The organism is Mycobacterium sp. GA-1199, assembly GCF_001500045.1.
Lineage (GTDB): Bacteria > Actinomycetota > Actinomycetes > Mycobacteriales > Mycobacteriaceae > Mycobacterium.
The window spans coordinates 1-56,876 of the sequence record NZ_LQIX01000002.1; the positions used below are offsets into that span (position 1 = coordinate 1).

The 56,876-nt window shown below is 66.4% G+C and carries 54 protein-coding genes and 1 pseudogene (1 of these 55 running past the window's edge); 18 read left to right on the plus strand and 37 right to left on the minus strand.

The genetic code is table 11. The features are described from left to right. Window positions 1–138: 138 nt before the first annotated feature. The 5 genes from AU198_RS03110 to AU198_RS03130 all read right to left on the minus strand — a co-directional run bounded on the left by AU198_RS03110 (window position 139) and on the right by AU198_RS03130 (window position 5,256). The gene (locus AU198_RS03110; RefSeq protein WP_064346045.1) at window positions 139–1,272 is read right to left on the minus strand and encodes a glycoside hydrolase 5 family protein; all 1,134 of its coding nucleotides are present in this window, start codon (window positions 1,270–1,272) and stop codon (window positions 139–141) included. Window positions 1,273–1,394: 122 nt separating this feature from the next. Then, complete coding sequence (locus AU198_RS03115; protein ID WP_064346046.1) at window positions 1,395–2,549, minus strand: acyl-CoA dehydrogenase family protein; 1,155 nt, start codon at window positions 2,547–2,549, stop codon at window positions 1,395–1,397. Continuing rightward, the gene (locus AU198_RS03120) at window positions 2,542–3,735 is read right to left on the minus strand and encodes an acyl-CoA dehydrogenase family protein (protein ID WP_064346047.1); all 1,194 of its coding nucleotides are present in this window, start codon (window positions 3,733–3,735) and stop codon (window positions 2,542–2,544) included. Before AU198_RS03120 ends, AU198_RS03115 begins: the two co-directional genes overlap by 8 nt. Before the next feature lie 57 nt (window positions 3,736–3,792). After that, window positions 3,793–4,623 (minus strand): LLM class F420-dependent oxidoreductase, encoded by an 831-nt coding sequence (locus AU198_RS03125; protein ID WP_064346048.1) that lies wholly within the window; start codon window positions 4,621–4,623, stop codon window positions 3,793–3,795. A gap of 57 nt (window positions 4,624–4,680) precedes the next feature. Continuing rightward, window positions 4,681–5,256, minus strand: a complete 576-nt coding sequence (locus AU198_RS03130) for a COG4315 family predicted lipoprotein (protein ID WP_064346151.1) — start codon at window positions 5,254–5,256, stop codon at window positions 4,681–4,683. A 97-nt stretch (window positions 5,257–5,353) separates the two neighbouring features. Here AU198_RS03130 and AU198_RS03135 point away from each other — a divergent pair, with 97 nt between their 5' ends. Continuing rightward, window positions 5,354–6,103 carry an SDR family NAD(P)-dependent oxidoreductase gene (locus tag AU198_RS03135; RefSeq protein WP_064346152.1) on the plus strand — a complete coding sequence of 250 codons (750 nt, stop codon included), beginning with the start codon at window positions 5,354–5,356 and terminating at the stop codon, window positions 6,101–6,103. 10 nt (window positions 6,104–6,113) lie between these two features. Here AU198_RS03135 and AU198_RS03140 read toward each other — a convergent pair whose 3' ends face one another. Genes AU198_RS03140 through AU198_RS03155 form a run of 4 tightly spaced genes read right to left on the minus strand, consistent with a single transcriptional unit; the run spans window position 6,114 to window position 10,172 of the window. Beyond that, window positions 6,114–7,142 carry a glycoside hydrolase family 6 protein gene (locus tag AU198_RS03140; protein WP_502689262.1) on the minus strand — a complete coding sequence of 343 codons (1,029 nt, stop codon included), beginning with the start codon at window positions 7,140–7,142 and terminating at the stop codon, window positions 6,114–6,116. A gap of 29 nt (window positions 7,143–7,171) precedes the next feature. Then, the gene (gene trxA, locus AU198_RS03145) at window positions 7,172–7,537 is read right to left on the minus strand and encodes a thioredoxin (protein ID WP_064346050.1); all 366 of its coding nucleotides are present in this window, start codon (window positions 7,535–7,537) and stop codon (window positions 7,172–7,174) included. Window positions 7,538–7,578: 41 nt separating this feature from the next. Next, window positions 7,579–8,778: an NAD(P)/FAD-dependent oxidoreductase gene (locus AU198_RS03150; protein ID WP_064346051.1), complete on the minus strand. Its 1,200-nt coding sequence runs from the start codon at window positions 8,776–8,778 to the stop codon at window positions 7,579–7,581. A gap of 14 nt (window positions 8,779–8,792) precedes the next feature. After that, a complete protein-coding gene (locus tag AU198_RS03155) occupies window positions 8,793–10,172 on the minus strand; it encodes an MBL fold metallo-hydrolase (RefSeq protein ID WP_064346052.1) in 1,380 nt (459 codons plus the stop codon). A gap of 197 nt (window positions 10,173–10,369) precedes the next feature. Between AU198_RS03155 and AU198_RS03160 the strand changes: the two genes are divergently transcribed. The 5 genes and pseudogenes from AU198_RS03160 to AU198_RS03180 all read left to right on the plus strand — a co-directional run. Then, entirely contained in the window at window positions 10,370–10,963 is a 594-nt protein-coding gene (locus AU198_RS03160) for a rhodanese-like domain-containing protein (protein WP_064346053.1), read from the plus strand. Window positions 10,964–10,975: 12 nt separating this feature from the next. Then, entirely contained in the window at window positions 10,976–11,851 is an 876-nt protein-coding gene (locus AU198_RS03165; protein WP_064346153.1) for a sulfite exporter TauE/SafE family protein, read from the plus strand. A 74-nt stretch (window positions 11,852–11,925) separates the two neighbouring features. Beyond that, window positions 11,926–12,165 carry a metal-sensitive transcriptional regulator gene (locus tag AU198_RS03170; RefSeq protein WP_231744560.1) on the plus strand — a complete coding sequence of 80 codons (240 nt, stop codon included), beginning with the start codon at window positions 11,926–11,928 and terminating at the stop codon, window positions 12,163–12,165. Window positions 12,166–12,268: 103 nt separating this feature from the next. Next, window positions 12,269–13,300, plus strand: a complete 1,032-nt coding sequence (locus AU198_RS03175; RefSeq protein ID WP_064346054.1) for a fused (3R)-hydroxyacyl-ACP dehydratase subunits HadA/HadB — start codon at window positions 12,269–12,271, stop codon at window positions 13,298–13,300. A 112-nt stretch (window positions 13,301–13,412) separates the two neighbouring features. Further along, window positions 13,413–14,009, plus strand: a pseudogene (locus AU198_RS03180) (SDR family NAD(P)-dependent oxidoreductase); the annotation flags it as partial. Window positions 14,010–14,030: 21 nt separating this feature from the next. Here AU198_RS03180 and AU198_RS03185 read toward each other — a convergent pair. Together AU198_RS03185 and AU198_RS03190 are read right to left on the minus strand one after the other, a co-directional pair. After that, window positions 14,031–14,312: a DUF732 domain-containing protein gene (locus AU198_RS03185; protein ID WP_064346055.1), complete on the minus strand. Its 282-nt coding sequence runs from the start codon at window positions 14,310–14,312 to the stop codon at window positions 14,031–14,033. Between the two features lie 177 nt (window positions 14,313–14,489). Beyond that, on the minus strand, window positions 14,490–15,209 hold the full coding sequence (locus AU198_RS03190) for a DUF1326 domain-containing protein (protein ID WP_082690840.1): 720 nt from the start codon (window positions 15,207–15,209) through the stop codon (window positions 14,490–14,492). A 99-nt stretch (window positions 15,210–15,308) separates the two neighbouring features. On the opposite strand from AU198_RS03190, the gene AU198_RS03195 reads away from it, so the two are divergent. Beyond that, window positions 15,309–15,770, plus strand: coding sequence for a rhodanese-like domain-containing protein (locus AU198_RS03195; protein ID WP_064346057.1), 462 nt, complete (start codon window positions 15,309–15,311; stop codon window positions 15,768–15,770). 24 nt (window positions 15,771–15,794) lie between these two features. Here the strand turns inward: AU198_RS03195 and AU198_RS03200 are convergent, their stop codons facing one another. From AU198_RS03200 to lpqS, 3 genes are all read right to left on the minus strand, one after another. Next, entirely contained in the window at window positions 15,795–17,054 is a 1,260-nt protein-coding gene (locus tag AU198_RS03200; RefSeq protein WP_064346058.1) for an MDR family MFS transporter, read from the minus strand. Further along, window positions 17,051–18,160 carry a PLP-dependent cysteine synthase family protein gene (locus AU198_RS03205; RefSeq protein ID WP_064346059.1) on the minus strand — a complete coding sequence of 370 codons (1,110 nt, stop codon included), beginning with the start codon at window positions 18,158–18,160 and terminating at the stop codon, window positions 17,051–17,053. The genes AU198_RS03200 and AU198_RS03205 overlap by 4 nt, the downstream gene beginning before the upstream one ends. Window positions 18,161–18,269: 109 nt before the next feature. After that, the gene (gene lpqS, locus AU198_RS03210; RefSeq protein WP_064346060.1) at window positions 18,270–18,683 is read right to left on the minus strand and encodes a putative copper homeostasis (lipo)protein LpqS; all 414 of its coding nucleotides are present in this window, start codon (window positions 18,681–18,683) and stop codon (window positions 18,270–18,272) included. A gap of 293 nt (window positions 18,684–18,976) precedes the next feature. On the opposite strand from lpqS, the gene AU198_RS03215 reads away from it, so the two are divergent. Next, a complete protein-coding gene (locus tag AU198_RS03215; RefSeq protein WP_064346155.1) occupies window positions 18,977–19,699 on the plus strand; it encodes a DUF305 domain-containing protein in 723 nt (240 codons plus the stop codon). Window positions 19,700–19,754: 55 nt separating this feature from the next. On the opposite strand, the gene AU198_RS03220 is transcribed toward AU198_RS03215, so the two are convergent. The 9 genes from AU198_RS03220 to AU198_RS03260 form a co-directional block, all read right to left on the minus strand. After that, window positions 19,755–20,888 (minus strand): sensor histidine kinase, encoded by a 1,134-nt coding sequence (locus tag AU198_RS03220; RefSeq protein WP_082690841.1) that lies wholly within the window; start codon window positions 20,886–20,888, stop codon window positions 19,755–19,757. Window positions 20,889–20,908: 20 nt separating this feature from the next. Next, window positions 20,909–21,667, minus strand: coding sequence for a response regulator (locus tag AU198_RS03225; RefSeq protein WP_064346062.1), 759 nt, complete (start codon window positions 21,665–21,667; stop codon window positions 20,909–20,911). Window positions 21,668–21,794: 127 nt separating this feature from the next. Continuing rightward, entirely contained in the window at window positions 21,795–24,065 is a 2,271-nt protein-coding gene (locus AU198_RS03230) for a catalase (RefSeq protein ID WP_064346063.1), read from the minus strand. Window positions 24,066–24,259: 194 nt separating this feature from the next. Further along, window positions 24,260–24,889: a carboxymuconolactone decarboxylase family protein gene (locus tag AU198_RS03235; protein WP_064346064.1), complete on the minus strand. Its 630-nt coding sequence runs from the start codon at window positions 24,887–24,889 to the stop codon at window positions 24,260–24,262. Beyond that, window positions 24,886–25,641 carry an SDR family NAD(P)-dependent oxidoreductase gene (locus tag AU198_RS03240; protein WP_064346065.1) on the minus strand — a complete coding sequence of 252 codons (756 nt, stop codon included), beginning with the start codon at window positions 25,639–25,641 and terminating at the stop codon, window positions 24,886–24,888. Before AU198_RS03240 ends, AU198_RS03235 begins: the two co-directional genes overlap by 4 nt. A gap of 13 nt (window positions 25,642–25,654) precedes the next feature. Continuing rightward, window positions 25,655–26,956, minus strand: coding sequence for a cytochrome P450 (locus AU198_RS03245; RefSeq protein ID WP_231744558.1), 1,302 nt, complete (start codon window positions 26,954–26,956; stop codon window positions 25,655–25,657). Then, entirely contained in the window at window positions 26,953–27,417 is a 465-nt protein-coding gene (locus AU198_RS03250) for a hypothetical protein (RefSeq protein WP_064346066.1), read from the minus strand. Before AU198_RS03250 ends, AU198_RS03245 begins: the two co-directional genes overlap by 4 nt. Further along, window positions 27,414–27,938 carry a hypothetical protein gene (locus AU198_RS03255; protein ID WP_064346157.1) on the minus strand — a complete coding sequence of 175 codons (525 nt, stop codon included), beginning with the start codon at window positions 27,936–27,938 and terminating at the stop codon, window positions 27,414–27,416. Before AU198_RS03255 ends, AU198_RS03250 begins: the two co-directional genes overlap by 4 nt. A gap of 32 nt (window positions 27,939–27,970) precedes the next feature. Then, window positions 27,971–29,338: an aromatic ring-hydroxylating oxygenase subunit alpha gene (locus AU198_RS03260; RefSeq protein WP_064346067.1), complete on the minus strand. Its 1,368-nt coding sequence runs from the start codon at window positions 29,336–29,338 to the stop codon at window positions 27,971–27,973. A 203-nt stretch (window positions 29,339–29,541) separates the two neighbouring features. On the opposite strand from AU198_RS03260, the gene AU198_RS03265 reads away from it, so the two are divergent. The 3 genes from AU198_RS03265 to AU198_RS03275 are packed head-to-tail and all read left to right on the plus strand — an operon-like array spanning window position 29,542 to window position 32,037. Continuing rightward, on the plus strand, window positions 29,542–30,105 hold the full coding sequence (locus tag AU198_RS03265) for a hypothetical protein (protein ID WP_064346068.1): 564 nt from the start codon (window positions 29,542–29,544) through the stop codon (window positions 30,103–30,105). 4 nt (window positions 30,106–30,109) lie between these two features. Next, window positions 30,110–30,706, plus strand: a complete 597-nt coding sequence (locus AU198_RS03270; protein WP_064346069.1) for a TetR/AcrR family transcriptional regulator — start codon at window positions 30,110–30,112, stop codon at window positions 30,704–30,706. Window positions 30,707–30,711: 5 nt separating this feature from the next. Next, the gene (locus tag AU198_RS03275; protein ID WP_064346070.1) at window positions 30,712–32,037 is read left to right on the plus strand and encodes an MFS transporter; all 1,326 of its coding nucleotides are present in this window, start codon (window positions 30,712–30,714) and stop codon (window positions 32,035–32,037) included. 9 nt (window positions 32,038–32,046) lie between these two features. Here the strand turns inward: AU198_RS03275 and AU198_RS03280 are convergent, their stop codons facing one another. Further along, entirely contained in the window at window positions 32,047–32,721 is a 675-nt protein-coding gene (locus AU198_RS03280; protein WP_064346071.1) for a FadR/GntR family transcriptional regulator, read from the minus strand. An 80-nt stretch (window positions 32,722–32,801) separates the two neighbouring features. Between AU198_RS03280 and AU198_RS03285 the strand changes: the two genes are divergently transcribed. After that, window positions 32,802–34,028, plus strand: a complete 1,227-nt coding sequence (locus tag AU198_RS03285; RefSeq protein WP_231744559.1) for a CynX/NimT family MFS transporter — start codon at window positions 32,802–32,804, stop codon at window positions 34,026–34,028. Here AU198_RS03285 and AU198_RS03290 read toward each other — a convergent pair. After that, window positions 34,019–34,645 (minus strand): TenA family protein, encoded by a 627-nt coding sequence (locus tag AU198_RS03290; protein WP_064346072.1) that lies wholly within the window; start codon window positions 34,643–34,645, stop codon window positions 34,019–34,021. The two genes, AU198_RS03285 and AU198_RS03290, sit on opposite strands and share 10 nt — an antisense overlap. Window positions 34,646–34,745: 100 nt before the next feature. Here AU198_RS03290 and AU198_RS03295 point away from each other — a divergent pair, with 100 nt between their 5' ends. Further along, a complete protein-coding gene (locus AU198_RS03295; RefSeq protein WP_064346073.1) occupies window positions 34,746–35,732 on the plus strand; it encodes a 1-phosphofructokinase family hexose kinase in 987 nt (328 codons plus the stop codon). A gap of 27 nt (window positions 35,733–35,759) precedes the next feature. Further along, entirely contained in the window at window positions 35,760–36,533 is a 774-nt protein-coding gene (gene surE, locus AU198_RS03300; RefSeq protein ID WP_064346074.1) for a 5'/3'-nucleotidase SurE, read from the plus strand. 10 nt (window positions 36,534–36,543) lie between these two features. Here surE and AU198_RS03305 read toward each other — a convergent pair whose 3' ends face one another. From AU198_RS03305 to AU198_RS03350, 10 genes are all read right to left on the minus strand, one after another. Beyond that, window positions 36,544–37,401: an ABC transporter permease gene (locus AU198_RS03305; RefSeq protein WP_064346075.1), complete on the minus strand. Its 858-nt coding sequence runs from the start codon at window positions 37,399–37,401 to the stop codon at window positions 36,544–36,546. Next, window positions 37,398–38,246: an ABC transporter ATP-binding protein gene (locus tag AU198_RS03310; RefSeq protein ID WP_156431473.1), complete on the minus strand. Its 849-nt coding sequence runs from the start codon at window positions 38,244–38,246 to the stop codon at window positions 37,398–37,400. The genes AU198_RS03305 and AU198_RS03310 overlap by 4 nt, the downstream gene beginning before the upstream one ends. Next, complete coding sequence (locus AU198_RS03315) at window positions 38,243–43,756, minus strand: type I polyketide synthase (protein WP_064346076.1); 5,514 nt, start codon at window positions 43,754–43,756, stop codon at window positions 38,243–38,245. Before AU198_RS03315 ends, AU198_RS03310 begins: the two co-directional genes overlap by 4 nt. Next, window positions 43,753–45,507: an NAD(P)/FAD-dependent oxidoreductase gene (locus AU198_RS03320; RefSeq protein ID WP_064346077.1), complete on the minus strand. Its 1,755-nt coding sequence runs from the start codon at window positions 45,505–45,507 to the stop codon at window positions 43,753–43,755. Before AU198_RS03320 ends, AU198_RS03315 begins: the two co-directional genes overlap by 4 nt. Before the next feature lie 5 nt (window positions 45,508–45,512). After that, on the minus strand, window positions 45,513–46,817 hold the full coding sequence (locus AU198_RS03325; protein ID WP_064346078.1) for a cation:proton antiporter: 1,305 nt from the start codon (window positions 46,815–46,817) through the stop codon (window positions 45,513–45,515). A gap of 223 nt (window positions 46,818–47,040) precedes the next feature. Further along, window positions 47,041–48,192: an AI-2E family transporter gene (locus tag AU198_RS03330; RefSeq protein WP_064346079.1), complete on the minus strand. Its 1,152-nt coding sequence runs from the start codon at window positions 48,190–48,192 to the stop codon at window positions 47,041–47,043. A 117-nt stretch (window positions 48,193–48,309) separates the two neighbouring features. Beyond that, window positions 48,310–49,254, minus strand: a complete 945-nt coding sequence (locus tag AU198_RS03335) for an alpha/beta hydrolase (protein WP_064346080.1) — start codon at window positions 49,252–49,254, stop codon at window positions 48,310–48,312. Further along, entirely contained in the window at window positions 49,251–49,880 is a 630-nt protein-coding gene (locus AU198_RS03340; RefSeq protein WP_064346081.1) for a TetR/AcrR family transcriptional regulator, read from the minus strand. The genes AU198_RS03335 and AU198_RS03340 overlap by 4 nt, the downstream gene beginning before the upstream one ends. Further along, on the minus strand, window positions 49,870–51,240 hold the full coding sequence (locus AU198_RS03345) for a flavin-containing monooxygenase (RefSeq protein WP_064346160.1): 1,371 nt from the start codon (window positions 51,238–51,240) through the stop codon (window positions 49,870–49,872). Before AU198_RS03345 ends, AU198_RS03340 begins: the two co-directional genes overlap by 11 nt. A gap of 154 nt (window positions 51,241–51,394) precedes the next feature. Further along, window positions 51,395–51,838 carry a hypothetical protein gene (locus AU198_RS03350; protein WP_064346082.1) on the minus strand — a complete coding sequence of 148 codons (444 nt, stop codon included), beginning with the start codon at window positions 51,836–51,838 and terminating at the stop codon, window positions 51,395–51,397. A 372-nt stretch (window positions 51,839–52,210) separates the two neighbouring features. Between AU198_RS03350 and AU198_RS03355 the strand changes: the two genes are divergently transcribed. Then, window positions 52,211–53,083, plus strand: a complete 873-nt coding sequence (locus AU198_RS03355; protein WP_064346083.1) for an SDR family NAD(P)-dependent oxidoreductase — start codon at window positions 52,211–52,213, stop codon at window positions 53,081–53,083. Here the strand turns inward: AU198_RS03355 and AU198_RS03360 are convergent. Beyond that, the gene (locus AU198_RS03360; protein ID WP_064346084.1) at window positions 53,067–53,330 is read right to left on the minus strand and encodes an ArsR family transcriptional regulator; all 264 of its coding nucleotides are present in this window, start codon (window positions 53,328–53,330) and stop codon (window positions 53,067–53,069) included. The genes AU198_RS03355 and AU198_RS03360 overlap by 17 nt on opposite strands. A 36-nt stretch (window positions 53,331–53,366) precedes the next feature. Between AU198_RS03360 and AU198_RS03365 the strand changes: the two genes are divergently transcribed. Beyond that, a complete protein-coding gene (locus tag AU198_RS03365) occupies window positions 53,367–53,633 on the plus strand; it encodes a hypothetical protein (protein ID WP_064346085.1) in 267 nt (88 codons plus the stop codon). A 70-nt stretch (window positions 53,634–53,703) separates the two neighbouring features. Here the strand turns inward: AU198_RS03365 and AU198_RS03370 are convergent, their stop codons facing one another. Continuing rightward, window positions 53,704–54,342, minus strand: a complete 639-nt coding sequence (locus AU198_RS03370; RefSeq protein ID WP_082690844.1) for a sigma-70 family RNA polymerase sigma factor — start codon at window positions 54,340–54,342, stop codon at window positions 53,704–53,706. Between the two features lie 157 nt (window positions 54,343–54,499). Between AU198_RS03370 and AU198_RS03375 the strand changes: the two genes are divergently transcribed. Together AU198_RS03375 and AU198_RS03380 are read left to right on the plus strand one after the other, a co-directional pair. Next, entirely contained in the window at window positions 54,500–55,801 is a 1,302-nt protein-coding gene (locus AU198_RS03375; RefSeq protein ID WP_064346086.1) for an FAD-dependent oxidoreductase, read from the plus strand. Beyond that, on the plus strand, window positions 55,785–56,876 hold the 5' portion of the coding sequence (locus AU198_RS03380; RefSeq protein WP_064346087.1) for an MFS transporter. The gene runs 162 nt beyond the window's last position; 1,092 of the gene's 1,254 nt are visible here — the first part of the coding sequence; it begins with the start codon at window positions 55,785–55,787; its stop codon lies beyond the right edge, outside the window. Before AU198_RS03375 ends, AU198_RS03380 begins: the two co-directional genes overlap by 17 nt.

Here is a 56,876-nt window from a genome sequence, read left to right on the forward strand (position 1 = left end):
CAACGGTCCCACCCTGCCCCGGACCCCGCGGCGAACGCGCCCAATGGAAATGGTACGACCCCTACGAACCCCAACCACCACCAAGCACAAACTAGGGTTTGCGGCCCCAAACACTCTGGCGGACAGTATAAGTCGCTGTCAGGTACTCACTCCGACCAGCTTCTGGATGAAGCGGATCTCGTCGTTGTCGTGCGCGTTCCCGTCCGGGTGGATCAGGTCGGAGAACCACGTGTCCGGAAGCGTCGTGTGGGGCTCATTCCAGGAGTCCCACGGAAGGTACGTCTGCGTCCGCCCGGCAACGAATCCCCAGTTGTAGGCGCCGACGTTGCGCCGCTTGGCAATCGGCAGGATGCCCTCGACGGTGCTGCCGAGGTTGCGGGCGAGATACTCGGTGCACAGGATCGGCCGGCCCAGGGGTGTGAGCTCGTCGATGCGGTCCTCGAACTCCGCCGGCTTGGCATAGCTGTGGAAGCTGATGATGTCCGAGAGCTCGAGCTGCAGGCTGGCGATCTCACTGCGGCTGCCGGGGTCTCGCCAATGGCCCTGCCATACCCCGCTGGTCAACGGTTGGATCGGCTTGACCGCTCGCACCCACTGAAACACGTGCGGCAGGAACGCCGTGACCAGCTTCTGCTTGTCGGGATGCTCGACCTTGCGGTAGTCCTTCGCTGGGTTGTCGGGCTCGTTCCACACGTCCCACCCCAGCACCCGGGGATCGTTGCGGAAGAGTCCGACCACGCCGGTGACATAGCTCTGCAGTACGCGCGTGTAGGCCGGGTCCTGCAGTCGGTGCGCACCGGGACTCTGGACCCAGCCCGAGTTGTGCACTCCCTTGATCGGAGCCCGCTGAGGCCCCGCCTTGGGCAACGGATCCCAACACGAGTCGAACAGCACGAACAGCGGCTTGATGTTGTGACTGGCTGCGATCGAGACAAACTGAGACAGCCGCTGGCTGAATCCGGCCCGGTCGGCCGCCCACAGCTGGTCGTGCAGGAACACCCGCATCGTGTTCATCCCGATCCGCCTGGCCACGCTCAGCTCGCCGGAGATGCGGCGCGGGTCGAAGGTGCCGGCCTGAAACATCTCGAGCTGATTGACCGCGTTCGAGGTGACATAGTTGGCGCCGAGCAGCCAACCCTGCTCCCCATACCAGGCGTTGGCGCGGTCAGCCGACCATCGCCCCGTCTCGGCCGCAGCGGCGGAGGGCAGCTTGGTCAGTGCCGCGGCGGCTGCAAGGTACAGCGGAAGTTTGAGGGCGGTTCGCCGGCGCACCTTGTGAACATAGTGTTCACAGCCGAGCTGTTCGGTCCTCGTGTCTCATCTTGCAACGCAACAGGTTTCGAATCGTTATCAACCGCGTGAGCTATGTCACCCCTGTTGCCGACCAGACAGGCTCAGACCGTGAGCCCGTCGGCCACCCGCGGCACCCGCTCCGCCTCCGCGCCGTCGAGCACCATCGCGGCGACCCGGTCCCGGTGTTGTTCGGCGCTGCCCAGCAGAACCGCGTTCGTCGCGGCGCGCTTGTAATACAGATGCGCCTGGTGTTCCCAGGTGAACCCGATGCCACCGTGCACCTGGATGGTGTCGTTGGCGACGTGGCTCAGGGCGCCCGAGCAGACCGCCTGGGCGATGCTGGTGGCCAGCGCCGGATCATCGGATCCGTCCGCCAGCGCCCAGATCGCGTGATAGGCAGTCGACCTCGCGTGCTCGACGTCGACGAGCAGGTTCGCGAGCCGATGCTTGACCGCCTGAAACGATCCGATCGGCCTGCCGAACTGCAGTCGCGACTTCGCGTACTCCACCGACAGGTCCAGCAGATGCTGGGCGGCGCCCACCTGCTCCACCGCAAGAAGCGCCGCACCGACCTGTAGCGCATGGTCGATGACCCGGGCGGCTTCCTCGGCCCCGGCGATCACGCGGGCGGGCGCATCGGTGAACGTCACGTTCGCCTCGGAGCGGGTGAGATCGAGCGTGGCCAGCGGCGTGCGCTGCACTCCGTCGGCGGTGCCGTCAACGGCATACAGGACGACGCCGTCGTCGCTCCGCGCGGCGACCAGCAGGACGTCGGCGATGCCGCCGTCGACCACCTGACTCACCGTGCCCGACAACGCATCTCCCGCAGCGGTCACCGTGACGGCGTCGGGATCAAACGCGCCGCCGCGGTCCACCACGGCAAAGGCCGCGGTGCGCCGACCCTCCACGAGGTCACCGAGCAGCTCGTCGCGCACCGGCCCGGATGGGGCGGCCACCAGAGCCGGAATCGCCAGGTACACCGTGCCGAACAGCGGTCCACACGCCAACCGTGCCCCCAGCTCCTCGATGGCCACGGCCTGATCGACGAGCGTTCCGCCGACTCCGCCGTCGGCCTCGGGCACCGACAGACCCAGCACGCCGAGCTCGCCGCCGAGCCGTGCCCACACCTTGGGATCGAACGGCGGGTCGGACTCCATCAACCCGCGGACGGTCTCCTCCGAGAAGTGCTCGGCGCTGAACTTGCGCACCGCATCGCGCAATTGACTCTGTTCCTCGGTGAACTTGTACTCAGCCACGGGGAATCTCCTTCCACGGCATGCCGGCATCGGCACGCAGGTCGCCGGGCAGCCCGAGGATGCGTTCACCGAGGATGTTGCGCATCACCTCAGACGTCCCGCCTTCGATGGTGTTCGCACGGCTGCGCAGGTACCGCTGCTGGATGGGGCCCTGCCAGTCCCGTTCGCCGGTCGCCGCGCCCTGCTGATAGCCGTGGTACAGGATCCCCTCTGGCCCAAGGAAATCCATGCACCACTGGTAGATGTCCTGGTTGAGCTCGGCCCCGACCAACTTGCCGACCGATCCTTCCGGGCCGGGTCCGCCGACCGTCGCGGCCGCGCGTGACCGTTCGGAGGTGAGTCGTTGTGCCTCCGAGCGCAGCCACAGCTGCGTGAGGCGGTCGCGCAGCACCGGGGTATGGCGCTCGGGCCGCGACGCCCACAGTCCGGTCGCGTCGGCGATGGTGCCGGCGCCGCGCCTGCTGCCGCTGCCGCCGAGTGCGGTGCGTTCGTTCATCAGCGTCGTCATCGCGACGGCCCAGCCGTTGTCGACCTCGCCGAGGCGGTGCTTGTCCGGGATGCGGGCGTCGCTGAAGTAGACCTCGTTGAACTCCGCCTGACCCGTCATCTGGCGCAGCGGTCGCGTTTCGACGCCGTCGCCGTGCATGTCGATGACGAAGTACGTCAGGCCCTTGTGCTTGGGCACATCGGGATTGGTGCGCGCGAGCAGCAACCCCCAGCGGGCTCGGTGCGCCAGGCTGGTCCACACCTTCTGGCCGTTGATGACCCAGTCGTCTCCGTCGCGCACAGCCGACGTGGCCAGACCGGCGAGGTCGGAGCCGGCGCCCGGCTCGGAGAACAACTGGCACCACAGGTCGTCTGTGGTTGCCAACGGGCGCAACCACTTTCGTCTGACGTCCTCGGTCTGGGCGTGTTCGCGGATCGTCGGCGCTGCCATGCCGTAGCCCATCGGGTTCAGACCGAGGGGTACGGGGCCGCCCGCACCCTGCAAGATGCGGTCGGCAACGGCCTGCAGACCGCGGGACACCCCGAGCCCACCGAGGCCTTCGGGGAAGTGCACCCAGGTCAGACCGGCGTCGTAGCAGGCACCGAGAAATTCGGGGATCGGCACGCTCTTCGGGTCGTGGTCGGCGACGACCCCACGCGCCAGTTCGGCGACCCGATCGGCATCAGCGTCATTGCTCATGGCTGTCACGATAGAAACTCGACGCGCGTCGACGAACAGCGGTACCGGCTTGAGCGACTAACCGCGGTACTCGGCGATCTTGGCGGCGTAGTCGTCGAGAATCCGCAGCGACTCGTCGCGCGATTTGGTGGGCAGCAGCAGGTTGGCCTGCCGGTAGCCGAGATCCTCGAGAGCACGCCAGTAATCCGGATCCGCAGGCGTGCCGAACGTCGTCAACGGCACGTCGTGACCCGCACCCTCCCGCATCTGCTCGATTCGTTTGACCAGCCTCTCGACCGGTAGTGGGTTGGAGATCCAGCCGGCGCCATGGCGGATCACCCGCTTGACCGTGGCGTCGGAGTCACCGCCGACGACGATCGGCGGGTGGGGTTTCTGCACCGGCTTCGGCCGCAGGAACGAGGATTCGAAGTCGACGAAACGTCCGTGATACTCGGCGGGCTCATCGGTCCACAACGCTTTGATGGCCTCGATACGTTCGTCCAGCAACGCCCCGCGGGTCTTGGGGTCGGTGCCGTGGTGGCGCAACTCCTCGATGTTCCACCCCGCGCCCACACCGAACACGAAGCGGCCACCCGAGATCAGGTCGATGCTGGCGGCCTCCTTGGCGGTGATGATCGGATCGCGCTGGATGAGAAGCGCGATACCGGTGATCAGCTCGATCGTGGAGGTCACCGCCGCGGCCGCGGCCAGCGTCACGAACGGATCCAGCGTCCGGTAGTAGATCTTGGGCAGGTCGCCACCCATCGGGTACGGCGATTCCCTGCTCGCCGGGATGTGGGTGTGCTCGGCAACCGCCAGCGCGTTGAAGCCGCGCTCCTCGATCGCACGGGCCAAGGTCAGGGTGTCGATCGTGTCGTCATTGACGAAGGTTGAGATCCCGAAGTCCATGCCGCCCTCGCTTTCGTCGATGCGGATGCCAACGCCGGCGCGCGACGCGGCTATTCCTCAGGCCAGCGGTTCACCGAACTTGGTCAGCGCATGCCATTCGCCGCCGAACATGTCCAGACCCTGCCCGTGGGCGTCCCTGTCGGTCTGATCGCCGGCATATCGGTAGAGGGGGTGGCCGCGGTACGTCACCTGTTCGCCCTCGTCGCGACGCGGCACGATCTTGGCCGCCGCCACGTCGATGCCGATGCCGCCAGCCGGATCCGCGTCGGCCAGCAGAGGCAGCCAAGTGTAGGCGCACTCGCCGTAGCACGTCGGTTCGTTCGGACTGTCCTCGGAGAAGACGTACAGCGTGCGGCCGGTGCTGTCGACGATGATCTCCCCGAGGTCGCCGCGGTCGTCGATGCCGAGTGAGACGTCCCCGATCGGCGGCTTCCGCTCGATCGACGGCGGCGGATTCGGTGCCGGGGTTTTCGCCTCCGTGCGCGGTGCCGCCAGTGGCGTCCGCGTGCCGGTCGTCGCGGCCGTCGACGTGCTGTTGGTCTCCTTGTTCTCGAGCGCGGCGCACCCCGAGAGGGCGACGACGCCGAACACCAGCGTCGACGCGCACGCGAACACACTTCGTGGCGTGGGCATGATCACTCCATTTCCTCCGACGCGGCAGCTCAAACGTGCCGAACGGAGTGCTCGGGTACGCGGGAATATTCGGATGGTCACGGGGTTGCAGGCCTCCATGACAGACACACTCGCGGGCAAGACCGCCCTCGTCACAGGCGCAACCGCTGGAATCGGCTACGCCATCGCCGCCCAACTCGCCGCCGAGGGCGCGCAGGTCGTCGTACACGGCCGTGACGCCGAGCGCGGCGCGAAAACCGTGCAGGACATCGAAAACGCCGGCGGCACCGCCCGTTTCGTTGCTGCCGACCTCTCAGATGCCGATGACGTGCGGTGGCTCGCCGACGAAGCGGGTGACGTCGACATCCTGGTGAACAACGCGGGCATCTACCGCTTCGCCACCACGTTCGAGACCACCGACGCCGACTTCGACGACCACTTCGACACCAACCTGCGTGCGCCGTATCTGCTCGTTCAGAAGCTGGTGCCGGGAATGATCGAGCGTGGCGGCGGCGCGGTGGTCAACGTGACCACGACGGCCGCGACCCGACCGGCGGCGGGCGCCGGCATCTACGGCGCCAGCAAGGCGGGACTCGATCTGTTCACCAAGCTCTGGGCCGACGAGTTCGGTGGCCACGGTGTGCGTGTCAACGCCGTCTCCCCCGGCCCGACGCGCACCGACGGCTCGGCCGACCTCGGCGTCGAGATCGTCGACGGACTAGGCCGCACAACGGCGTTGGGGCGCACGGCCGGTCCCGAAGAGGTCGCCAGCGTTGTGGCCTTCGCCGCCTCCCCGGCCGCCAGCTACGTCAACGGAGCGATCCTGACCGTCGACGGCGGCGCCCCCGCCGTCCGCCCGGTCGCCTGATACGCGGAGCTCACTGACCGGCGTTGCGCGCCAGGTCGATGACGTACTGGTTGACGAAGTCACCGGCGGGCGGATCGCCCTTGCCGCAGGTCCCGTCGGACTCGCCCGGCCGCTTCACCCACAGGTAGGCGTCGGCGTGCGGTCCCGCCGTGGCCGTGGTGGGCGGGACGCCAAGTGCCCGGCCGCTGGGGTTGCACCACGCGAGATCGCCTTCCGCGGGCCCGTTGCCGTTGCGGGACGTGTCGATCACGTAGTTCTTACCGTTCGTCAGGCCCGATATCGCCTCGCCGTAGCCGATTTCGTCTTCGGTGGTGAAGAAGTTCGCGACGTTGAGGCTGAAACCCCGCGCACGCTGGACACCGGCCTGATTGAGCCGCGACGCCATCTCCTCGGGGCTGTGCCAGTGCAAGTGACCGGCATCGACGTACACCGCGGTCGTCGGATTGCGGGTGAGCGAGTCGACGGCGTAGCTGATCAGGTCGAAACGTTCCTGGCGTTGGTCTCCCGACAGGCAGTCGGCCATGGCCAGGGCGTCGGGTTCGAGGACGACCGCCGCGGGCACCGGGCCGATGTCGGCGGCGATCCCGTCGATCCACTGACGGTATGCCTCACCCGAACCGTGCCCGCCCGCGGCGAAACTCCCGCAGTCGCGGTGCGGGATGCCGTAGATCGCGAACACCGGCAGGGCGCCGGTCGCCTGCGCGTCGCCTGCGTACTTGGCCACCGTCGATGCCGACGAGCCCGGCACCAGCCAGTAGGCCTGCGGGGTGTTGGCGACCGTCGTCAGTTCGGGGCTGAGTGGGTCCGCCGCCTGAGCCGCGCGCATGGCTTTCGACGTGGGGTTGACGTAGAAGGGCTTGCCGGCGAGTGGATTGCCCTCGCTCGTCAGCCGGATCGTCGGACCCGGGCCCGCGGGCAGCGGGTCGGCCAAAAGCCCGGCGGAGGCGACGACCGCCACGGTCAGGACGGGCGCGGTCAGTCGCGCGGCTACACGAGCCAGTGAGGGCTTCACGTCAAGGAAATTAATGGTTCGACACAAAGGCCGCCAATTCGGGCCGGAGAACCGGTCTACCCCGCCTTCCTAGCGGCGATCTTGGCATGGACCTCGGCCATGTCGAGTGCTTTCACCCTGGTGATGAGATCCTCCAACGCCGCCGGATGCATTGCGCCGGCCTGCCGGTAGACGAGCACGCCGTCCCGGAAGGTCATCACGGTCGGAATCGAGGTGATCTCGAGCGCGGTTGCCAAGTCGAGCTCATGCTGTGTGTCGACTTTGGCGTGCACGACGTCTGGATGCGACTCCGAGGAGCGCTCGAATATCGGGGCGAAGGCGCGGCACGGACCGCACCACGATGCCCAGAAATCGACCAGCACGATCGGATTGTCCACGACGGTGGACTCGAAGTCGTCATAGGTCAGGCTCTTCGTTGCCATGATTTCTCCTTTCCGTGTTTCCCTGTGGGGCAGGCGAATTGCTACGCCAGACCCTTCAGCATCATGTTCCAGTACATGAACGGCAACCCGTACTTCTTGAGGTACCAATAGCTGCGGTGGGGCTTGGTCGGGTCGAGCAGCGGCAACGACGGGGTCAGGTTCAGGTCGTAGTCGAACTCCGCCAACAGCATCGCGTGCGAGGACGTCACGATCGGACACGACCCGTAGCCGTTATAGGAGGCGGCCAGGGGCCGGCCCGCCAGGTATGACTCGATGTTGTCGACCACCACCGGAGCCTGTTTACGGATCGCCGCACCGGTTTTCGAGTTCGGTGAGGAACCGGCGTCGCCGAGGCTGAACACGTTGGGATAGCGCACGTGCTGCATGGTGTGCTTGTCGATCTCGACGTATCCGTTTGCGTCACCGGTCGACAGCGGACTCGACTTGATCCAATCGGGCGCAGACTGGCGGGGCACCGCATGCAGCACGTCATAGGGCAGCATGGTGTTCGACCCGCCGTCCCCAACGTGGGTGACACCCGCCTTGTGTGCCGTCGCGTCGATGGACGTCACCTCGGCGTTGGTGTGCACCGTGATCCCGTAGTCGGCAGCGATCGCGTCCAGGTTGTCGGCGATCGCCGGGATACCGAACAGTCGCGGTGTGGGCACCACCAGGTGCACGTCGATGTCGGAAAGAACACCCTGCTTTCGCCAATAGTCGCTCGCCAGGTAGGCGATCTTCTGAGGCGCTCCGGCGCACTTGATGGGGCCGGACGGCATGGCGAAAACCGCACTGCCCGAACGAAGGTTGCGGATGAATTCCCATGTACGCGGAGCCAGGTCGAACCGATAGTTCGACGACACTCCGTCCTTGCCGAGTGCGTCCTCCAGCCCCTCGGTGCGGTTCCAGTCCAGCTGGATGCCGGGGCAGACCACGAGGACGCCGTACTCGTAGACCGCTCCGTCGGCGCACGTGACCGTGTTGTTCTCCGGGTCGACCGAGACCGCGGCGTTCTTGATCCACGTCGCGCCCTTGGGCATTACCGAGGCTTCGGGTCGTGCGGTCGCCGACGCCGTCGCCTGGCCGCCCCCGACGAGCGTCCACAGCGGTTGGTAGTAGTGCGTATCGGACGGTTCGATGACCGTGACGTCGGAGCGTCCGTTGCGCAGCAGTCGGGCGGCGACCGAGATGCCTGCGGTACCGCCGCCGACGATGACGATCCGGTGCTTGCCGGTGGTCATGATCTTTCCTCCACTCAGGCGTTCTGACGGGACTCTTCCCAGGCGTTGTAGCCGCCCAGGATATCGCTGACATCACCGAAACCGTTCTGCCGCAACAGGCTTGCGGCGACCGACGACCGGTAGCCACCGGCGCAGTAGACGACCGTCGGCTTGACCGGATCCAGCTCGTCCAGCCGAGTGGGCAGCTGACCAACCGGGATGGTGTGGGCGTTCGGAATCGTCCCCGCCGCGACCTCACCCGGATTGCGCACGTCGACGATCTGCAGGTCGGCCAGCTCCGCGGCGCGTTGGTCGAAAGCCTTGGCCGTCAACCGGGACGCCATCTGGACGTCATCCTGGTGTGCCAGCATCACCTCAAACGGTCGGTCGACGTAGCCGATCACCCGGTCGAAACCGATGCGGGCGAGCCGGTTCTTGCCTTCCAGCTCGTGGCCGGGCTCGGTGAACAGCACGATGTCGACGTCGGTGGGAACCACCGATCCGGCGAATTCCGCGTAGCGACCCGCCAACCCGATGTTGACTGCGCCGCGCAGGTGACCCAGCGCGAACTCCTCGGGCCCGCGCCCGTCGATCAGGATCGCGCCCGACTTCATCGCGTCGCGAACCTGCTCGTAGGTCATCGCCGTCGGCATCTTGGTCTCGTCCAACAGTTCACGATCCTTACGGTTGAGGATCGCGTCGTAGACGAAGTAGCTCGGTGCCGGCGGCTGCCCTTCGGTGACCAGCGACATGAAGGACGCCTTGTCAGGAGCACGAAGCGCGTAGTTCGTCTCCTTCTGGTCGCCCATGGTCGACCACAGGTCGGTCGAGAGGTTCTTGCCGCAGGCCGAGCCTGCTCCGTGCGCCGGGTACACCCGGGTGGCGTCGGGCAGGGTCATCAGCTTGTTGTGCAATGAGTCATAGAGCTTCTCCGCCAATTCCTCGCGGGTGAACCCGATCGAGGCGAGCAGGTCGGGCCTACCGACGTCGCCGATGAACAGGGCGTCACCGGTCAGCACGCCGTAGGGCACGTCGTCGTCGGCGTGCTCGTAGACCACGATGCTCATCGACTCCGGGGTGTGGCCCGGCGTGTGCCGGAACTCCAGCGTCACGTCGCCCAGTGAGTACCGCTCGCCGTCGGCAACGCCCATCGACTCGAACTCGGTCTCGGCAACCGACGAGTACACGATCTTCGCGCCCGAGGCCTTTGCCAGTTCCAGGTGGCCGGACAGGAAGTCGGCATGAAAGTGGGTCTCGATGACGAGTTCGATGGCGAAGCCGAGATCCTTGGCATCGGACAGGTACTCAGAGACGTCGCGCTGCGGATCGACAACCACTGCGCGGCCGGTGGTTTCGTCGGCGATCAGATACGACGCATGGGACAGGCAGTCCAGGTAGTACTGGATGAATTTCATGGCGGCGGCCCTTTCGTTCGGTTTCGGAAGGCTCTGTGGTACCTACGGTGCAGATACCCCTATGGGTATGTCAAGAGGCTTTAGGCCCTCGGATGTTCCCTCTTGCATGTACCCCCAGGGGCATGTGTAACATGGTGCTCAATATACCCCCTCCGGTATTTGATGCAAGAGCCGTACCCCCTCGAAAGGACGTAGACATGACCGCACCCGCCACGATCGATTGCCAGAACCTCGAAGCCCTGCTCAGCTCGCCCACACCGCCGCGGGTGCTCGATGTGCGGACCCCGGGCGAGTTCGAGACGGCCCACATCGCCGGCGCCTACAACGTGCCGTTGGCCCTGTTACGGGAGCACCGCGACGAGATCGCCCAGCACCTCGACGAGGACGTCGTCCTGGTTTGCCGCTCAGGTCAGCGCGCCGCTCAGGCCGAGGAGACGCTGCGCAACGCAGGGCTGACCAACGTGCACATCCTCGCAGGCGGCATTACCGCCTGGGAGGCCAAGGGATTCGCGGTCAACCGCGGCGCGCAACGGTGGGACCTTGAGCGACAGGTCCGTCTGGTCGCAGGCGGCATCGTGCTCTCCAGCATCCTGGGCAGCATTGCGGTGCCCAAACTCAAGTGGGTGGCGGGTGCCATCGGCGGGGGCCTGACGTTTGCGGCTCTGTCCAACACGTGCGCGATGGGCATGATGCTGTCGAAGCTGCCCTACAACCGCGGAGCCACCTGCGACGCCCAGAGCATCGTGTCCCAGCTTGTCGACCAGACTCCCGCAGTCAGGAAAGTGGGCTAGCAGACCATGGACATGATCGCGCTCACCGTCGGGTTGGCCGTCTTCGTCGGCATCGCGCTCGGGTTGCTGGGTGGCGGAGGTTCGATCCTGACCGTTCCGCTGCTGGCGTACGTGGCCGGGATGGACGCCAAGCAGGCCATCGCCACCTCGCTTCTGGTGGTCGGCGTCACCAGTGCCATCGGTGCGATCTCGCACGCGCGGGCCGGTCGGGTGCAGTGGCGCACCGGCCTGATTTTCGGCGCCGCGGGCATGGCCGGGGCGTATGCGGGCGGAGTGCTGGCCCGCTTCATTCCCGGCACGATCCTGCTCGTCGGCTTCGCCGTCATGATGGTCGCCACCGCCGTCGCCATGCTGCGCGGACGCAAGAAGGTCGAGACCACCGGCACCAGCCAGCATCTCCCGATCCCGAAGATCATCGCGGAGGGCCTGGTGGTGGGTTTGGTCACCGGTCTGGTCGGGGCCGGGGGCGGCTTCCTCGTAGTGCCCGCGCTTGCGCTGCTCGGTGGGTTGCCGATGCCCGTGGCCGTCGGCACCTCGCTCATCGTGATCGCGATGAAGTCGTTCGCGGGGCTGGGCGGCTACCTGTCCAGCGTTCAGATCGACTGGGCGGTGGCGCTGTCGGTGACGGCCGCGGCCGTGGTCGGCGCCCTCATCGGAGCCCGACTGACCGCGATGGTCAACCCCGAGGCGCTGCGGAAGGCCTTCGGCTGGTTCGTGCTCGCGATGTCGTCGGTCATCCTGTCCCAGGAGATCCACCCGGGCGTCGGAATCGCGGCCGCAGTGCTCACCGCGATCGCCGGCGGCATGACACTGGCTTGCACGCGATACGCGCTATGTCCGCTGCGGCGGCTCACCGCCGCTGCCCCCTCCAGCACGGCAGTCGCGTGATCAACACCGGCGAGGCCCCTGCGCTTGCCCAAACCCGCTGCGGCGCAGTCGCCGACGGAGATTCTTTCACCGCCGTGCTCAACAGGCTGCGCAGAGCCCACGGGCAACTGGCCGGGGTGATCGCGATGATCGAACAGGGCAGAACTTGCCAGGACGTGGTGACCCAGTTGACCGCTGTGACACGGGCCCTGGAGAAGGCCGGGTTCAAGATCGTGGCAACCGGCTTGCGGGAATGCCTGACCGGAAATGCCGCGAACGGACATCAACCGTTGACCGAAGCCGAGCTCGAGAAACTTTTCCTGCATCTGGCCTGACCCCACAAGCGTCACCACGGCTGTCGCGAAGCGGAAGGTGACCACCCGCTACTGTGCTGTGGTCGGCCCTTCGAACCAGTCGGCAGAAAAGTTGAGCAGACGTATGACCGCAGCACCAGAGACGTCGGCGATCGAAGCGCGGGTCGGCCACTGGTACCAGATGGACGGCAGCTACCTGGTCGGTCGCGAGAAGGTTCGCGAATACGCCCGCGCGGTGCAGGACTACCACCCCGCACACTGGGACGTCGAAGCCGCAGCCGAGCTGGGATATTCAGGCCTCGTGGCCCCGCTGACATTTACCTCAGCTCCTGGCATGTCCTGCAACCGCCGCATGTTCGAGCAGGTGGTCGTCGGTTACGACACCTATCTTCAAACCGAAGAGGTCTTCGAGCAGCACCGCCCGATCGTCGCCGGCGACGAACTCCAGGTCGATGTCGAACTGACGTCCGTACGCAGGATCGCCGGCCGAGACATGATCACCGTGACCAACACCTTCACCGACCCGGCCGGCGAGCGGGTACACACCCTGCACACCACCGTCGTCGGCGTCACCGCCGAAGACCTCAACCCGGAGGTCAAAACCGCCGTGCAGAACGCGATGATGCACGACGTCGACTTCTCCGGAATCGGCACACTGGATTCGGAATACCACAAGACGCTTCGACCCGAGGGCGATGTCCGGATCGCCGACGGTGGGCTGACCCGCACACCGGCGACGCCCTCCTTTGAGGACGTGGCGGTCGGCGACGAGCTCCCGGTGCACCACACGCGGTTGTCCCGCGGCGACCTGGTCAACTACGCGGGCGTCGCCGGTGATGCCAACCCGATCCACTGGGACGAAGACATCGCCAAGCTGGCCGGACTTCCCGACGTGATCGCCCACGGCATGCTCACGATGGGTTTGGGCGCCGGATTCGTTTCCGGATGGTCGGGCGACCCGGGCGCTGTGACGCGTTATGCGGTGCGGCTCTCCGCGCCCGCGATCGTGTCGGCCAAGGAGGGCGCCGACATCGAGTTCAGCGGCCGAATCAAGTCCTTGGATCCCGCGACCCGATCGGGCGTCATCGTGGTGGCCGCGAAGTCGGCCGGAAAGAAGATCTTCGGGCTGGCGACCATGAACATCCGCTTCCGCTGACGCGTCGGCGGCTCAACCGTCGGGCTACGTGTCACGCGATTGCGGTGCACGCAATCCGAACGTGCGGTGCCCGGCCGCGATCAACTGATCGCGCAGCGTCGACACAGACGACTGCCAACGCATCTTTGACACCGCGATGACGACCAGCGGTCGCGTGGACGGCATGGTCTACAGCGTGGCCACCAATCCTCCGTTCGACTTCGACTCGAACTCGATGACCGTCGAGAACTTCAACTACGGCATCAACGTGAACATGCTCGGCTGCTACTACTGCAATCTCTTTGCGGCACAACGCATGGAGCGCAACCCCGGTGACACCGCCGGAAGCATCGTCAACATCTCGTCGATCGCGAGCGTGAAGAATGAACTCGGCCTCAACATCGGCATCATGCCCTACGCATTGGGCAAATGCGGTCTGAACCACATCACCGAACTGGCCGCCGTCCAGTTCGCCGAGGCCGGAATCCGGGTCAAGACATTGATGTTGCGGCCCATCAACTCTGTGCTGGCCAATCGGGATTCGCAATCGCTGTTCGGATTGGACGCAGATGAAGCAACCGAAAGACACAACGACGTCGTCAGGCTGAAGATGGGCCGCGCCAGCGTCTGGGAATCGGCGTATGCCGCCCTCTACCTGCTCGCCGACGAATCCCGGTTCATGACCGGACAACAGATCCGCTTGGACGGTGGCGCCACTCTGGTTCGGTGACGCCACTGACGGAGCGAGGGGTCAACAGAGCCGCAGTAGTGCGCGGCTGACGATGTCCATCGCCGCACCGGTCGAGATGCCGAGGTCCGCGCTGATCATCTGGACCGCGTCCGGTGCCAGGACACCGACGCTGGTGGCGGCGCAGGCCCGGTAACCCTGCGTGACCAGTTCCTCGGCCGTCAGGAACGAATACCGCGGTTGGAGGTCACGCAGGAACTCGTCCTCGGTCGCTCCGGCGGGTGCCGCCACCGCCACGGCAACCATGAGACCTGCCGTCGAGGCGGCAACACCGAGGTAACGCATTCGAACCCCCTTGAGTCAGCCGTCCGAGGTCGAAGGACGACATCTGGTGGTCGGCTGATTCGATGGTAATTTCGCGCGCGTCCGCTCGGAGGAAATCAGCAAATACCGTCGACGTTGCCGACCCACCACAAGGAGCCGCCGCGTATATCCGAGGACCGGCGCCAGGGCCGTCAGAAATCAGGTGTGGCATTCACACTGCGACGCCCAGGTGGAGGTGGCCTCCAGAAGGTCTGCGTCGCCGCCGTCGGGCCGCCAGTCGAAGGGAAAGTGCTTGCTCGAGCCGCCGTGGTATTCGTGAGACCACTCGAACCCGGCGGCGTGATCACGCTCGACAACGCCCCACGTGGCGACCTGCCCGGGGCCGACCTCCGCTCCCGGCGCGTTGACGGTGGTGACGCGCCGATTCGGATCAGATGTGGGGCCGGTCAGCGCGCCGACCCGCACATCGACCTTCCCAGGAATCTCGGCGCGCCAGTAGGCCAGGTCATCTGCAGATTCAAACGTGATGGGGGCGTATTCGATGCTGCGTAAATCGGCGATGAGAGATGCGAATTCGGCAGGCCAGCCGCCTTCCTTGCCGGTGAAGATCCGCTTCAGCGCGTGACGCTGGTCGGCGTCGGCACGGGCATCGATGTAGAACATCAACCTCATCATCGCGTTGGGATCACCGACCCACATGTTCCCCGTGAATTCCCCCAGAGAGATGACGTTCAACCCGGCGAGATCCACGTCGCCGAAGTACCCGTCACGGATGTGCCAAACGAGGGTGAACAGACAGTCGCCGTGCGTGGGCTCCTGAGCGAAACTGCACGGGCAGGGCAGTTTGCAGCTACACACATCGAACCAGTCGCCGCGAAGGTGCCAGTCGACCACTGTCGGGGTTGTCGTCGCCATCATCCGATCCTCTCCTCTATACCCCAGGGGGGTATCTGATGGTGGGACCCTAGCTGCTCGCCGCACTGGTGCGCAAGTACCCCTGGGGGGTACCTTCGGAATATGTTCGAAGCATCTCGATCCACGGTGGTCACCCGATCGTCACAACTGCTTGCCTCGGTACTGACGGCAGCCGGCGTAATGGGCTTGAGCGCGTGCGCGTCGGATGATGTTCCCCCGACCGCGACCTCGCGACTCGAGCCGGCGAGCGCCGCGCGGCTGGTGGACCCGGGGGAGTTCGCCGCAGCGATCGCCGAGCCCGATCGTGTGACCGTGAACGTGCACGTGCCCTTCGAGGGCGACATCCCGGGCACAGACCTGTCGATCCCGTTCGATCAGATCGCCGCGCGAGCTGAGCTCCTTCCCGCCGATCGCAGCGCCCCCCTGGCCATCTACTGCCGCTCTGGACCGATGAGTACGGTTGCGGCCCAATCACTTCGCGAGCTCGGCTACATCGACATCATCGAACTCCGCGGGGGCATGCGCGCGTGGCAGGCCGACGGCCGTCAGGTGTCGGGCGTCTGACATATCATCCTGAGGCGCAGTGCCTTACGGCCGTGTGATCGAAGTACGGACCGGCTGAGGCTGAAGTCTGCCGGTGCGGTCCAGCCGGTAGAGCGCGCAGGCCGCCGCCACCCCGATGACACTCAATGCGATCCACGTCAGTTCCGGCGTCCCGACGTCGGCAGCCTTCTGCATGAGCGCTCCCGTGCCGAGATTGCCTGCGAGAATCCCGATTCCGACGATGGTGTTGTAGAACCCGTAGTGCGTGCCGACCAACCGTCCGCCGGCCAGTGACACCACCGTGTCCATTTCAAACGGGAACACCGCGGCCGATCCGATTGCCAGCATTGCCGCACCGACGAGAAGTGCGGCCACCGCGGCGATCTCACCGGCACGACTACCGTCGGGCAGCACGGCCATCGGTATGAACGACGACGCGAGAATCAGCAAGCCGATCACCAGCGAGTGCCCGGGCCCCCACCGCTCGGCGAACCACCGTGTGATCTTCAGCTGGCCCGCGACCGCAACCAGTCCAGAGATGACGAAAACAGCCGCGACCACGAGCGCTTCGGAATCCGGCATCAGGTCCTTGGCCTGTAGCGGTAGCGCCAGATAGACCTGGAAGGACAGCACATACGAGCCGATCATCGCCGCCGCGAACAGCACGAAGGACCGGTTGGCCACGACCGTTCGCCAGTCGTCCAATATCGAGGATTCTTTCAGGGGCTGGGTGGCGTTGTGCTGCGGGAGCGCGAACAGCTGCGCGATCGTCAATAGCGCGAAGACAGCCGCAGCGGCCGCCGCAGCGATGCGGAAGTCGAGCATCAACAGCGCCAGCCCGACGAGCGGCCCGGCGAGAATTCCGCCCTGGTAGAAGACATTGAACAGCGCAAACGCCTCGACACGACGGCGGCCGACATCGGCGGCAAGGTAGGCCCTCACTGCCGGATTGAACAGCGCCCCGGCGAATCCCGTTGCCGCCGAGGCGATCAGGACGGCGGGCAAAGACTCGGCGAAGACGAGCAATCCGAAGCCGGCAGTACGCAGTAGGCAACCGGAGACGATCAGCGGCTTGTATCCGATGCGGTCGGCCAACGTTCCGCCGACGATGAACATGCCCTGCTGAGAGAAATTGCGCACCCCAAGCACCAAGCCGATGGCCCACGCCGCCATTCCGAGCGGACCTGCAAGATATCCGGCCAAGTAGGGCATCAACATGTAGAAGCCGAGGTTGATGCCGAACTGGTTGATCATCAGCAGTCGGCTCGGCCACCCGAAGCTGCGGAACTCACCGACCAGACTCATCGCAAACCGCCAACCGGATCCACCACGGTGGCACACCGCGTCCACGACGACACCACACGTTGTCGTGGGTCGTCGATGACCGCCGGTTCGGTGGGAGGTGCTTCGCCCAGGAGATTGTGCTCGCGGCAGAACTCGTCGTTGTAGATGGTGTCGAAGTAGCGCTGTGGGCCGTCGGGGAAGATCGCCGCGATTGTCATATCCGCTGGGTAGGTGCGCGCCGCCCAGCCGGCGGCCAGAGCCACTGCCCCGACACTCCACCCGCCGCTGGCGTAATGAGTGGCTGCCATCGTGCGGCATGCCCACACGGCTTCAGCAGGGGCGACCCAATGGATCTCGTCGAAGGCTCCGTAGTCGACGTTTCCCGGATAGATGCTCGACCCCAGGCCGCGCATCAGTCGTGTCGAGGCCGGTTGGCCGAAGATGGTGGAGCCCACGGTGTCGACCCCGATCAACTGCATGTCGGGGTTGAATTCCCGCAGCACCCGCGCCACACCGGCCGAGTGACCGCCGGTACCGACCGAACACACCAGCACGTCGACGGTGCCGAGTTGGGCGTGCAATTCCAAAGCCAGCCCGCGGTAGGCGTCGACGTTGTCGGGGTTGTTGTACTGATCCGGATACCACGCGCTCTCGTCGGCGGCCAGTACCTGCAGCACCCGGTCACGGCGCGCCTGCTGCCACCCGCCGTCGGGATGCGGCTCGCTCACCAGGTCGACATCGGCGCCATACGCCCGCAGCATTCGCTGGATGATCGGCTCCATACCGGGGTCGGTCACCAGGGTAACCGGATGCCGATAGACGGTGCCAGCGAGCGCCAAGCCCAAACCCAGGGTGCCGCTGGTGGATTCGACTATTCGGCCACCTGGGCGGAGCGCACCGCTGGCCCGCGCCCGTTCCACCATGTACATGGCAGGACGGTCCTTCATGCCACCGGGGCTGAAGCCCTCGAGCTTGGCCCAGAAACCTCGATGTGCCGACGCAAAGGGTTCTGCAATGCGCAACACCGGGGTGTGCCCGACCATCGTGCCCGGCCGGTCATAGCGGCCCAGGCATGTTTGACCAGGAATATGCGGCTTCAGATTATGCAGGGAAAGAACGTGATTCATCTAAGTGCATCGCTTTGCATCGAGCCGCGGAAATCGTTACGCGGCAGCTGAAAGGGGCGACGGTCACCGACCGTGCCGCAGCCAGGCGGCGTGGTCTGACGCCGCCGGATCAGCGTCGCGCGATGCAGAGCCGGGTGAGCAGCACCCGGCCAAAAAGAACGGACGGCCGTGACTTGGGGGGGCCACGGATGGCCGCCAGTGTCGGTTGATGCCAGCACACCGCGATAACCACGAGCGCGGTGATCAGCCCCAACAGGACAAGTGAGGTGGACGCCCGCGGAAGAACCGCCTCGGCGAGCGCATCCGGGGGCAATGTGGGCGACGCATCACCGATGTGCTGATGATCGACGACGACCGGGTGATCACCGACAAGGGCCGACGAAAGTGCGTGTGGCCCGTGCGGCGGGGTGACCTCCTTGACCGGGAGCGCCCATTGGGCGGCGACGGCGACGAGCCACAACGCCATGCCCAGCGCGAGCGCCGCGCGGATCCGCGACGCCGGGACGGCCACCTGGTATCTCACAATGTTCCCGAGGGTAGCAGCGCCATGGCGATCGGCCTTCTCGCCCGAATACCTGACGCAATCTCGTTATCGGGACGTCACACCAGTGCGTCCGTACGCGCGAGCCCTGGTTAAAGCTTGTGCGGCGTCCGCGAGGTCCTCCGGAGCCAGGCCTTGCGATCCGGTCCATCCGCTGTTGAGCGCCGGGCTTCTTCACCAAATCTTCAGGGAACGACTACAGCAGCCCTACACCCCTTCGAGAAGATCTGCAACGGATCGGTTCGTGATGGACGCGGAAGGATGTGGTGAAGGCGATGAACAGGGCAGGCGCGGTCGCGGCGGTGCTGGCCGCAGCGTCAGTTGTCGCAGCGTGTAGCAACTCTGGAACCAACCAAGAGACGGCATCCCCCGCTCCCACTCAAACCGTGAGTGCAGCGCCGGCTGCGAGCCACAACCATGCCGATGTGATGTTCGCCCACCACATGATCCCGCATCACCAACAGGCGGTCGAGATGAGCGACATGATCTTGGAGAAGCAGGGCATCGACTCGCGAGTGGCCGACATGGCGAGGCAGATCAAGGATGCGCAGGGCCCCGAGATCAAACAGATGCAGGGTTGGCTTGACCAGTGGGGTATGCCCGGACCGGGCGGGATGCCCGGCCCTAAAGGCACCGGTGGCAACATGCCTCCCGGTCATGGTGGAATGCATGGCTCTGGAACCGAAACAGTCTCTCCCCCTGCATCACCCGCACCGAGCGGATCAATGATGCCGGGCATGCCGGGGATGGGAAACATGGCGGGCATGGAGGGGATGGTGTCGCCGGCTGACATGCAGGCCTTGCAGAACGCTCAGGGCGTCGAGGCCGACAAACTGTTTCTCACCCAGATGATTCAACACCACCAGGGCGCAATCACCATGGCGCAGAACGAGATCGACAACGGCCAGTCTCCTGACGCGATCGCGCTGGCTAAAGCGATGGTGAGCAGTCAGCAGAAGGAGATCGAGACGATGAACGAGATACTCAAATCGCTGTAGTGGCCCGCACCGCCGCGGATGCCGCTGCATCCACCCGGTGGGGGTGCACGTCCAGTCACGAGCTGACCGTCGGCGCGGCCTGATGCTTGTCGAAGGCGTGCACGCCGATCGTTGGATGTAGGGGCACCGTCACGGTGAAGGTGGTCCCTTCGCCGGGCCCGCAGCTGGTTGCGCTGATGCGGCCGCCATGGGCCTCCGTCAGCGCCTTGGCTATTGCCAGCCCGATCCCCGCACCACCGCGGTCACGGTCTCGGGCGGTGTCTGCCCGGTAGAAGCGCTCAAACAGGTGTGGCAGATGTTCGGCGGCGACGCCGTCCCCGTCGTCGGAGACCGTGAAAACCACATCGGTGCCAACGGTCTCGACAGCGAGGGCGACCTGTCCGCCGGTGGGAGTGTGCCGGAGTGCGTTGTCGAGCAGATTCCCGATCACCTGGGAAAGCCGCTGGCTATCACCCCACAGCCGGGGCGCATCATCGAACCGAACCTTCAGCGCCACACCCTTTGCGGCGTAGCGGTCGGCGACCGCGGCACGCACCGTGCCGATCAGTTGGCGGGTCTCAACCCATTCGGGTGCAATGGTGAAGTGGGCCTCCTCGGCTTGTGCGAGCGCGGCGGCGTCCGCCGAGAACCGCACGAGTCGGCCGGTCTGCTCACGCAGCATCGCGACGGTCGACGCGTCGAGGCTTTTCACACCGTCCTCGACGGCTTCGAGGTAAGCCTCGAGCACCGCCACCGGGGTACGGATCTCGTGGGCCAGGTCTCCGAACAACCGGCGGCGGGTCGCTTCCACCGCCTGCAGTCGTTGCGCCATCTGGTTGAAAGCGGCCGCCAGCCCATTGAATTCATCACCCAGTCGCGGTGGTGTCACCCGGACGTCGTAGCGGCCCTCGGCGACGGTCGCCGCAGCCGTAGATATCTCGGCGACCGAGTGCTGTACGCGCCGGCTCAGATAGAGGGTGACCACGAACGCCGTCAAGGCCGCCACCGCGATCGCGGCCCCGACTGAGATAGCCGTGGCGTGGCGGTAGGCCTGTTCGGCGTGGAACTGCTCACTGGAGTCGTGTGGCACGCCGGCCTGATGGAGGTGCTCACGAAACAACGGCGGGCCGACCAGTGACGCCACCACCCACGTCGTGACGCCGACGGCGAGCAACACCAGCGCCTGGGCCAACAGCAACCGGCGGAGCATCCCGGTGCCCGTCGGCGCCCTCACTGCCCGGTCCCCATCCGGTATCCCACCCCGCGAACAGTGAACACGAATTTGGGCTCGGCAGGGTCGTCGCCGAGTTTGCGCCGAAGATGTCCGACGTGCACATCGACCAGGTGGCGGTTGCCGACCCATGTTTCGCCCCAAACCGCTTCGATGAGCTGCCGGCGGCTCCACACCACACCGGGGCGCGAGGACAGGGCTGCGAGAATGTCGAACTCGGTGCGCGTCAACGCAATCAACTTGTTGCCGAGATACACCTGCCTTCCGGCGATATCGATCGACAGCAAACCGAACACCCGCGGTGCCGGCACCTCGGCGCTCATCGCGTTCGGGCCTGAGTCTGGTGCTCCGACTGTGCGGGGTCGCCGCAGCATGGCCCGGATCCGCGCGACCAACTCGCGCGGACTGAAGGGTTTGGTCACGTAGTCGTCGGCGCCGACCGAGAGGCCGACGATCGTGTCGACCTCGGTATCGCGGGCGGTCAGCATCACGACATAGGCGTCGGAGAACGTCCGTAGCTGCCGACAGACCTCGACCCCGTCGATCCCGGGCAGGCCGAGATCCAACACCACCACATCCGGGTCGACCTCACGTGCAACGTCTAGCGCTTCACCCCCCGTGTGCCGCACCGTGACATCGAAATGTTCCCGCTCGAGATAGCTCGCCACCACTTCCGCCAGCGGCGCCTCATCATCGACCACCAAGGCGCGGTAGCCGGAATCCGCACTGCAGGCAGACGATTGCGCGGCGGTATTCATCACCCCATCGTGCCGCTCAACCGCCCGCTTCCGGGCAGTTGCCGAAATCTTCACAAAACCATCATCAAACCGTCCTGACGCCAGCCGGACCGCAGGCCAAGATCACAGTCGCCATCCGGGATCGTCGTCAGGCGACGACCACCCGGTCCCACACCCGGTGTTGGCCGAGCGCGTTGAGCAGTGACTGGGCCAGCGTCGCCGGATCCGCGCCGGAGAACAGCCCGGGCCCGTCGGTGGGAACCGCTGCGGCGGCAGCAAGCTCAGTCCCCGCCGGCAGCACCGCGATCGCCTTGTGATGCCGGAACGTCTCGTCGACGATCGTCTTCGCTTTGTCGTTGATCGGTGATCCCGCGATGAGGATGGCGTCGAACTCCACCGAACGGGTGGTCGCGTAGGTGCGCGAAATCGGTATGGCGCCGCCGTCGTGTTCGAGGGTGCCGCCGTGCGCGGCGACGACGAACGGCACGTTCTTCGCGTTCGCGATCGCGGTGACAGCGGCCGCCACGCCGGCGAGGTCGGAGTCCGGGCCGGTGAGGATGCCGATCTGGCGGCCCTCGACGGGCCATTCCTCACCGACCTGCGACAACGTCGGGCTGGGTACTTCGGGGTCGGCGGGGACCACGGTGGGCGCCGGCGCCTCGAGGCCCAGCCCCTCGGCCACCTTCGCGCACAGGTCGGGGTCGATGTTCGCCAGGGCCACCAGCTGGCGCTCCTTGACCGCCTGCTCGTAGCACTTGCCGAGTTCGAAGGTGTACGCCTCGGCGACGTGCTCCTGTTCGGCCGCGCTCAGGCTGCGGTAGAACAGGGTCACCTGGCTGAAGTGGTCGTCGTAGGTGGCGGGTGCATCACGGCGTTTCGTCGATTCAGGAACGACGGTGGGCACCTCGATGAACGCACCGGTGTCCGCCCCCGCGAGGAACGGGCAACCCCCGTCGAGTGAGTTCGGCTTGTACGGCGCCACGCCGGGATGCACGCCGGACTGGTGGAACCCGTCGCGGAACATGTCGTTGACCGGGGCGTGCGGCCGGTTGATCGGGATGTGGCTGAAGTTCGGGCCCGCCAGCCTGGTGATCTGAGTGTCGAGATAGGAAAACAGCCGCGCCTGCAGCAGCGGGTCGTCGGTGATGTCGATCCCGGGCACCAGGTGGCCGGGGTGAAATGCCACCTGCTCGGTCTCGGCGAAGAAGTTCGTCACGTTGCGGTTGAGCTGAAGCGTTCCGATGACCTGCACGGGCGCCAATTCCTCGGGCACGATCTTCGTCGGGTCGAGCAGGTCGATGCCCTCGAACATCTGCTCCGGGGTGTCCGGGAACACCTGCACCCCGAGGTCCCACTCGGGATAGACGCCTTTCTCGATCGCGTCCGCGAGGTCGCGTCGATGGAAGTCCGGATCCACCCCACCGGTGATCTGCGCTTCTTCCCACACCTGGGAGTGCACACCGAGCCGGGGCTTCCAGTGGAACTTCACCAGCGACGTGGATTCGTCGGTCCCGATCAACCGGAACGTGTGGACGCCGAACCCCTCCATCATTCGGTACGACCGCGGAATTCCGCGATCGGACATGTTCCACATGGTGTGCGCCTGCGCTTCGGTGTGCAGCGAGACGAAGTCCCAGAAGGTGTCGTGTGCGCTCTGCGCCTGCGGGATCTCGCGATCCGGATGCGGTTTGGCGGCATGGACGACGTCGGGGAACTTGATGCCGTCCTGGATGAAGAACACCGGGATGTTGTTACCGACGAGGTCGAAGGTGCCTTCGTGGGTGTAGAACTTGGTGGCGAAGCCGCGGGTGTCACGCACTGTGTCGGCCGAGCCGCGGTTGCCCAGGACGGTGGAGAAGCGGACGAAGACCTCGGTCTCCGCGCCGGACTTCAGAAAGCCCGCCTTACAGATCTTCTCGGCGGCACCGTTGGCGCGGAACACACCGTGCGCGCCCGCGCCGCGGGCGTGCACCACCCGCTCGGGGATCCGTTCGTGGTCGAAGTGCGTGATCTTCTCGCGAAGGTGGTGGTCCTGCAGCAGAGTCGGCCCGCGCTCGCCGGCCTTCAGGGAGTGGTCGGTGTCGTAGAGCCGCGCGCCTTGCGCGGTGGTGAGGTACGCACCCTGCTGTCCGCGGGCGGTCATCGGTCCCTCGGCGGAAGCCCCCGTGGCCGTGCGCAGTTTCGGTGCAGTTTGATCGGGCTTCGGCGGGAGGGGCTCGCGCGGGGCGGTCGGCTCGTCGAACGACGGTGCCTCCGGACCGGGCGCGCCGGGAATGTAGGACGGATTGTGCTGTTCGGCCTGGCCCTCGCGCTTGAGCTCTTCGTTGCCGAGTAGCGTCCCGGCCGCCTCCTTGGCCTTGCCCTTGGCCTCTTCGACGATGCCCTTGACGGCTTCTTTGGGTGCGCGGTCGTCCGCCATCGATCTCTCCCTATCGCGACTGTCTCGGTGCCGATAACCGTCATTGACGGCAGGCCTGCTCGCGGCGGCGGGTTTCCATTCGGGAGCCACTTGAAACGTCTCGCAGGGCGGCCGGAGCGGATCACAGCGCCGCCGACGATCAGCTCGGGGTCAAAGCTGTTGCCGGACAGGCGACGACCCGAATGTCGCTGCGGCTAGAGCTGACGGGTGCTGGTCGCGAGCGGCTCTGGTAGCGGCGCGCTGCCGGCGGGTGGGGCAAGACTCCAGGTGTCGAACGCCATCGCCAGCATCGCGTAGGTGCCGACAACGAAGATGAGTTCCATCGCCTGGTGCGTGCCGAGTTCGTCGGTGAGGCCTTGCCACGTCGTTTCCTCGGAGCGGCCCTGACTGATCAATTCGTCGGTGGCGTCGAGCACCAACCGGTCGGCACCGGCGAAACCCTCGTTACCCTTCGCAAGGCGCGCGATGTCCTCCTCCGGCACGCCGCCATCCGTCGCGACCTTGAAGTGCTCCCCCCAGAAGAAAGCGGACCGCCGGGTGAGCGCCACTCGTAGCACCGCCAGTTCGCGCAGGCGCAACGGCAACTCGCCGCGCTGAAGCAGCCAACCGTTGAAGCTCAGGAACCGCCGCGCCATCTTCGGGTGACGAGCGAGCAACCCGATGATGTCGAACCTGAGCGGGTCGGCGGGATGGCCGGAGCCGGCGCGCGGCACCTTCTCACCCGGCAGGCCCAGCAGTGCACCGAACGCGGCGTACTCGTCGTCGCCCCATTCGTCGGCCTTCAGCGGCGTCAGGAGTGGCGGTGCGCTCTGCGTGCCCGTCACGTTCGGCGTCCTCCGTTGACAGGAATGACTTGACCGGTGATGTAGTCGGATTCGTCTTGACACAGAAAGATCGCGGCGTTGGCGATGTCCTCGGGCCGACCCGCGCGGCGGACAGGGGTGATCTTGGCGAAATGCTCAAGTGACGCGGTGAACCGTCCCTCCGCGATCGCCTTTTCCAGCATCGGGGTGACCACCATGCCGGGCGGAATGGTGTTGACCGTGATGCCTTTCGGCCCCAGCTCCAACGCGAGACTCTTGGTGAATCCGATCACCCCGGCCTTGGAACTGACGTACGCCGCCATGCGGGACTGTCCGCCCTGTGCACTCGACGACGAGATGTTGACGATGCGGCCCCACTGTGCGTCGAGCATGTCGGGCAGCACCACCTGGGTGCAGATGAACGGTCCGCGCAGGTTCACCGCCATCACCCGGTCCCATTGCTCGTCGGTGATCTCGGCGAATTTGCCGAATTGCTCGATGCCGGCGTTGTTGATCAGCATCAACACCGGGCCGAGGTCGGCTCGGACCTGGGCCACTGCGGACTCCACTGCGGCACGGTTCGATACGTCGACGACATAACCGGCGACCTTTGCGCCGTCGCGGCGCAAGCGGTCGACTTGGGTCTCGATTTCATCGGTGGTGATGTCGAATATCGCGACCTTCGCCCCACGCGCGGCAAGCGCCTCGGTGATGGCCAGGCCGAGGCCGGCGGCACCGCCGGTGACGATGGCGGTGGTGTCTTCGAACGGCATCTTGGTAGAGCCCCTACGAGAATTCGATGTGCAGGCGGGTCAGCCCGCGCAGGATGAAGGTCGGCAGATAGGAGTAGCGGCGGTTGTCGGCGGGGCCGTGCTTGCCTTCGTCGATCCGGATGTCGGTGGTGCGGTCGAAGAGTCGCTCGAGGCTGATGCGGCCTTCGGCACGAGCCAACGGCGCACCGGGGCATGCGTGTGGCCCGCGACCGAACGCGACGTGGCTGCGCGCGTTGGCTCGCTGGATGTCGAGGGTGTCGGGTTCGGGGAACCTGCGCGGGTCGCGATTCATGGCGGCATTGAGCAGCATGACCGTCGTTCCGGCGGGCAGGTCGACCCCGCCCACGGTGACGGGGCATTTCGACAGCCGGAAGTCCCCTCGGACAGGGCTCTCGTAGCGCAATGCCTCTTCGATGAAGCCCGGGATCAGGTCCCTGTTCGCGCGCAGCTTCGCCTGCAGCTCAGCGTCTTCGGCGATCAGCATCACCGCGGCGCTCAACAGGCGAACCGTCGTCTCCTGGCCTGCGGCGAACAAGTTCGCCGCGACGCGGACCGCGTCGATCACCTCCGGGACGCTGCCGTCCGGAAATGTAGCCGAGGCAATTCCGTTCAACACATCGTCGCGTGGCTCATCCCGCCGGTCCTGGATGTACTCACCGAACTTGCCGTAGAGATACTCCAGCGGCGAGTGATGCATCTGGTCGCCTTCGCTGCTGCCGATCGTTCCCGCTTCGGTCAGCAGCGCAGCACGGAACTCGTCGTGGTCGGATTCCGGGACGCCGAGTAAGTCGGCGATGACGAGCATCGCGAATGGGGACGCGAAATCACCGATGAACTCGCAGCGCCCGCCGGTGAGCGCGACGTCGAGTTGGCGGTCGGCGAGCCGCCACATGAAGTCTTCGTTCTCCTTGAGCCGCTTCGGAGTGAGCATCCTCGACAGCAGCGCCCGGTGCGCGGTGTGCACCGGCGGATCGAAGGTCGGCAACTGATCGCTGAACGGCACCTCGTCGCGGTGCTCGGCGATCAGTTCGGAGACCTGCTCCGCTGTCAGGTCCCCCTGCAGCGGCACAGGGAACCCGGGGAACGGACCGGTGACCGAGATACACGACGAGAACCGCGCCGTGTCGTTGTAGATGGCGACACCCTCGTCGTACCCCGTCACCATCACCACGTCGTGATGAGGCTCGCGGCGCAGTGGGCACTCCTCGCGCAGAGCGGCGAGATAATCGTAGGGATCACGCAGTAGATCGTTGTCGGTGAAGAAGTCCACTTCGTCCAGATCAGCTGCTCTGGCCGCGGCCTCCGGCTTGGTCACTCCACTGCCCCGCCGTCGTCGAAACTCGGCATCGGCGCGCCGCTAGGCATCTCCATCTGTAGATAGACGGCGATGCGCCGCACCTTGTCGTCGGCGTCGAACTCGTAGACCGACAGGGAATTGACCACGCTGCTGAAGTCACCGATGCGGCTACGTTCTTCGAGTTCGAGGAACACCAAATCCGGTGTCTCCGTGATCCTTTGGAACGAACAGTCCCAGTCCGATGACATGGCCCAGTTCGTCAAAAACTCGGTGTACTGGTTCCAGTCCATCACCTCTTTGAACGGACCGACGCGGACGAACTCATCGATGGCGATCAGTTCTCCGAGCGGTGCCCAGCTTTCGACGGTGAAGCCGGGCCGCTTCGCACTGTCGACCAATCGCTTGGTGATCTGGCTGTACTCCAGCACAGCACGCGACCGACCGGTTGTCGTGGTGAGGAGGTCGTCGATGGTCGTCATACCGTCACCCCGGCTTCCGCCAGGCGGCGCTCGAGAGCGTCCAGGTATTCGCCAGTGCCGTGGAACGGACCGTGGACGCCGATGGCGACGTCCAGGAAGGCGTTGTATTCGTCGTTGACGTGGGTTTCCCACCGGGTGATCTGCCCGTGCTCGTCGGTCTCGACGAAGCTGTACGAGTAGAAGCCCATCTTGACGTTGTCGGTCGTGTGGCCCTCCCATCGGGCCTTCATCACGAAGCCGTGGTCGGCCGGCCAGTAGGCGAAATCGGCTGGCTTCCAGTCGGGAAAGCTCAGCGAGTACGCCTTGGCCTCCATCGTGGAGGCCTTGGCGGTGTCTTCGGGGAACTCGCTGAGCTTGAACACCTCATCGCCGGTGAAGTACGGCGAGACGTAAACCCCGTCAGGAGCGAATTTCCATGTATCAGCGAAGGCTTCGCCGTCTTGCACACCTTGGCGCAAGTAGGCATCACGGTATGCCTCTGCCATTCGGATGTGGTGCGCGATGCGCTCCTCGAGAGTCAATGTGTCTTCTTTCGATTTGATTTCGGATCCAGTCAATTGGTCGCGGCGTTGGCCATGTAGCGGTCGATCACCGAGTGGAAGTGCGCAATGACCACTTCCTCTTTGACGAGCGACATGTGGTCGAGCCGGTCGTTGCGCAAGCCCTTCTGCTGGCGAGGCATCTGCTCGTAGTCCTGCTGGAGCGCTTCGAAATACTTGTAGCTGCCGGGCGTGTCCACGACGATCGCCTCGGCACGCACAGCATCGCGGAAATCCTCCGGCACGTACATGTAGCTGGCCACGTGCCAGATGCAGCGGTTCGGGTCGCCGTCGGGATGCGGCCGCGACATGATGACGTGGCATTCGCCTGCGCGAACGGTCATGAAGTAGTTGGGGAACAACACCCAGCCCTGGTTGTCGACCATCTGGCTGTCCGTCAGGGCGCTGACGTCGAGGCCCATCCCGGTCAACACCTCGCGGGTGGCCTGTTGCAGCAGGAGGCGAGGGGTGACGTCGTCGGGGAATGTGACCTTTCCGTCCTCGTCCTGATACGGCGCGAGGAGTTCCTGGAACCGCGGGATCACCGCAACAGTCCCGGGGAACGTCTCCGGCAGCGCCAGCATGCCTTCGACCTGCTCCTGTGCACTGGCACCCGTGACCTCGAACGGAGCCATTGCGACACTGTGGTTTTCGAAGAACCGGTAACGCGCGGTCCTCGGATTGATGTGCAACACCTGCAACAATTGAGGGTGGATGCCGTTGATGTGGTAGCCCTCCTCGAAGGCGTCCATCACGACCTTCCAGTTGCACTCGATGGCCTCGGTGACATCCATGACAGTGGTGAACTTGTCGATGTTGTAGGGCTCGAGCAACGTGACCACGTCCTCGCCCAGATACTCCCGTAGCGGCTGCGCCTCGGGGTCGGGGTTGAGGAAGATGAATCCGGCGAAGGTGTCGACCGACACCGCAAGCAGCGAGTTCTCGGTCTTGTCGATCGGCCCGGCGAGGTTCTCCCGCAGCAACCCCTTGAGCCTGCCCTCGAGGTCATACGACCAGAGGTGGTACTGACACAGGAAGCCGCGCTTGGCATTTCCGGTCTCGGTGATGCACAGCGCGTTGCCGCGGTGCCTGCACGCGTTGACGAAACCGCGGAGTTTCTCGTCCTTTCCGCGCACGATGATGAACGACTGATCCATGATGTCGTACTTTTTCCAGTCACCGGGTTTTGGCAGCTCGTCCACCCGGCCCACGATCTGCCACGCGCGCATCCAGATCTTCTCCCGCTCACCCGCGGCGTATTCGGGGCAGGTGTAGCGGTCGGTGCGAATCGTCGTGTTGAACGTCCCCGGCTGGACGTCTTCCAGTCCGAGACCCAACCCGGAGTCTGGGTCGAGCCATTCTCCTGGCCGCGTTGCTGGCATCAAGGGAGTCCTCCTCAGTCGGCGAGAGCACGCGGGGTGCCGGAATCCCATGCCGGACGGGGCCTGGCCCGCCTGGGCTGTGGCATGGATCCGAGCGTCCACCGCCTGTGACGTGATTCACCATATACATGAACGTATTGGAGATACAACCGTGTATAAAGGTGGTCGGGATCACACCTTCGGAACGACCAAGGAGGCTGGAGGTGAGCAACTACCGACTCGACGTGGTCAGCGCCACCATCGCGGATGCGGTGCGTCACGCCGGGGGGCTGATGTTCGACCGCGTTCGTGCGGGATGGCGCGTCGTCGTCGTCACCGAAGACACGGCCCACTCAACGGCGCTGACCATTCTCGGAACCCGCACCCAGCCCCCCGGAGTACCCGAGGAGATACCGGCGAAGGCGGGTCGGGTGGTGCACATCCGAGTCCTGCCTGGCGATTCACCCTCTGCGAACCGGCGCGCGACAGGGGTGACGCTGCCACGGGCCGGGCTGGGTTCGCAGCTTCTGTTCTGGGGACCGCGTGTCGACTGCGAGCCGGCTGAGCCCAAATACCCCGTCCGCCATGAGCTGAGTCCGGCGGCCCGGAGATTCAAGGGCTGTGCCCTGCACGCCGCTGGACTCGACACTCACGTCGGGCCATCGGAGGAGTTCTGGTCGAACGATGTCGTGGATGCAGACCTGTTCTCCGACCTCTTGCTCGGCACGCAGATCCGAACCGTCGAGTCCGTCGCCCGGCCGTCGTCGGCCACTTTGGTGAGAGGATGACCCCGTGGCCGAGCGGTGGACGAAAGAGCGGCGTGCCGAGCACACCCGGCAAATCCTCTTGGATGCCGCGGAGGAGGTCTTCGCTCGCAAGGGCCTGACCGGTGCAGCGCTGGAGGAGATCGCCGACGCCGCCGGATTCACCCGCGGCGCCATCTACTCGCAGTTCGGCGCCAAGGAGAAGCTGTTCCTGGCGGTCGTGGACCGCCAGCGCGAGCGCTTCCTCGACGGGTTCATCGAGGTGATGCTGTCGTTCCATCGCCTCAGTGACGTCGACCTCGACGAGTTGGCCGACCGGTGGCGCCAACTGAGCCGCGGAACAGACCGGGCGGCACTGGGTTTGGAGCTCAAACTGTTCCTGCTACGCAACCCCGATGCGGGCGAACGCGTCGCCGCTCAACGTCTCGAGACGATTCGGGCGCTCGGCGAGTTCATCAGCAAGCACGTCGCCCGGATCGGCGGGACCCTCACCATGGAGGCTGAGACCCTGGCGCGAGTGATTCTGGCCGCCAATGACGGAATCACCCTCGACAGTCATCTGGACGGCGAAGACCTCTACCTCCCCTATCTGCAATTGGTGATGTCGAGCATCGAGACCTCGTAGTAGGCGTGAGCACTTACCTGCCGGACCCCGCCATCGAGGACAAGACGCTGGCGAAGGTCACCTGGCGCGTCATCCCGTTCCTGTTCCTGCTCTACATCGTCAACTATCTCGACCGGGTCAATATCGCCTTCGCCGGGCCAAACGGCATGAACGACGACCTCGCGATGAGCGCCAAGACGTTCGGCTTCGCGTCGGGGATCTTCTTCCTCGGCTACCTGCTGCTCGAAGTGCCCAGCAACATCGCCCTGCACAAGTTCGGCGGCCGGCGCTGGCTGGCGCGGATCATGGTGAGTTGGGGAATCATCAGCTCGGCAATCGCCTTCGTACCGAACGCGGAGACGCTGATCGTTCTGCGCTTCCTTCTCGGCGTGGCCGAAGCCGGCTTCTTCCCGGGCATCATCTTGTACCTGACGTTCTGGTTTCCCGAGAAGCAGCGGTCGCGGGCGGTGTCGCTGTTCATGGTCGCCGTACCGGTCTCGACCGCGGTCGGGGCGACGATCTCGTCGTTGATCATCGACTGGGGACACGGCTTGTTCGGGTTGGCCGGCTGGCGGTTCATGTTCCTGGTCGAAGGGCTTCCCGCCGTCGTTCTAGGCGTGATCTGCTGGTTCTATCTCACCGACCGGCCCGCCGTCGCGAGTTGGCTGAACCACGACGAAAAGCGGTGGCTGCAAACCACATTGGACGATGAGCGGGCCGTTGCCGAGAGCAGTGGTGGTCACTGGCCGCTGAAGAAGGCCCTGACCCATCCGCGGATCCTGGCCCTGGCGTTCATCTACTTCGGCATCACCTACGGGCTGTACGCGGTCGGGTTCTTCCTGCCCACCATCGTCGCCGGGTTCCAAGAGGAGTACGGCGTTCATCTCAACGTGATCCAGCGCGGGCTGGTCACGTCGATCCCCTACGCCGTGGCCGCGATCGTCATGGTGCCCTGGGCCTGGCACTCCGACCGAACCGGCGAGCGGGTCTGGCATGTCGCCGTCCCGGCGATCGTGGGCGGTGTCGCCATCCCCGCAGCCCTCTACATGACCGATGTCTACCTCGCGATGTTGGCCGTCACGTTGTGCACCTGCGCCGTCATGTGCGCACTACCCGTGTTCTGGTCCCTGCCATCGTCTTTCCTCACCGGAGCGGCCGCCGCCGGCGGGATCGCACTGATCAACTCCCTCGGAAATCTGAGCGGCTTCGGCGGGCCCTATATCACCGGCTGGCTAACCGATCTGACCGGCAACAGCAGGGTCGCGCTGTGGGTGGTCGGCGCGCTGTCGCTGGCCGCGGCTGCTCTGGTCGTCGCCCTGGGCAGCAGGCCACGCCCCGCCGCTCGGGGGTGAGAAGCGAGATCAGTCGTCGGCCGCGGGAAGGCCGGCGAGAACCCCGTCGATTATCTCCGCCGCGGTCCGTGCGGCCTGCTCGACGTCACCGGCGGCGATGTGCTCGAGCAGCACACCGTGGTCGACGACTTCAACGTCGGCGTCCTGGCCGCTGGCGACGCTTGCCGTGATGGCTTCCATCAACCCTCGGTACAGCTCCGTCAGCGTTGCGTTGTGCGAACTGCGGACCACCGCGAGGTGGAATTCGGCGTCAGCGCGGGCGAATTCGTCGGTGTCCCCGCCGGCCAGGCAGGCGTCTCGGCGCGCCAACAATGCGCGCAGCTCGGCAAGATCGTCGTCGGTTCGGCGGACCGCAGCGGCCCTGGCACCCTCGACCTCCAGAGCACGCCGGACCGCGAGCACGTCGCGCCACTCGGCGCCGCAGAGCCGGCGCAGCGCACCCGACACCTCGCTGGTGGCTCGGACATAGGTGCCGTCGCCCTGTCGTACCTCGAGGATGCCGGCGTGGGCCAGGGCCCGGACCGCCTCGCGCACGGTGTTGCGGCCGACCCCGAGCGACGCCACCAGGACGGTCTCGTTGGGGATGCGCTGTCCCACCGGCCATTCCCCGCGCGCGACCGTGTCCCGGAACTGCTCGATGACCTGGTCGACGAGGCCCGACCGGTGCGCGGTGACCAACGGCACAGAGACATCCTTTCAACCAATCATGGGATGTATGGCAGATTAGCAGGATGCGTGTCGGCCGGCGAGATGGTGAAGAAGACGTGTCTGGGGCACGGCTGGCCGTGGGCGTCAAGGATCCCGCCGAGGCCGATCAGGCTCCCATTTCGGTGGTCGCGGGTGGTGCGCTGCTGGCCCTTGCTGTGGTCTTGACCGCTCTCAACCTGCGCCCGGCCGTGACCAGTGTGGCGCCCCTGCTCGGCGAGATGCGTTCCGAACTCGGGGTCTCGGCGACGTGGGCCGGCCTCCTCACCACAGTGCCGGCGCTGTGTTTCGCGGTCGCGGGGCTCACCGCGCCCCAGCTCGCCGCCCGCATCGGGCTCGGTCGCACCATCTCGGCCGCCTTGGCCGCGCTCACCGTCGGCCTGCTCGCCCGCACCGTCGGCGGCCCGCACACCGTGATCGCGGCGACGCTGATCGCGTGCGCGGGGATCGCCTTGGCCAACGTGTTGATTCCCGTGGTGATCAAGGGATCCTTCCCCGCGCGGGTCGGGCTGATGACCGGGATCTACACCGCCGCACTGCAAGGCGGCGGCGCGCTGGGGTCGGCGGTGACACCCGGCCTCGAGGATCCGCTGGGCGGGTGGCGCGCCGCGCTGGCGGCGTGGGCGGCGGTTTCCTTCGTCGCGCTCATGGCGTGGCTACCCACGTCGCGACGACACGCAGGCACCTGGGCAGCGAGCACCGCCCCCGCCGGGGGCAGGCGCTCACTGCTGCGAAACCGGTTGGCGTGGACGGTCACGCTGTTCTTCGGCTGCCAGTCGTTGATGGCCTACATCGTGATGGGTTGGCTGCCAGAGGTATTCATCGACAACGGCGTCGACAAGACCCAGGCCGGTCTGCTCGTCGGCCTCACCTCGCTGGTCGGTGTGCCCATCGCGTTGGTGATCGCCCCGCTGGCCGCGCGCAGCCGCGCGCAGAGCGCATGGATCGTCGGCCTGGGCGCCGTCGGGCTGGTGGGCACGCTCGGCCTGATGCTCGCGCCTGCCGCACAGCCCGTGTTGTGGAGCGTGTTGATCGGAGTCGGGATGGGTGTGTTCGCCCTGGCGCTCGCCGTGATCGCGCTGCGGGCCCGAAACGCCGAAGACACCGCGCAATTGTCCGGTATGGCACAGGGATTCGGCTATCTGATCGCGGGTGTGGGCCCGTTCCTGTTCGGGCTGCTGCACGACGTGACGCACGGGTGGACCGTGCCGTGGATGATGTTCCTCGGCGTATACGTGGCGCAGATCGCGCTCGGCGCGTTGGCCGGTCGCCCGCGCTACGTCTGATTCCCGCGGTTGAAGGCCGCGTCGAAGAATGCCAGCTCCAGCCGCATCGCGCGCCGGTAGGCGACCCGTGCGGCGGACACGTCGTCGGCCCGCTGGTCGAGCAGTCGCTCCAAGAGTGACGCCACCTCCTCGAAACCGGGATCGGCGTAGGTCTGCACCCATTGCGCGTAGGGCCCGGCGGTGTCGGCTTCGAGCGTGAACCCGATGTGCGCGTATAGACGCATGCAGGGTGTCATCGCCGCGGACACGACGCCGATGTCGGCGGTGGCGGCGGTGGCCAGCAGGAACTCGGTGTAGGCCAGTGTCGCCGCGGCGGGTTCGACGCCGGCCATGTCGATCCCCCACGAGGCGGCATAGGACGCGTGCAGGCCGAGCTCTTCGCGCACGCCGGCGAGCAGGTCGGCGAAGGTCAGCAGCGTGGCGGTGTCCGAGCTCCTGGCCAACGCCAGACCATATGCGCGAGCGAAGGATTCGAGGAAGAACGCGTCCTGCGCGATGTAGCCCGCGAACAGATCGCGGTCCAGTGAGCCGTCCCCGATGCCCCGAACGAACGGGTTGGCCAGCACCTCGGCCACCACATCGGCGTTCTCCGTCCACAACTGCGCTGCCAGTGACATGCCAACGGACTCTAGTCGCGGCGCGCTCGACGTTGGACGGCGCGGAGCCCTCCGTGATGTCGCCGGGTAGTCGGCACTCAGGCTGGGTACTCCGCAACCCATGACAGACAGGGAATCTCGCAGCGACGAATCCGACGGCAACGCATCCGGACCGGCGGCCGTGGTCATCTTCGCCCCGCTGCCCGTGCTCACCGTGACGGTCGAGAACCGATCGGGCGACGCCGACATCCACGTCCACGCCGGCGGTCAGGGTGTCTGGCAGTCGCGCATGATGTCCTCGCTCGGCGTGCCGGTCGTGCTGTGCTCGGCCCTCGGCGGCGAGACGGGTGACGTCCTGGGCCACCTGCTGCCCGCACAGAACGTCACCGTGCAGACCGTGCCGGTCAGCGCGCGCAACGGATCGTACGTGCACGACCGCCGGTCGGGCGGCCGCGAGGTTGTCGCCGAGGCTGCGGGCAGCCCCTTGGACCGCCACGAACTCGACTCCCTCTACGAGCTCACCCTGACGGAGGGTTTGACGCACGGTCGGGTCCTGCTGTCGGGCCCGCAGGAAGACGATGTGCTGCCCGCCGACCTGTACCGCCGCCTGTCCACCGACCTCGGCGCCAACGGCTGCAAGGTGGCCGCGGACCTGTCCGGCGAGCGACTCGAGGCGGTGCTCGCCGGCGGACCGGACCTCATCAAGGTCAGCCACGAAGAGCTGCTCGACGACGGCAGGGCCAAGTCGGAGGACGCGAAGCATCTGGTCGCGGCCATGCGCTCGATGCGAGACGAAGGCGCGAACACGATCATCGTGTCGCGCTCCGGCGACGCCCCGGCCCTGGCGCTGCTCGGTGAGGAGGACGACGACGGTGACGTCGTCGAGATCACGATGCCGACCTTGGAACCGGCCGATTCGGCGGGTGCCGGGGACTCGATGACCGCCGGCATCGTCGCCGCACTGGCCAGCGGCCGCCCGCTGCGCCGGGCGTTGCAGATCGGGGCGGCGTGCGGCGCGCTCAACGTCGTGCGGCACGGGTTGGGCACCGGCGGTGCGCGCGCCGTGGAGACGCTTGCCGAACGGGTGGAGTTGCGCCCGCTGAAGTAGCGGCCATCGAACTGGAGGAGGTGGAACGTGCCGCGCGCACTGGTGACCAACGACGACGGGATCGACTCCCCCGGACTGCACGCACTGGTGAGTGCGGCGCTCGAGGCGGGGTTGGAGGTGATCGTGGCCGCCCCGGCCGAACAGGCCAGCGGGGCCAGCGCCGCGCTGAGCGCAGTCCGCAGGGATGGCCGCACCGTCGTCGAGGAACGCAAGCTGGCCGCCCTTGACGGCGTTGAGGCGTGGGCCGTGCAGGCCCAGCCCGGACACATCGTCGCCGCCGCACTCAACGGCTGGTTCGACCCGCGACCCGACCTCGTCCTGTCCGGAATCAATCACGGCGCCAACGTCGGTCGGGCCATCCTGCACTCCGGAACCGTCGGCGCGGCACTCACCGCGAAGATCAGTGACACCCGCGCCCTGGCGGTATCGCTGGACGTCGCGCTGCACCCCACCGGCGAGCGGCACTGGAAGACGGCCGCCGGTCTGCTGGCGCCGGTGCTGGACCTGTTGCTCGACGCGCCCGAGGGCACCGTGCTCTCGCTCAACGTCCCGGACCGGCCCGCCGATGAGATCGGACCGATCCGCCACGCGCGGTTGGCTCGCGGTGGTGCGGTGCAGACGAAAGTCGAGGAGGTGCGCAACGGCGGCGTGCGCCTGACCGAGGTGGAGGTGCCCGACCAACCGGAGGAGGACACCGACAGCGCTCTTTTGGATGCCGGGCATCCGACGCTGACGGAGTTGCGATCGGTCGAGGCGCACGACGGCGATCTCGTAAGCAAGTGGCTGGCCGGCGAGAGTTAGCCCGGCGCGATCAGGTGCGGTCCGACCATCGGAACATCGCGAGACAACCGATCAGACCGGCGATGCTCCATGCCGCCAACACGAGGAAGATGCGCCAATGTTCCCAGCTGCCTGCCGGTTCCAGCGCGACCAGCTCCGCCGGCAGCAGCACCGACCTGAAGCCTTGGGCCATCCACTTGACCGGGAACAGGGAGCCGATCACCAACATCCACGTCGGCAGGATCATCAGCGGCACGTAGGTGCCCGAGACGAATTGCAGTGCCACCGATGGGCCGTTGGTGATGACGGCGGCGGACACGGCGTTGCTCGCGAGGTTGCTGATGAAGATGCCCAGCAGCGAACAGCTGACGATGCCCAGGACCGACACCCACGCGAGGGTGAACCACCCGAATCCGTCGGCCGGCAGGCGCAACCCGAAGGCGAGCACACCCACCGCCAACAACAGAACGGCCTCGGCGAGGCTGACCACCGCGACGAGCGCGATCTTGCCGATGAAATACGACGACGCCGTCGTCGGTGTCCCCCGAAGGCGGCGTAAGGCGCCGGTGTCCCGGTCGACGGCGATGCTGGTGCCGAGGTTGACGAACGACGCCGACAGAATGCCGTAGGCGAGCATGCTCGCGGCGATCACCGCACCGGTGCTGGTCTGGCTGCCCGGCAGCTCCTCGGAGAAGATCGAACCCAGCAGCAGGCAGATCACCGCGGGCATGGAGAACGTCAGCACCACCTGTTCTGGCCGGCGGTAGAACATCTTCAATTCGGGAACGACCCGCGACAGGCCGATCCGCAGCGGCGACGGGAGCGCCGGTGGCGCGGTGGCGCGGTGTCGCGGCGGTGATGCGGCGGTGATGTGTTCGATGCCCGTCATGGCTGACCGATCAGGTGTAGATACGCGTCCTCGAGTGTCGGCCGACTGATCGTCAGCTGCTCTAATTCGACACCGTCCCTGCTGCGGCGACGGACGAACTCGGTCGGGAAATCCGTTGTCTCGACACGTATCTGGCCGTTCTCGATCCATTGCACGGTGGCGGCCGAGCTCACATGCTCGGTCAGCCGCGCCGGCGAATCGACGGCCACGATTCCGCCTCCTGCGATCACCGCGACCCGGTCGGCCAGCGCCGCGGCCTCTTCGAGGTAGTGGGTGGTCAGCAGGATTGTGGTGCCGTCGGCGGCCAGCAACTTGATCAGTTGCCAGAACTGCCGACGCGCCTCGGGGTCGAATCCGGTTGTGGGCTCGTCCAAGAACAGCAGCTCGGGCTTGCCGATGATGCCGAGCGCGACATCGAGGCGACGGCGTTGACCGCCGGAAAGCGTGCGCACCCGCGAGTCCGCGGCCGTGTCCAGACCGACGAGTTCGAGCGCGTCCTCGGGTTCGCGGGCGGCGCCGTAACAGTTCGCGAACATCTGCACCGTCTCACGCACCGACAGCATCCCGGCGTCGCTGACCTCCTGCAGCACGATGCCGATCCTGGCCCGCCAGGTGCGGCCCGCCGTCTGTGGGTCCTCACCCAGCACCCGCACGAGTCCGGCATCGCGACTTCGGTTGCCCTCGAGTATCTCTATGGTCGTCGACTTGCCGGCGCCGTTGGGGCCGAGGATGGCGAATATCTCGCCGTAAGCGACGTCGAGGTCGAGCTCGGCAACGGCTCGGATCGGTCCGTAGGCCTTCGAGAGTCCCCGCACGTGCACCGCCGTCGAAGCCGCCTCGGTCACGGCGCGGTGTCGCCTTCGAGTTCGGCCAGGAGTTCTCGCAGATCGTCCTCCGACATCCCGTCGATCAGCTGATCGACGTCACCCACGGCCGGTTCGGTCGAAGGCGCGGCGTGCTCGGCAGCACCGTGGATCGTGTGCAGCTCGTCGAGCACACGGGCGGCCAGTGAGTCAACGCTGACGCCCTTCAGGATCTCCAACACCGGCAGGTCGATCGAGAACGTGGTGTTGATCCTGACCCGGAAGTCCATCGCCATCATGGAGTCCAGGCCGATGTCGTCGAGCAGGTCGTCGTTCGCGAAATCGGTGACCGCACAGTCGAACACCGCCGCGACGAGCCGCTCGACGTGATCGGTGATGACGTTGAGGCGCTCAGGTTCCGGGGTCTTCGACAGCAGATCGAGCAGCGACCCGTCCGCGCCGGGCTCCGTCGGAGCGGCGGTGGCGGCGTCGAGGTCGGCGAACATCTTCGGCAGATGTCCGCCGAGAAGTTGGCGGGCGCGGTTCCAGTCGGCGCTGATGGCGATGACGTTCGGGGCGGTCTGGGTTATCAGACGGTCGAGGATCAACGCGCCTGCCGCCGGGGTGATCAGTTCGATTCCTCGCATGGCGTAGACCTTTTCGAGGTTGAGGTCTTCGACCATCCCCACCGACCACGGCCCCCAGCCCACCGTGAGGGCCGGCAGTCCCTGCGCCTGCCGCTGATATGCGAAGGCGTCGAGGAACCCGTTGGCGGCGGCGTAGTTGCCCTGCCCGGGCGAGGCGATGACCGAACCGGCGGAGCCGAACATCACGAAGAAGTCGAGTTCCTGGCCGGCGAACGCGGTGTGCAGCGCCCGGGTACCGGCGATCTTGGGACCCAGAACCTTGAGGAAATCACCTTCGCTGACGTTGACCAGGAGCTGGTCGTGGACCGCGCCCGCGGCGTGGATGACTCCGCGAACCGGTCTGTCCTGGTTGCGCTCGTGGTCGGCGAGCCAGGCGGCCACCGCGTCAGCGTCGGTGATGTCGACACTCGCCGCACTCACCTGCGCCCCGAGGCGTTCGACGGCCCGGACGGTGTCGACGGCGATGAACTGCGGGTCGTCGGGAGTGATGGCGGGCCACCGCTCGCGCGGTGGCAACCCGCTTCTGCTGAGCAGCGCGATGTGTCGCGCGCCGTGCTCGACGAGATAGGTGGCCACGGTGCGGCCGAGCGCGCCGGTGCCGCCGGTCACGACGTAGGTCGCGGCGGGAGAAAGCTTGGTGGGAAACGGTTTTGTGAGGCTCGTAGTGTGGCGCAGCCGCGGAACCAGCTTCACCTCGCCGCGGAACGCGGTCTGATCCTCGGATGCGGGCTCCAGGATTTGCCGACAGACACGCGCGGCGGTGTCACCGACGTCGTCGGTGTCGTCGATGTCGATGAGACCGCCCCAGCGTTCGACGAACTCCTGATGACCGATGACCCGGCCCAGTCCCCAGACCGCGGATTGGTCGACTGCCAGCGGTTCGGTGCCCAGCGCCGGCTGCGCGTTCGCGGTGATGACGTACAGGCGCGGGCGCACAGTGTCGTGCGCGGCCAGGGCCTTCGTGATGCGCAACAGCGTGAGGACACCGAGGTGGTCGGCGCCGTCCGGGTCGCAGGCCTGCGCGTCGGCGTCGAGATCCATTGACCAGCAGTCGATGACACCGGTGAGGTCGCCGTCTTCGGCGAGGTGCCGCTCGAACAGCTGGGCCACCTGTTCGGGACGCCGTTCGTTGATCGCGTATCCGCCGTCGACCGCAGTTACGGCATCGACGGTGCGGTGGGTGACGGTGTGTACGCGGTGACCCCGGTGCCGCAGGCGATCGGCGAGCGCTTCACCGAATCCGGTGTTGTCGACGAACACCAGCCATGATGCGGCCTGCGTCGGCTCGGCGCTGTTCTCACCGCTGGATTCGGCCGCGGGGATCCACTGGAGTTCGTAGAGCCCCTTGTCGATTCGTTCCGGCGACATGCGGGTCGAGGCGCTCAGCGATCGCACCGTGAAGCCCTCGAAGACCGCCAGCCGATCACCGCGGTGGTCGCAGATCGTGATGTCGCTCTCGATCTCCTCGGCGGTCGCCGACCTCACGACCAGCCTGACGGTCATGTCTCCCTTGGGTGTGCCGTACACGGCGCTGCGCCGAATCCGGACGGGCAGGTATGGGCTTTCGGCGGCGCTGCCACCGGGAAGCGGTGCACCGAACAGCGTTTGGAAGGCGCCGTCGATCATGGCGGGGTGGAACCGGTAGTCGTCGAGCTCGGCGGCGATCCGGGCCGGAATCTCCATCTCGGCGACCACCCAGGCGTCGCCGGCGGTGAGCCCGGTGACGGATCGAAACGCGTCCCCGTAGTCGAACCCGATGGCTTCGGTGAGGGCGTAGAACTCGTCGCCGCTCATGGCATTGGCGGGCGCCGCCTCGGCCATCGGAGGTGGGGTGCCGCCCGATTTCGGGAGCGTGGCGAGTTCTGCCGTCGCGGTGATCGTCCATTTGAGTTCGCCGTCGGCGGTGGCGGTGTGCGCGGCGAATTCCAGGGCCCCGGTGTCCTGGTTGACGGTGGTCCGCAGGATGGGATCGCAGGTGTCGTCGAGGATGAGTGCGCGGTGCAGCACCAGGTTGTCGACGGCGAGGTCCACTCCGTAGGTCTCTTTGGCAGCGGCCAGCGCCAATTCGATGTAGGCCGCGCCGGGCACGACGACGCTGCCCTGGACCCGGTGGTCGGAGAGAAACGGCACCAGGGCGGTGCTCAATTCGATTTCCCAGGTGGGGTGTGCGGCACCGACCGGCTGGCCGAGCAGCGGGTGCACCGGGCGATAGTGCAGCGCCTCGGTGGCCTCCTGGGTCTCGTTCCAGTAGCGCCGCGACTGCCACGGGTAGCGGGGCAGCTTCAGCAGCCGCGCTCCGCCGCGCGGATACATGGCCTCCCAGTCGATGTCGTGTCCGTGGTCGTGAAGCGCCCCGAGGGCGGTCATGAACGTGCGCAGGTCGTCGTCGTTGCGTCGCTGCGTGGCCTGGACGAGGGTCTTCTGCGCGCCGGCGATCTCGAAGATCGACGAGGCCAGCACCGGGTGCGGTCCGAGCTCGACGAAGTGGGTGTAGCCGTCGTCGAGCATGCGGCGGATCGCCGGCTCGAAAAGAACTGTGGCGCGGGTGTTCTGCCACCAGTAGGCGGCACCGGAGCGGTATCCGTCCAACAGGTCGCCGGTCACCGTCGAGTAGAGCGGAAGCTGCGCCGGTCGCGACGCCAACCCGTCGAGGGCCTCACGGAGATCGCTTCTGATCGCCTCCATGTAGTGGGTGTGATAGGGCACCTTGCCGGTCAGGTAGCGGGTGAAGACCTCGGCGTCCTCCAATCGGTGGGCGATGTCGTCCAGTACCTCACCGTCCCCGGCGATGGTCACCGCGGCCGGGCTGTTGACGGCCGCTACTGAAACCCGCCGGCCGAATTCCTCGCGCATTGTGTCGTCGAGGGCGGCCATCAGCGAGTCTGTGTCCAGGCCGACGGCGAGCATGCGGCCCTGTCCGCTGGTTCGCTGTTGGAGCCTGCTGCGGTGGTAGATGACCTCGATCGCCTGCTCGAAGTCCAGCAGCCCGGCGAGGTGGTGAGCGGCGACTTCGCCTGCGCTGTGGCCGATCACGGCATCGGGCCGGATGCCGAATTGTTCTAGTTGTGCGGCGAGGGCGACCTGGATCGCGAAATTGGCCGGCTGGGCGAACTCGGTCTCACCCATCCGGGAATCCGCTTCGTCGCGCCGCAGTTCCTCGATCAGGGACCAATCGGTGTGGCGCGCCAGCTCGCGATCGCTTCGCGCGATGCTTTCGGTGAACGCGGGCATGACGTCGAGAAGTCCGCGGCACATCTTCCACCATTGCGGGCCCATCCCGCTGCAGACGAACGCGAGCTTGGGCGTCGTAGACGACGTGCGCGCGGAGGCGAGCTGGCCCCCGTCGGCGAGGGCTCGCAGTTGATCTCGTGCATCGGACACGCTGTCGGTGACGAGGGTGTGGCGGTGGCTTAGGTGCGAGCGACGTTGTGACAGCGTGAATCTCAGGTCGGGCAGGCCGATGTCCGGTTCGTCCTCCAGGTGGTCGGCCAACTGGCGCGCCGACGCCACCAGGGCCTCCTCACTGCGCGCCGAGATGGGCAGCAGGGTGAGAGGGAGGTGCTCGACGGTGTTCGAGGTTCGGATGTATGGCCGAGCCGGTGGTTCGGCGAGCACCGCGTGGGCGTTGGTGCCACCGAAGCCGAACGAGTTGACCCCCGCGATCCGCCGTCCGGCGGGGAAGGGGCGGCCCGCGCGCGGCACGTCGAGCTTGAGCTCGGAGAGAGACACTTGCCTGGTGGGGTTGTGGAGATGCAGGTGCGCCGGGATGTATCCGTGTTTGAGCACCAACGCTGTCTTGATCAACCCGGCGACCCCGGCGCCGGCTTCGAGGTGGCCGATGTTGGTCTTGACCGATCCGATCGGCAGGGGATCGGTGCGGTCCGACGTCAGTGCCGAGGCCAGCGCGCGCATCTCGACCGGGTCGCCGACGGGTGTGCCGGTGCCGTGCGCTTCGACGTATCCGACGTCGTTGGGCCGGACGCCGGCCCGGCGAAGCGCCGAGGTGATCGCGGCGGCCTGTGCCTGCGCTCGGGGCACGGTGATGCCGTCGGTGCGGCCGTCCTGGGACACCGCGGTGCCGAGGATCTGGGCGTAGATTTCGTCGCCGTCGCACAACGCCCGCTCAAGGGGTTTGATGACGACGACGGCGCCGCCCTCGCCGCGCGCGTAGCCGTCGGCTGACTGGTCGAACGCCTTGCATCGCCCGTCGGGGCTGAGGAATCCGCTCTTGGACTCGGCGATCGCGGTGTTGGGCCCGATCATGATGTTGACGCCGCCGGCCAGGGCGAGCTGGCTCTCGCCGTTCCAGATGCTCTGGGCCGCAAGGTGGACCGCGACAAGCGAACTCGAACACGCCGTGTCGATCGTCATGCTCGGACCGCGGAAGTCAAAGACGAACGAGATCCGGTTCGCCAGCATCGTCATCATCATCCCGGCGGCGGAATGCGTCTTGAACTGGTAGCGGCTGCCGCGGCCCTGATTCTGCAGCAGTTGGTAGTCCAGGGTGAATCCGCCGATGAACACGCCGACGTCGGTTCCGGCAAGATGATCGGGCCGTAGTCCCCCGTCCTCCAGCGCCTCCCATGTGGTCTGCAGCATCAGGCGCTGCTGCGGGTCGATCGAATGCGCCTCCCGCGGCGAGATTCCGAAGAACTGCGGATCGAACTGGTCGATGGCGTCGAGGAAACCGCCTCGGCGGGTGACCATCTTGCCGACCTTCTTCGGGTTGGCGTCATGGAATCGGTCGGCGTTCCAGCGTGATTCGGGAACCTCGCGGGTCGCGTCGACGCCATCGCTCAGCAGTTGCCAGTAGTCCTCGGCGGAGCCGACTCCACCGGGTAGGCGGCATCCGATCCCGACGATCGCCAATGGTGCGGGCCGGTCTTGGTTGTCGTGCGTGTTCATACCTGCAACTCACGGATAGCGGTGTGGATCCAGTCGGAGCTGACCGGATTGGTTTGTTGTTCACGGCGATACACGGAGCGAAGTTCCCTCAGTAGCGGGTCGCGCTGCCAGGCCTGCACCTGGGCCACGGCGGCATCGTCGTCGAACAGCGAGGACTTGTCGGCGAGCACGGTCTCGACCAGTTGGCCCGCCAGTTGCCGCAACAACTTGCCGTTGGCCTCGAACCGGTCGGTGAAGTCGGGTGCGGGTTCCATCATCGCCACGTGCAGCGTCGCCATGAAGTTCAGCGGCGCATACAGATCGACGAATCGAACCGGCGATCGGCGGCCTTCCACGGCGGCCCATTCGCGGAAGAACAGCTGCACCCGGTTGCTCAGTGCGATCAGGCCTTCGAGGTGCGGAACGACCGCGGGATCGTCGGCGACACTGACGAATCGGCCGTTGCGGTAGAGCAGTCCGATGAAGCCCCAGTAGAACGCGATGTCCCAGATGATCTTCGCCGACATCACCGTCGGCGTGCCCATCAGCGTGTACTGCTTCTCGTACACCGCCAGCCACATGTCGGCCAGTGACCGGAACAGGGAGTCGCTGATGCCCGCCCTGGCCACCACGTCTTCACCGTCGAGTTCGCGCGTGACCATGTCGGTGATGAGGCCGTTGCCGATGGCCACCAGGTCCAGCCCCGAGGAGTACAGCGGGTCCAGGAAGATGCCTGCGTCGCCGGTCAGGCACCAGCGCGCGGCGCCGTCGAAGACCTTCGTGGCGGCGTGGCTGTAATGCTTCATGACACGGAAGTCCATGATCGCGTCGTCGTGCCGCGCGATCTCGTCGGCGCACTGGGGTTCATGCCGGCGGATCCACGCCTTGGCCTTGTCCAGCGTGTTGAACTCGTCGAAAGCGTGGAACTCGGGGTCGGCGACGATGCCGACGCTGGTGGCACCGGAGGCGAGCCGGATAAGCCAGACCCAATAGCCCTCGCCCATCAGGTGATTCGTCGACAGTGCGCGGTCGCCTTCGACCAGACGGGAGTGCCAGTCGGGGTCGTCGCTCCACTGTCCGATGTCGAGTTCGGCCTTGACCCGGAACCATGCTGCGTTGCAGTGGTGTCCGGTGGCCCGCTTCAGGTCCAGCTGGCGCGACAGCGCGCGGTTACGCCCGGACGCGTCGACCACCCAGCGTGCCCTGGTGCTGGTGGTCCCGTCGCCGCCCTGGTATGCCACGGTGTGCGCGTCGTCGCCGAAGTCCACGGTCCTGACCCGGCCGCGGGCGATGTCGATCCCGGCGGCTGCGCACCGGCGGGCGAGTTCGTTCTCGAGCCTGCCACGGTCGATCTGGTAGGTCACCTGAGGTACGAACGACGAGCTGCCGAGTTCGACGCGACTTGTGATGTCGGTGTTGCCGTCGTGTGAGAAGAACATCCGCAAGCCCATCTTGCGGATCTGCGCGGTGCTCAAATGGTCGGCCAGACCGAGGCGTTCGCGAAGGTAATGCGCGGACACCTCGACCGTCGACTCGCCGACCGTGTGGGTGATCTCGGCGACCGGACGTGCGGTCGGCTCGATGATCAGGATCCGGGTGCGGGGTCGTGCGGAGCGAAGCTCCAGCGCCAACGTCAGGGCCGCGGCGCCTCCTCCGATGATCGCCACGTCGTGATCCGTCGGGATAGATCCGTTGGAGGACAATTGATTCCGGATCTTACGGGCGAGGGCGGCACGGGCCTCGGGGTCGAGTTGGGACAGCTTCGATCGCACGTGCGTTACCTTCCTCCGGTCGCCGGAACGGCGGAGGGCGCCTCGACGGGATCCGCTGACGGTGGTGTGGCGTCGTCTGGCGGCCGGTGGCGCCCGTAGACGAATTCGAAGATCGGGGCTGCCATCAGCGTCGTGACAATGGCGACCAGCACGAGGATGGTGAACAGCGTCGGGGTGATGATGCCGGCCTCCAGACCGATGTTGAGGAGGATGAGCTCGATCAACCCGCGCGCGTTCATCAGTGATCCCAGCGCGACCGATTCACGCAGCGGTACCTTGCTCAATCTGGCCGCGACGGCACACGCGACGCCCTTGCCCGCGATCGCCACGACGAGCACGCCAAGCGTCAGCGCCCAGAGTTCCGGCGTGTTCACCAAGCCGATCTCGGTGTTGAGCCCGGAGTACACGAAGAACAGCGGCAACAACAGCCTGGTGGTGAGTGGCTCGATGGTCTCGGTGAGACGCCGGGCGAACAGTCCCGACGGCATCGCGACACCGATGATGAAAGCGCCGAAAATCGCGTGGATTCCGATGGTGTCGGTGAGCCAGGCGCCGCTCATCAGCACGATCAGGACGGTGCTCAACACCCACCCGGGAATGGTCCGCTGCTCCTCGGACTTGGAGCCGAGCACCCGTGCCGCGCGCCGCCCGAGCGTCAGAACCAACACGGTGTAGAGCAATCCGCCCACGATGGCCGTGATTGCCGTCGCCGGGGTGCCACGGTGTACGGCGACGACGACCGCCAGGATGCACCAGGAAATCGCGTCCGCGGTGGCGCCACAAGCGAGCGCGAGTGTGCCCAGAGACGTTCCGGTGAGCCGCTTTTCGAAGATGATCCGGGCGAGCATGGGAAAGGCGGTGATCGCGATGGCCGCACCCATGAACATCATCGCCATGGGAAGACTCACACCGTCACCGAAGAATCCGCCCGAGGACAGCAGCGGCACCGCGACGGCCGCGCCCAGCACCAGGGGAGCCAGCGTTCCGGCCGTGGAGACCGCGACAGCGGTGCGGGCGCGCTGTTTGACGTGGTCGACGTCGAAGTTCAATCCGACGACGAACATGTAGAGCACCAGGCCTATCTGCGCGGCGGTGTAGAGCACGACGTTGGAGGTGCCGGCCGGGAACAGATCCTCCTGCACACCTGGGGCAACCCTGCCCAGCAGTGAGGGACCCAGGACCACCCCGGCGATCATTTCGCCGACGACCGGCGGCTGGCCCACGCGTTGCGCCAGCAGACCGGCGAGGCGGCACGCCGCGAGTATGACCGCCAGCGCGAGAAAGAAGTGAACCGCCGTTGCCGCGGGCATGTCAGGTCCTACGGCCCGCGGTAGGGACCATCGGGGTGCAGCTGTTCACGGAGCGCAGCGCTGCGCGGGCGGGCTCCATCAGTCCGTCTATGACTCACCTCATCGCTTCCGACCTAGACGTCTGCACGTCTCGCCGGAGACGATGCATTTTCGATGCGGTTGGGTATTGACACATTTTGCGGTCGCTAACCGTGCGAATTTCTTTCCGAATGATGACGGCGGGCTAATCGATCGCCCGGCCGGCGGTGTCGGGGCCCGGCTCGGTACCGTCCGCCTCACCCGTGGCCCGCTGATCGATCTGCTCGTTGACGTAGCGCGCGAGCACCGTCAGCATCGCCACCGTCGGCACGGCCAGGAAGGCGCCGATGATCCCGTACAGCGCGCCGCCCGCGGTCACCGCCAGCAGGACCACCGCCGCGTGCAGCTTCATCACGCGGCTCTGCAGCAACGGCTGCAGTACGTTGCCTTCGATCTGCTGCACGGCGATGATGACGGCGAGCACCAGCAGCGCGTTGACGAAACCGTTGGCCACCAGGGCAATCAGCACCGCGAGCGCTCCGGCGACGAAGGCGCCGATGAACGGAATGAACGCACCGATGAAGGTCAGCACAGCCAGCGCGGGCGCCAGCGGAACACCGAGGACCAGCAGGCCGGCACCGATGAAGACCGCGTCGATCAGCGCCACTCCCGTCTGCGCGCGGATGAAGCCGCCGAGGTTGTCCCACATCCGGCTGAGCACCGTTTCCAGGTGCCGTCCGGCGCGGCGCCCGGTCAACCCGACGAGCCAGGGCAAGAACTTGCGTCCGTCTTTGAGGACGAAAAACGACAGCACGATCGTCAGTACCAGCGTCACCAGAACACTGCCGACCGTGCTGACCCCGCTGACGACACCGGTCGCGATCGCCGCGGAACGCTCCCGCATCGCGTTGACCAGTGAGTCGGTGAAGCGCTCCAACTGCTCCTGCCGCAGGTTGAGTGGGGGCCCGGCGATCCAGTCCTGCAGGCGGTTGATGCCTTCGGTCGCCTGGTCGATCAGCGCAGGCATCTGGCTCAGCAGTGGCGGGATGATCAGCGCGATGAGACCGGAGGCTATGGCCAGGAACAGCAACAGCGTCGTCAGCGCCGCGACCGCCGGCGGCAATCCGGCGCGGTCCATCAGGATGCGCGCCGGTGGCCAGAGCACGGTGCACAGGATGACGGCGAGCAAAACCGGCAGGAAGATCACCCACAGTTGGGCCACGAGCCAACCGAGTACCACCGCGCCCGCGGCGATCGCCACGATGACCAACGACCACTTCGCCAGCCAGAACGCCCCGGATCCGATCAGGGCTCCACGGTCCCGCTTGGATGCTGCGCCGGGGCTGTGTTCGCTCACGCGAGCGTTCTACCCCGGAAGGTCATATCGAAACCGCAGCCGGTCCCGTACCAGAACGCCGGCTGTGCGGCCTGACAGGCGAAGGTTCGGCCGCGCGGCAACGTGATCCGTCGGACATCACGCAGTAGCCGAAGGCCGCGCGCGCCGCGTGGACTCGGCCGGTGCGACGATGCGTTTCAGGAAGGCGATCTGATCGTTGACGACGCGCTCATGCCAAGGCTCGCCGGGATACACGTCGAAGTGGTCGCAGGGGTAGTGATGAACCGTCGCCCGCATGCGCGTCGCGGCCACGGTGGCCGGTGCGGGCGGGGCGGTACGGTCCAAATCACCGATCTGCACGAGGGCCGGGCAGGTGACGCGTCCGGCGCGCGCGATCGGCCGATGGCCACCCATGACCAGCACGAGTCGGGCGGCGAACTCGTTACGCCAGGTGGGCCCCGCGATGCGACGCATCCCTTCGACGGCGCCCTCGGCGCTCAGACCGGCCACCTCCCCCGGTGCGCCCACCACCGGGATGAGCACCGGCGGGCGGCCGCGCAACTTCGCCACGAAATCCCGGATTCCGTAACGCATTACGCGCATGACGTAGCGCGGGCCGAGCGTCCTGAGCATGTGGGCCGTCACGGACAGCCCGTCCGTCGCGGGCGTCAGCGAGATGACTCCCGCCAAGTGCGGGTCGTCCGCGGCGACGCGGATGACGTGCCCGCCGGACAGCGACACCCCCCAAGCCACGATTCGCGCCGGATCCACATCTTCGAGGCGGCGCGCATGGTCGATCACCGCATGGTAGTCGGCGACCTGTCCGGCCAGTGAGACCAATTGTCTTGGCTGTCCGGATGATTCGGCGAAGTGGCGGTAGTCGAATGTCACGACGTCCGCGCCGGTGTCGGCCAGCGCCTCTGCGAACGCGAACAACCCGCAGTCCTGGGTGGCGCCGAGGCCGTGAGCCATGACGACGCAGGGCCGTCCCGCCGGGCCGGTCAGCGCGTCCGTCGTCGCCGGGAAGCGCCGCGCCGCGATGATGTCGCCGTCGACGCGAATCTGGATCTGGGTGGATGTCACTGTGCAGCCTCTCCGAAAAGCGCTGTGTGCCAGACGTGAATGATCGCCGCCAGAAGCGGGCGGGCGGCCTCCGGTCCGTCATCCGAGCGGATGTGACGGTCGAGGACCCGTTCGTTCATCGAGATCAGCGCGTGGGCAAGAGCTTTGGCGTCCGGGATGTCGATGGTGGGCTGAGTGGCGATGAAGTCGCCGACGAACTCCTCGTACCGCGCCAACCACTGGTCCCAGATGGCCTTGGCCTCGGGGTCGGAGTCGCGGGCGTCGAGCATCGCACGGAACAGGGTCCGATGGGCGTGCCATGACTCGAACGTCCGCGTCATCGCGTCGGTCACGGAGGCCCGCGGGTCACCGCCGCCGGCCAGGAAGCCGCCGATGGTGAAGACGTCGTCGGCGAAGATGTCGGTGAGCAGTTCGGTGACGACCTCGTGCTTGCCCGCGAAGTAGAAGTAGAACGCCGGCCGCTTCAGCCCCGCCGCCCGAGCCACCTCGGCGACGCTGATCTCGGCGAGCGACTGGGTTTGCAGTTGCTGCTCGAAGGCTTCGAGCAGCCGCTGTCGGCTCTCGTCCCCGCGCGGTTGCGGCCGGCGCGCGTTGCGCCGCGACGTCTGCGTCGACTCAGGCGACACCGGCTGCCTCGCGTGCCCGGCCGGCCAGCTGCACCGGACCGAACTTCTCGACGCGGCGCCGACCCGCCGGCAACTCACGCTTGCGCATATCGCGTTCGTAATCCCAGTAATCCACCTGCTGGGTGTGCCGCGGTTTGTCGGCGAAGTGGCCGACGTACTTGCGCTCGTCGGCGGCGATGACGCGCCACATCTCGGCCTCCGACGGGGGCCGGTAGGCGCCTGCGAGGTACGCGGCGACCAACCGGGCCTGGCACTCCACGAACGGGAACAGCGTGGGCACCGCCTGGGCGAATCCCATGAAGAGCAGGTCGTCGATGCCCGGCTTGAGGATGCGCTTGTACAGCGGGAGCCGGTTGTCGGGGGCCTCGATGAAGCTGCGGTCGAAGAACGGGAACGTGATGTTGTATCCCGTCGCGTAGATGATGACGTCGGCCTCCACGGTCGAACCGTCGACGAACACCACCGAATTCCCGTCCAGGCGTTCGATATTCGGCTTCGCGGTCGCGTCACCGGAACCCAGCCGCATGAGCAGTTCGGCGGATTGGGTGGGGTGCGCCTCGAGGAACCGATGGTTGGGTTTGGGTAGGCCGTAGCTTTCGGGATCACCGAACATCAGCTTGGCGAACGGCTGCATCGCACGCCGCTGCCACGACAGTGGGATCACCGGCAGCGAGCGCGCGACCTTGTCGGCGGTCTTGCCGAAGATGTACTTGGGCACGATCCACGCCCCCGAGCGGGTGGAGAGATAAACCGTGTTGCGCCAAGACTTCTGAGAGAGCTCGGAAACCAGGTCGGCCGCCGAGTTCCCGATGCCGACCACGACGATGCGCTTGCCGCGCAGATCGAGCGGTTCAGTGGGGTCGATGTAGTGGTGGGCGTGGATGCTCTCGCCGGTGAATTCGCCCGGGAAGTCGGGCGTGCGCGGATCCCAGTGATGCCCGTTCGCGACGACCAGCGTGTCGTACCGCCGTGTCCGTCCGTCCGCGGTGTCGAGTTCCCAGCCTCCCTGCGGCAGGCGGCGCGCGTGCTTGACCTCGTTTCGGAAGTGGATGCGGTCCAGCAGACCGAAGGTTTCGGCGTAGTCGTCCAGGTACTCCTTGACCTGCGAGTGATGCGGGAAGTCGGGGAGATCGGCGCGCATCGGGAAGTCGCGGAACGACAGGCACTCACGCGAGGTGTCGATGTGCAGCGACCGATACGCGCTGGAGTGGCCGTTCGGATTGCGGAACGCCCAGTTCCCGCCGATCCGGTCGGACGACTCGAAGCAGTCGTACTCGATACCGGCGTCCGCGAGGTTCTTGCCCGTGGTCAGTCCGCTGATGCCTGCGCCGATGATCGCGGCCGTGGGTGATGAAGCCATGTTGCCTACCGTTTCTGTGAACTCAGTCACCGGCTACGGTACCAAATTTCTGACAGCTGTCAAAGATTGCTGCACGGCGGGGCCACCACGAAGTTTTCGCTGGTGGCAGCCGCTGTCCCGGCGGCCGAGGGAGAAGTAGGCAGGCGCTTCGGACTCAGGTGGTGAGTCGCATCTCGTCATCGGGATGCGAGCTGAGCGTGACAACCACCGTGCCGGGACCGGTCGCGAATGTCGTATTGGCATAGCCGATGAAGCCGTAGTGGCCGTCGATGGTCGAGACAGCGGTGATGTCGCTGCTGCCCGAGGCGCCGGTGTCGAGGTTGACCCAATCGGCGGCGACGGTGAGAGAACACGAGCCGTCGTAGGTACCGGCGTCGTAGTGGATGGCGACGCGGACCCCGTCCTCTGCGCGATCGCCGGCCTGTACCGGGGTTACCTGTGCCTCGGCGCTGACGCTGCCACCGCATGTCGGGGAGGCCACGACGGGAACGCGATCGAGTTGGGCGAACGCATCCGCATGGGCCGTCGCCATTCCCCCCAACCAGAACCCACTCACCGCACCGGCGAGTGCGACCACGACTCCACGGGACGGCGTCATGTCCCTTTCATCGGCGGCCGCGCGGGCGGCGTTAGCACGTGGTCTGCCGGAGCCGACGCAATCCTCCGCTCGGGGCGACGCTGCTTGGATTCCTCGAACTTCTGCGAATCCTCCTCCAGCTTTCGAACAGCACACCGACGTCGTGCATCCGCGCGGCCTCGTCAGTACCGGCGGCATCACCCCGTCGTCGAGATGGCTGCTCGAGATCGTGGAGTCGCTGCGCGTCGGTCAGTCCGATGCCATGAGCGCTTGACCGGTGCCGCTCAACGGCGCCGACGCCGACACATTCCGAGTCGATCTGTAAGTCGATAAGGTCTGACTCCCAGGCGAATCGGTCTGCTAGCCAATCCGCCTTAACGAGAGGACAATCCCGTGCACGGAAACGCACCCCTTGAGGGCAAGGTCGCCATCGTGACCGGAACCAGCAGGGGCGTCGGGGTCGGTATCGCACACGAACTGTTGCGCGCCCGAGCGACCGTCATCGGGTGTTCGCGACGGCCGCTCGAGGCCATGCCGGGCGTCGAGGAGAACGCCGACTGGCTCGGCCGCTCTTCTCAGCGGGTGTGCGATCAGGGTGACTATCGCGCGATCGACGGATTCATCTCCGGCGTCGTTGCCGACTACGGGCGCATCGACATACTGGTCAACAACGCGGGCGGCACGGTCCCCACTCCACACGTCGAGGACGTTCCCGAACTCGTCGCGCGCATGCAGGGCGCGCCGACAGGTGCCGACGACTTCGAGCGCACGGTCCTGTTCCACTCATTCGCTGTCCAGATGAATTTGATCAGCCCGATGTGGTTCGCGATCAGGGTCTTTCGACAAATGCGCGAGCAGGACGGTGTCGGCTCGATCGTCAACATCTCGTCCGGGGCCGGGCATCCAGCCGGGTCGCCGACTCTCGTGTCCTACGGTGCGGCCAAGGCCGGACTCAACCACCTGACCCGGTCGCTGGCCGAAGAGTGGGGTCCCAAGGCGCGGGTGAACTGCCTGGCGCTCGGGCCGACGATGACCGACAACTTCAAGTCATTCGTGTTGCCCAAGGACGACCCGACCGCCGAGAAATACTTCCGGGACATCCCGCTCCGCAGGGCGGGAGAGCCGGCCGAGGTGGGGCGGGTGGCGGTGTTCTTGTGCAGCGGGCAAGCCGATTACATCAACGGCACGACCATCGAGATCGACGGTGGCATGCTGCCCGGCGTGCTCTACGAGGCGGGCCCCAAAACCATCACGGACCTCCTGTGACGCGAGTCGTCCTGGCGATCGGAATCTCGGGGCGCAGTGCGGACAGAGGCTGCAGCAACTCGGGCACCACGGTGTAGTACACCCACGACACTCGGCATTCGAAGGTCAGAAGTCCAGCGTCACGCAGCAATTTGGACTGGTCGGACACCGTCGGCTGCGACACCTTGATTCCGGTCGTGATATCGGAAATGAACTGCGGTGAACATTCGCGTCCTTTGACGCGGGCCCACGTCTGTACGGGGTGCAAGCGGGAAGATCCCGCCCACCTACGAAGGGAACTCAGATGAACATTCGGGCAATCGCGAGAAGGGCGGCCGCGGCCGTCGCGCTGTCACTCGCGCTCGCCGGCCTCGGGTCCGGCATGGCGGACGCGAAGCCGATGGAACGCGATCACGCCAAGTACTGCGCCAAGATATGGCACGACTACGACTTCACCGCGAAGGCGTTCAAGAACGCTTACGACAAGTGGGGGCCGAACAACGTGCTTACGTTGCAGGCCGCGAGCAACTACGAACGCGCGTACAACAAGTTGACCGGCTCGGGCTGTTAAGGCGTGCCGCCATCTAAGCCCTCAGCCGAGTGGCACATCCGTACCGATTGAATCGGAAAGGGTGTGCCACTCACCGGGGCGAGCAGCCGCACGTCCTGTCGGCGACGTCAACGGACGTACTGGGGTGACAATGCGCGGGAGGCGTGTAATCCAGCGGCATTCCGCGCGCGTCCAGGGTTAGCGAGCAGCACCGAGTCAGTAGGTCGGCGAGCTGTTTTCTGGCGCGCTGGACTCGGGACTTCATGCCCGAGACGGTGATTCCCTCCTGCTCGGCCGCGACCGCCTGCGTCACGCCGTCAAGGTCGGTCAACTCCAGTGCGCGCCGGTAGGCGGGAGACATGTCATCCAGTAACGGTCTCAGGCAATTGGCCAACTCGCGCCGCACATCTTCGGTGTCGGTGGGGTCGGCGATGTCTTTCACCAGACGCTCGCCCGGTGCGGCCTCGAGTACTTCTCTGTTGTCGCCGGCCCGGCGGTACTCGTCGATGATCACATTGCGGGCGATGCGGAACAGCCACGCCGCCAGGCGATCGTGATCGTCCAGTGCGCTCAAGTTCCGGTGGACCCGCAGCAGGATGTCCGCGACCAGGTCGTCGGCGCGATGCGGATCCGCCACGCGCCGACGGACGAAGGTGCGCATCTCCGCGCCGAAGCGCCGCCAGACGTCCTCGACCGTCAGCTCGGCTCGGCTTGTCAGGTTCGACGTCATGTCCGACTCCCTATCGGTTGCGCCGCGGTCACGGAATACGCGGCCGGCACCTCTATAGACGGTGGCTCATGCCAAAGGATGCACCCACGCGACTCATCGCGTCCATACGGGCTTTCACCCGTCACAACACATGAACCCCACAACAAGGAGGAACACCATGTCGAAGCAGCTTCCCGTCGCGGTTCTCGGGGCCGGTCCGGTCGGGCTTGCCGCGGCCGCGCACCTGGCCGAGCGCGGCTTGCCGTTCGTCGTTTTCGAAGCTGGAGAAGTCGTTGGCGCCAGCGTCCGACGCTGGGGCCACGTGCGCCTGTTCTCGCCGTGGCGCTACGACATGGATCGTGCCGCGCAACGGCTGCTGAAGGGTCACGGGTGGAACTCGCCGGATCCGGCCGCGTACCCGACCGGCGCCGAGATCGTCGAGCAGTATTTGTCGCCGCTGGCGGGGCTGGATGCCATCGCGCCCCATCTGCGGCTCGGCCACCGGGTTGTCGGTGTCACCCGCCAGGGTGTGGACAAGCTGCGCGACGACGACCGCAGCGCCCGGCCATTCATCATCACCACGAGCGGCCCGCACGGTGACACGCGGACACCGGTGCGCGCCGTCATCGATGCGACAGGAACCTGGCGCTCCCCGAATCCGATTGGTGCTGAGGGTATTCCGGCGATCGGCGAAGACCAAGCGGCCCGGCGCATCAGCTACGGAATTCCCGATGTGCTCGGCACTGAACGCGATCGCTACGCCGGCCGACGGGTCGCCGTGGTCGGAAGCGGACACTCGGCCAAGCACGTGATCCGCGAGTTGGCCCTGCTGGCCGAGGCGGCTCCCGGCACCACGATCACCTGGATCGTGCGTAGAGGCGAAAAGACGCGGGTCTTCGGCAACGAAGTCGATGCGCGGCTACCCGAGCGGGGCAAGCTCGGGGCCGACGCGCACCAGTTGGTCTCCTCGGGTGAGGTCCGGCTGTTGACGGGTTTCCGCACCGAACGAACCGACGTCGACGAGTCGGGCATCGTGTTGGTGTCGCCCGAGGGCCGGGAAACCGGACCGTTCGACGAGATCGTGGCGGCAACGGGATTTCGTCCCGACTTCGACTTCCTACGCGAGGTGCGCCTCGACCTCGACCCGTGGGTGGAGAGCACGCGGGCGCTGGCCCCGTTGATCGACCCCAACATCCACTCGTGTGGTTCGGTGCCCCCGCACGGGGCGGCCGAACTCGCCCATCCCGAACAGGGGTTCTACGCCGTCGGAGCGAAGAGTTACGGCCGTGCGCCCAACCTGCTGTTGGCGACCGGCTATGAGCAGGTCCGTTCGGTGGTCGCCGCACTCGCCGGGGACGACGACGCCTCGAACCGGGTGGAGCTGGTTCTTCCGACATCCGGATCGACCTGCGGCCTCAAGGCACAGCCTGAGCCGGCGGTTCCCCAACCCGAGGCGGAGACGAGTGCCTGCTGCGGCTGAGGCAGTACGGTCGGGCCCGCCGGAACTCCGGCGGGCGACGGCCGCGCTGGCCATCACACAGCTGATCTCCTGGGGAGTTCTGTACTACGCGTTCGCCGCCGTGGCGCCCCTCATGACACGCCAACCGGGCTGGGGTGTGACCGCGGTCAGCTGCGCGTTCTCGGTCGGACTCCTCGTGGCGGGCATGTCTGCGCGGGCCGTCGCCGTGTTGTTGGCCAGGCTGGGACCGCGGGTGACGATGACTGGGGGCGCACTGCTGATGATCGTCGCGACCACGCTGTGGGCGTCGGCGTCGTCGATAGCGATGCTCTATGCCGCATGGGCGCTGATCGGCGCGGCCATGGCTGCCACTCTCTACGAACCGACATTCGCTGTTCTCGCCCTGATGGATTCAAGCCGGATGCGTCGAACGATCGCCGCCGTCACGGTGGCCGGTGGGCTGGCCAGCAGCGTGTTCGTGCCCTTGGCTCAGTACCTCGTCGAAACGCTCGGGTGGCGTGCTGCCGTCGCGGTCCTCGGAGCCGCGGGCGGGGTGGTGACCGCAGCGCTGCACGCCCGGTATCTGCCGCGGCACATTCCGACCCACTGCAACCCGCCGACAGCATCGCGCCCGCTGATTGGTTCTCGAACGATGCGGCGCCTGCGTGTGGCATACACGCTTGAACAAGCGAGTGCCGTCGCCGCGACGGTTTTGGTCGTCGCAATGTTGAGCGACCGAGGTGTCGACCCGTATGTCGCGGGATTCGTGCTCGCGTCAAGCGGAATCGGAAAGGTCACCGGACGCGCTGTGCTGGCGGGGCGGATTGGAAGGCTTCCACCGGAAGTGCTCGCCGCCGGAGCGGCGGCGTTGCACGCGGTAGCGCTGATCAGCATGCTCGCGTCGACCGCGTCACCGTGGCTGTATCTGGCCGGACTGGTTTGTGGTGCCGCGTCCGGAACCAGCAGCATGCTTCGCCCACTCCTTGTGGCCCGACGAGTCCGGCTGAGCGAGTTCGCGACGGCGAATGCGCGGCTGCAGGGGTGGGCGACCCTCGGGCGCGCCTCAGGTCCGTTGATCGTCGGCGGCACCGCCGCG

Excerpts from the sequence above, each read along its gene's own strand:
- AU198_RS03120 (WP_064346047.1), bottom strand. The coding sequence starts at position 3,735 with ATGAGCAATGACGCTGATGCCGATCGGGTCGCCGAACTGGCGCGTGGG.
- AU198_RS03125 (WP_064346048.1), bottom strand. The coding sequence starts at position 4,623 with ATGGACTTCGGGATCTCAACCTTCGTCAATGACGACACGATCGACACC.
- AU198_RS03130 (WP_064346151.1), bottom strand. The coding sequence starts at position 5,256 with ATGCCCACGCCACGAAGTGTGTTCGCGTGCGCGTCGACGCTGGTGTTC.
- AU198_RS03135 (WP_064346152.1), top strand. The coding sequence starts at position 5,354 with ATGACAGACACACTCGCGGGCAAGACCGCCCTCGTCACAGGCGCAACC.
- trxA (WP_064346050.1), bottom strand. The coding sequence starts at position 7,537 with ATGGCAACGAAGAGCCTGACCTATGACGACTTCGAGTCCACCGTCGTG.
- AU198_RS03150 (WP_064346051.1), bottom strand. The coding sequence starts at position 8,778 with ATGACCACCGGCAAGCACCGGATCGTCATCGTCGGCGGCGGTACCGCA.
- AU198_RS03155 (WP_064346052.1), bottom strand. The coding sequence starts at position 10,172 with ATGAAATTCATCCAGTACTACCTGGACTGCCTGTCCCATGCGTCGTAT.
- AU198_RS03160 (WP_064346053.1), top strand. The coding sequence starts at position 10,370 with ATGACCGCACCCGCCACGATCGATTGCCAGAACCTCGAAGCCCTGCTC.
- AU198_RS03165 (WP_064346153.1), top strand. The coding sequence starts at position 10,976 with ATGATCGCGCTCACCGTCGGGTTGGCCGTCTTCGTCGGCATCGCGCTC.
- AU198_RS03175 (WP_064346054.1), top strand. The coding sequence starts at position 12,269 with ATGACCGCAGCACCAGAGACGTCGGCGATCGAAGCGCGGGTCGGCCAC.
- AU198_RS03185 (WP_064346055.1), bottom strand. The coding sequence starts at position 14,312 with ATGCGTTACCTCGGTGTTGCCGCCTCGACGGCAGGTCTCATGGTTGCC.
- AU198_RS03190 (WP_082690840.1), bottom strand. The coding sequence starts at position 15,209 with ATGATGGCGACGACAACCCCGACAGTGGTCGACTGGCACCTTCGCGGC.
- AU198_RS03195 (WP_064346057.1), top strand. The coding sequence starts at position 15,309 with ATGTTCGAAGCATCTCGATCCACGGTGGTCACCCGATCGTCACAACTG.
- AU198_RS03200 (WP_064346058.1), bottom strand. The coding sequence starts at position 17,054 with ATGAGTCTGGTCGGTGAGTTCCGCAGCTTCGGGTGGCCGAGCCGACTG.
- AU198_RS03205 (WP_064346059.1), bottom strand. The coding sequence starts at position 18,160 with ATGAATCACGTTCTTTCCCTGCATAATCTGAAGCCGCATATTCCTGGT.
- AU198_RS03215 (WP_064346155.1), top strand. The coding sequence starts at position 18,977 with ATGAACAGGGCAGGCGCGGTCGCGGCGGTGCTGGCCGCAGCGTCAGTT.
- AU198_RS03220 (WP_082690841.1), bottom strand. The coding sequence starts at position 20,888 with ATGCTCCGCCGGTTGCTGTTGGCCCAGGCGCTGGTGTTGCTCGCCGTC.
- AU198_RS03225 (WP_064346062.1), bottom strand. The coding sequence starts at position 21,667 with ATGAATACCGCCGCGCAATCGTCTGCCTGCAGTGCGGATTCCGGCTAC.
- AU198_RS03230 (WP_064346063.1), bottom strand. The coding sequence starts at position 24,065 with ATGGCGGACGACCGCGCACCCAAAGAAGCCGTCAAGGGCATCGTCGAA.
- AU198_RS03240 (WP_064346065.1), bottom strand. The coding sequence starts at position 25,641 with ATGCCGTTCGAAGACACCACCGCCATCGTCACCGGCGGTGCCGCCGGC.
- AU198_RS03250 (WP_064346066.1), bottom strand. The coding sequence starts at position 27,417 with ATGACGACCATCGACGACCTCCTCACCACGACAACCGGTCGGTCGCGT.
- AU198_RS03260 (WP_064346067.1), bottom strand. The coding sequence starts at position 29,338 with ATGCCAGCAACGCGGCCAGGAGAATGGCTCGACCCAGACTCCGGGTTG.
- AU198_RS03290 (WP_064346072.1), bottom strand. The coding sequence starts at position 34,645 with ATGTCACTGGCAGCGCAGTTGTGGACGGAGAACGCCGATGTGGTGGCC.
- AU198_RS03295 (WP_064346073.1), top strand. The coding sequence starts at position 34,746 with ATGACAGACAGGGAATCTCGCAGCGACGAATCCGACGGCAACGCATCC.
- AU198_RS03305 (WP_064346075.1), bottom strand. The coding sequence starts at position 37,401 with ATGACGGGCATCGAACACATCACCGCCGCATCACCGCCGCGACACCGC.
- AU198_RS03315 (WP_064346076.1), bottom strand. The coding sequence starts at position 43,756 with ATGAACACGCACGACAACCAAGACCGGCCCGCACCATTGGCGATCGTC.
- AU198_RS03325 (WP_064346078.1), bottom strand. The coding sequence starts at position 46,817 with ATGCCCGCGGCAACGGCGGTTCACTTCTTTCTCGCGCTGGCGGTCATA.
- AU198_RS03345 (WP_064346160.1), bottom strand. The coding sequence starts at position 51,240 with ATGGCTTCATCACCCACGGCCGCGATCATCGGCGCAGGCATCAGCGGA.
- AU198_RS03350 (WP_064346082.1), bottom strand. The coding sequence starts at position 51,838 with ATGACGCCGTCCCGTGGAGTCGTGGTCGCACTCGCCGGTGCGGTGAGT.
- AU198_RS03365 (WP_064346085.1), top strand. The coding sequence starts at position 53,367 with ATGAACATTCGGGCAATCGCGAGAAGGGCGGCCGCGGCCGTCGCGCTG.
- AU198_RS03370 (WP_082690844.1), bottom strand. The coding sequence starts at position 54,342 with ATGACGTCGAACCTGACAAGCCGAGCCGAGCTGACGGTCGAGGACGTC.
- AU198_RS03375 (WP_064346086.1), top strand. The coding sequence starts at position 54,500 with ATGTCGAAGCAGCTTCCCGTCGCGGTTCTCGGGGCCGGTCCGGTCGGG.